This is a genomic window from Stenotrophomonas sp. Steno-Z1 (assembly GCF_056393175.1).
On the sequence record NZ_JBWJPB010000009.1, the window covers coordinates 1 to 57671 of the forward strand.

Here is a 57671-nt window from a genome sequence, read left to right on the forward strand (position 1 = left end):
AAATGGCGCCCGTCGTGCGTTATGCAGCACCGAACCCTAGGCCAGCGGAGCCAGGCAGGACTGCCTGCAACGCGGTCCACCAATTTTCCCAGCATTTGCATATCGCGACGGCAGCCGCACCCCTAGAGTTCGCGGCCTCACGCACCTGTGCCGCCCAATGACCTCGCCCACGCCGCTCCCGCTGCACCTGCTCTCCCTCGCCATCGCCGCCGCACTGGCCTGCAGCACGCCCAGTGCGCTTGCCCAACGCGCGGGGCCCGTTGTCGCCGACGGCACCCACGAGGAACCTGCCCCCGGTGACTACAGCACGTCCCACGATGGCCCTGCAGGCTACGTCTTTCATGCCCTGAACGGCGGCACCCTCCGGGCCACCGGCGCGGTCGCGGTGAGCGCGAACGGCCATGACACATCCGCCGTGCTCGCTGAAACCAACGGGACGGTGGCCTTCCAGGGCGGCAGCATCACCACGCGGGGCGACAACGCCATCGGCGTATCGGTCGCATCCGGCGGGCACGTCGAGCTGCTGGCCGATGGCGCCGGGCAAGGGCTGACCCTGTCCACCAGCGGCGTCCGCAGTCATGCCACCCGGGTAGCGGGCGGTACGCTGCTCCTGCGCGGTGCCACCATCGACGTCAGCGGCCCTCAGTCCTACGCCCTGTTCGCCCTGTCCGGGGGCCATATCGACGGCGATGGTTTGACGATCAACGCGCAGGCGTTCGGCGTGACCGGCGCGCTGATCGCGTCCGGGGGAGGACTGACGTTGTCCAACAGTTCCATCGAAGCACTCGACGAGGAGAGCACGGGCGTTTTCGGCGCCGGGGCCATCACCCTCCGCAATACGGATGTGCGGGTCTCCGGTGTTTCTTCGACTGCCGTGTCGATGACGGGAGGCACGCTCCGGGTCGAGGACGGCGTGATACAGGCCGACCATCCACAAAGCAGCACCGTCCATCTGTTGAACGGCAACCAGGTGGACATGATCGGCACGCGGATCAACGCCGGCCGGATCGGGCTCAACATCGACGGCCTCGGAAATGATGTCCGCTTGACCGACGTGGATATTCATACGGTCGGGGCGGGGGGCGTGGGTGTCTGGCTGCTCAAGGACTCCAGCCTGGCCATGCGTGGCGGCAGCATCATCACCGACGCCACCGACGGCGTGGCCGTCGACAACCGCGCCGGCAGGGTCAGCCTGGACGGCGTGCACGTGACTACTGCCGGCGCGGCCGCACACGCGATGAGTTCGACGTTCAGCGCCAACGCCGCGCTGCTGGAGGCCGACCGTACCCAGGTGCTCACCGACGGCGATGGCGCCATCGGTGCCCTCGCCCGCGCCGGCGGCAGCACCCACCTGCGCGACAGCACCATCGCGACCACCGGTGCCAACAGCTACGGCGTGCTGAGCGGCGGCACCGGCGTGATGACCCTGCGCGCGACCGATGTCACCACCCGCGGCCAGGGGGCCGCCGCTGCCGTGGTCAATGCCGATGGCAGCCTGGACATCGACGGCGGCACGCTGATGAGCGAGCGCGCCGAAGCGCTGTGGGTGCGCGCGGCGCGCCACGTGGCCGCCCGCAATGGCGCCCGCTTGATCGGTGGCAACGGGGCCCTGATGCACGTCGATGCCGCGTTCGCCACGCCGCTCGATGTCACCTTGGACCAGGACGTGATCGCCCTCGGCAACATCGCGATCACCCCGGCCGATGTCGCCGCCGGTATTCCCGTCCAGGCCGACATCCGGGTCCACCTCAACGGCCGTTCGCACTGGCGCGGCGCCAGCAGCGTGGTCAATCAGGTCACGCTCGGCGATGCCAGCCGCTGGACGCTGACCGGGGATTCCCGCGTCGGCCAGCTCACGCTGCGCGACAGCACGCTGGCCTTGTCCGCGGTCGGCGCCAGCGGCTTCAATCGCCTCACCGTGGACGGCGATGTCGACACCGACAATGCGCTGCTGATCTTCAACGGCGCGCTGGCCGGCGATGCGTCGCCCGTCGATACCCTGCACGTGCGCGGCGACACCCGCGGCACGGCCGCCATCCAGGTCAACAACGTGCACGGCCTGGGCGCGCAGACCGTGGACGGCATCGCGTTGATCCAGGTCGATGGCGCGTCCACCGCGGTGTACCAGCTGCGCGGTCGCGCCGTCGCGGGCCAGTACGACTACTTCCTGCACAAGGGCGGGGTGACCACGCCCGGCGACGGCGGCTGGTACCTGCGCTCGGCGCTGGCGACCACGCCGGACCCATGCGAGGTCGATCCCGAGGGTCCGGGCTGCGTTACACCGCCCGATCCCTGCGCCAGCGACCCGACCGGCCCCGGCTGCATCGTCATCCCGCCAGACCCCTGCGAGGCCGATCCGAACGGGCCCGGTTGCGCCGTCCCCCCGCCCACGCCCTGTTCGACCGATCCCGGCGGTCCCGGCTGCGTGCCGCCGCCCATCCCGTGCGAGGCCGACACGACCGACACCTGCCACCGCCCGCGACCGCCACAGGTGCTGCGCCCCGAGGCCGGTGCATACCTGGCCAACCAGGCAGCCGCCGTGGCGATGTTCCAGCACCGCCTGCACGACCGCGATGGCGGCCACGCCAACGGCGAAGCACGCGACGCCGGCTGGCTACGCGTGAACCGCACCCAGACGCGCCAGGATATCGGCGGCCAGCTGGCCCTGACGGGCCGGGCATCCAGTGTGATGAGCGGCGTGGACGTGCTGCAATGGGGCGGCGCCAGCGCAGGCCGCCTCGGCCTTCTGCTGGCTACCGGCAGGACCGTCACCGAGGTTCGCTCGCGGCGCAGCGGTTACACCGCCACCGGCACGGTGACGGGCACGGCGCTGGGCGCATACGCCAGCTGGATGCAGCACCCCGGTGGCGAAGACGGCGTCTACGTGGACGGCGGGCTGCACCACGGCCGCTACCGCACCAGCGTGCAGGGCATCGGCCTGGCCAGGGAGCGCCAGGACGCGCGCAGCACTGCCGCGTCGCTGGAAACCGGCTACGCCTGGTCGCTTCGCCTGGGTGACACCGCCACCCTGCAGGTCCAGCCCCAGCTGCAGCTGAGCTACACCGACTACCGCGCCGATCGCGTGGTCGAGCACAACGGCACGCAGGTCGGCGCGGATGCGGCGGGCGGGCTGGCGTCGCGGCTGGGCATGCGGGTAACGGGCGCGGTACGCACGGAGGAGCGTCACGTGCAGCCGTTCGTGTCCGCCCACTGGCTGCGCGCATCCGGCCGCAACCGTGTCTGGCTGGACGACAGCCGGATCGAGGGCGCCGTGCCGGCCACCCGCTACGAACTGCGCGGCGGCGCCGTTCTGCAGCTGGGCACGCGCTGGTCGGCGTGGGGCGACCTCGGCCTGCAGCGCGGCGACAATGCCTACCGCAGCGTCTCGGCGCAGATGGGGCTCAACGCCCGCTGGTAGTCTCGCCGAGGTTTGCACGGCACGCGGCCACTACAGGTCCGCATGGCCGATCAACCAGCCGAGCACCTCCGAATGGAGCTGTGCGGCCTGCGTCCCGGTCGCCACGCTCCAGAGACCGTGGTGCATGTCCGCCACCTCCCGATACTGGAACGCGCCCCTGGATGGCTTCACGTCCTCGGCCAGCCGCCTGCCCGAGGACACCGGCACCGAGCCGTCGCGCTCGCCATGGACCACCCGCAGGGGCGCCTCCAGGTCGCGGAGGACGTGGGCGTCCACCGCATCCAGGCGACTGGCCCATGCCGCCGCCACGGCGTCGGTCACCCTGCGCTACGAATAACCCGCCTCGGCTTGCGCCACCTCGCCGTGCATCGGGATCACGCCCGGCGTGCTGCTGCATGACAAGACCCTGCGCCCGCCCCACCCACTACGCTGGCGGACTGACCGCGTCATCGTTCGGGCGGTCCGCCCGGCTCAGTCGAATGCGCCCGCATCGGCCAACCGCGTCAGTTCATCCACCACGTAACGCACCTTCGGCCGCAGATGGCGCGTCTGCGGCCACAACGCATGGATCTCCACGTGATGCTGCATGCACTGCCCCAGCACCTGCTGCAGCGCGCCCGTCTGCAGGTGCTGTTTGACCAGGAAGTGCGGCATCTGGCAGATGCCCAGCCCGGCCAGGGCGGCTTCGATCACGGCATCGCCATCGTTGAGCTGGTGGGTGCCACTGGGGATGAAGCGCGCCTGCGCATCGTCCTCGCCGATCCGCCACGCCACCGGCTGGCCGTAGCGGTAGCCGACGATGCTGCGGTGGGCATGCAGCTCGTCGACAGTGACGGGGGTGCCGTGCGTGTCCAGGTAGGCCGGCGATGCGCAGGTGATCAGTCGCTGGCAGCCCAGCCGTCGCGCGACGAGGTGCTGGGCCTGGTCCAGCCCACCGAAGCGGATCAACAGGTCGATGCCTTCCTCGAGCGGGTCCACGAAGTGGTCGGTGAAGGTCATGGTGAGCTGCAGTTCGGGGTGGTCGGCGCAGATGCGCAACAGCACCGGCAGGATCATCAACCGCCCGAACGAGGACGGCATGTCGATGCGCAGGCGGCCTGCAGGCAGATGCGACGCCGAGCCCAGACACGCCTCGGCCGAGGCGATCTCTTCCAGCGCGGTGGCGCAGGAGGCGAAGTAGGCCTGGCCATCGGCAGTCAGGGAAATGCGCCGGGTGGTGCGATGGAACAGCCGCACGCCCAGCCGCTCTTCCAGCCGCGCGATCGCCTTGCCAACCGCCGAGCGCGATATCCCCAGGGTCTGGGCCGCTTCGGTGAACGTCCCCGAGCGCGCGGTGGTGACGAAGGTGGCCAGCCCGTTCAACGATTCCACTGGCAGCATTGTCGCGCTCCATTGGGGACAGAATGTCCCGCTTGCCGGGAAATTGAAGGCCTTTATGCGCCTCCAGGTCAACCTTATCTTGAACGGGTCGCGCCGCTGGCGCTCCCTTCCCCACGAGTTCCGCCTTATGACCGCCCTGCTCTTCCAGCCCTATGACCTCGCCGGCACGCCGCTGCGCAACCGCATCGCCATGGCCCCGATGACCCGCGCCCGCAACCCCGGCAGCGTGGCCAACGACCTCACCGCGGCGTACTACCGGCAACGCGCCAGTGCCGGGCTGATCATCAGCGAAGGCACCCCCGTGTCGGCGCAGGGCCAGGGCTACATCGACGTGCCGGGCATCTGGTCGGCCGAACAGGTGGCCGGCTGGAAGCAGGTCACCACGGCCGTGCATGCCGAACGCGGCGTCATCTTCGCCCAGCTCTGGCACGTGGGCCGCATGTCGCATGCCTCGCTGCAGCCCGACGGCGGCCAGCCGGTCAGCGCCGGAACGCGTCCGGTGGCGAGCAACCCGAAGAGCCGTGCGTTCGTGTACCTCGAAGACGGCAGCCGTGGGCAGGCCGATCCGACCCCGCCGCGCGCCCTGCGCAGCGACGAACTGCCGGGCATCGTCGACGACTTCGCGCGCGCGGCCGACAACGCGATCGCTGCCGGTTTCGACGGCATCGAACTGCATGCGGCCAACGGCTACCTCTTCGAACAGTTCCTCAACCCGGTCACCAATGACCGCACCGACGGCTACGGCGGCACGTTGCAGAACCGCGCGCGCCTGATCCTGGAGACCGTCGATGCGATGGCTGCGCGGATCGGGTCGCACCGCGTGGGCGTGCGGCTGGCACCGAACAACCTGCAGTTCGACATGCCCGAGTACGTCGGCAACGAAGCGGCCTACCTGTATCTGGCACAGGAACTGGGCAAGCGCGGGCTGGCCTATGTGCACCTCAACGACAACCATGCGCGCGGTGTGTCGGTGCTGAGCGAGGCGTTCCTGCGCACCTTCAAGCAGAGCTACGGTGGCACCCTGATCCTGGCCGGCAGCCTCACCCGCGCGCGGGCGCTGCAGTTGGTGGACGACGGCATCATCGACCTGGCCGCGTTCGGCCAGCCGTTCATCGCCAACCCGGACCTGGTGGCGCGACTGGAGCACGACGTGGCACTGGCCGTGCCGGACCGGGCGACGTATTACGGTGGCGGGGCGGAGGGGTATACCGACTACCCGGCGGCCAGCTGATCCCGGGCGGCGGCGGCCGGGGATCGTGCCGGTCGCCGCTGCCGGTTCGGTGGCATGCATGCAGCCCCCATGGGGCGGCGCTACCCCGCCGGTCTACCGCAACATCAGGCCCCGCCACGGGTTGGGCACGTCGCCCATCAGGGCCACCACCGCGCGATCCAACTGCCCGATGGCGGCCAGGCCGGCCACCGGGTGCGCGTGCAGGTGCGGCGGCAATGGCGGCGGCAACCGCCCGGCGTCCAGCGCCAGCAGGTGGTCGGCCAGCTGGCGGAAATCCGCGTCGCTCAGTGCGTCAGGCGCCGGCATGCATCACCGTCATGCCGGCACGTAGTTGAAGCGGGTATCGATCCCGTCAAAGCCGATGCTGCGCTGGATCAGCGCGGCCGCGGCGTCCTCACCCACGCCGCCGGCGTGGATCGCAGGATCGGCGTACAACGCGTCCAGCGCCTGCACCTGCGCCGCGCGCAGATAGGGGCGATGCGACTCCAGCCAACACTGCAGGTTGTCGGCCACCTCACCCACTTCCAGCAGGCTGTCGCCGAGGTCGGCCACCGCGTCGACCATCATCCGGAAGATGAAATCCTGCAGGTTGGCCGCCAGCACGTCCACGCGGTCGTCGTCGTGCCAGAGCAGCACCACGCTCGGCTCGTCCGCTGCATTCGGATCGGGCCAGAAGCAGTAGTAGTCGCCCGCACCGGTACTGCCGAAGGGCAACAGCTGCAGGCCCTCGCGCAGGCGCACGTGGCTGTCTTCATCGGTGAACTGTTCGGCGTGGCCCACGATATCGGCCGGCGCGATCAGTTCGAACTCGCGCGCATACAACAGCAGGGGCGGACGTGCGCGCAGCGTGGGATACACGCTAGTGACCCAGCCATGGCAGAGCGCGCCCCAGTCCAGCATGTGATCGCGATGCAACTGGTGGTAAAGCGCGGGAAACCGCTGACCAAGCTGCTGTTCAATGTCGCCGGGTGTGGCTGCGGTCATGGGCCGATGCATCCGATGCGGCGGGCAAGCGTGCCATCACTGGTGCGACCACGGCAACCGCCGCGCGCCTCACACCGTCGCCCGCACCATGTCCACGAAGGCGCGCAACGCCGAGGACATCTGGCGCTGGCGCGGGTAATACAGCACGAAGCCGGGGAACGGCTCGGCCCAGTCCTCCAGCACCGCCACCAGGCGGCCATCGTCCAGGTACGGGCGCGCCGAATCCTCCAGCACGTAGGCCAGGCCGAGGCCGTCGATCACGGCCTGCAGGATGGTGTGCTGGTCGCCCAGGGTGAGCCGGCCGGGTACGTCCACTTCCAGCTCCTGGCCGTCGCGCTCGAACTGCCACTTGTAGAGGTGGCCGCTGGCGAAGCGGAAGCGCACGCATTCGTGCTGGGCCAGTTCGCGCGGGTGGCGCGGTGCCGGCCGGCGCGCGAGGTAGGCCGGCGCGCCGACGATCAGCCCGCGCAGGGGCGGGCCCAGCGGCACCGCCACCATGTCCTCGGGCACCGACTCGTGCAGGCGCACGCCAGCATCGAAGCCGCTGGCGACGATATCCACCAGGCCATCGTCCTGCGCCAGTTCGATACGCACGTCCGGGTGGGCCTGCAGGAAGCGCGCCAGGCGTGGGCCCAGCTGGGTCTGCACGGCGGCGCGGGTGGCATTGATGCGCAGCAGTCCGGCCGGCGCGGCGCGGAAGTGGTTCATCTCCTCCAATGCGTCGTGCACCTGTTCCAGCGCCGGTTGCAGGCGCTCGAGCAGGCGCTGGCCGGCCTCGGTGAGCGCCACGCTGCGCGTGGTGCGGTGGAACAGGCCCACGCCCAGCCGTTCTTCCAGCGCGCGGATGGCATAGCTCACCGCGGACGTCGACAGGGCCAGCTCGGCACCGGCGCGGCGGAAGTTGCGGTGCCGGGCCACGGCGGCGAACGCGGCCAGGTGGGTCAGGTTGTCAGTGGCCACGATTGTGCAGTCTGCCTTGATGAATCATGCCGATATATTGACTGTATACGCACAGGATGCGGGCGTATTGTAAAGCGCCTTTCTACAAAACCCGCCAAGGATTCCTCATGTCCCTCGCCCATGGTTACGCCGTCCACGACCAGACCGCGCCGTTGGTGCCGTTCTCCTTCGAGCGCCGCCCGGTCGCCGCCGGCGACGTCCGCATCCAGATCCTGTACAGCGGCATCTGCCATTCCGACCTGCACCAGGCTCGCGACGACTGGGGCAATTCCAAGTTCCCGATGGTGCCCGGCCACGAGATCATCGGCCGGGTGACCGAAGTCGGTGCCGGTGTCACCGGCTTCAAGGTCGGCGATTTCGCCGGCGTCGGCTGCATGGTCGATTCCTGCCGCCATTGCGCGGCCTGCGATGAAGACCTGGAGCAGTACTGCGAGAAGGGTGCCAGTTACACCTACAACAGCACCGAGCGCGACGGCCAGCCGACCTTCGGCGGTTACTCGGACCACATCGTGGTCGAGCAGCGTTTCGTGGTGAAGGTGTCCGAGAAGCTGGACCTGAAGGCCGCCGCGCCGCTGCTGTGCGCGGGCATCACCACCTACTCGCCGCTGCGCCACTGGAAGGTGGGCCCCGGCCAGAAGGTCGGCATCATCGGCCTGGGTGGCCTGGGCCACATGGGCGTGAAGTTCGCCAAGGCGATGGGCGCCACCGTGGTGATGATCACCACCACGCCGGAAAAGGGTGCCGATGCCAAGCGTCTGGGCGCCGATGAGGTGCTGGTCTCGCGCGATCCGGAGCAGATGCAGGCCCACGCCGGCAGCTTTGATTTCCTGCTCAACACCATCCCGGTGAGCCACGACACCAACCCGTACATGGGCCTGCTCAAGCGCGACGCCACCATGTGCCTGGTCGGCGTGCTGACCGAGCTGGACCCGCCGCTGATGGGCGCTGCGATGATGTTCGGCCGCAAGCACATCACCGGTTCGGCGATCGGCGGCATGGCCGAAACCCAGGAGATGATGGACTTCTGTGCCGAGCACAACATCGTCAGCGACGTGGAAGTGATCGACATCAAGACCGTCAACGAAGCCTGGGAGCGCATGGCGAAGAATGACGTCCGCTACCGCTTCGTGATCGACATGGCCACGCTGGAAAAGGCGGCCTGATCCTCCTGCGTTGGCATGAAGAAAACCCCGGCATTGCCGGGGTTTTTTTATTCTTCGGCCAATGCCAAGGAGCGTCATGTCCCAAGGCTGCAGCAAGATGGGGCACGGCTATATCCACCGTGGCTGGATGGCGCGCCGCTGTATGGATCCAGCGGCGTGTCCGATCGGATCTGTCGTGCGCGTCAGGGCCCCGTAGCAGCCGGTAGGCCCCTGGCGTAGCGTCCCCCGGCCGCCGAGCGGCCTCCTCCTTTATTCTGCCCAGGAGCCTACCGGCCGCTAGGGGGCTCGGCTCGCGGGACAGGCGAGGAGCGAGGCTTCTCTCACTTCCGTCGGTGGGTGGGTCGCTGGGCCCCCATGCCCTTTCCGGCGACGCCCCCGGCCGCTGCGCGGCCTCCTCCTTTATTTCGCCTCCAAGGGCATGGGGGCCCAGCGACCGATCCACCGACAGCCGCTTTCACCCACTTCAGTAAGCGTCAGTAAGCGAACGCCTTGAACACCGGATCGATGTTGCCGCCCCACTCGCCATGGAACAGCGCCAACTTGCGATCGGCCGGGGTCAAGCCGGAATCGACGATCTCCTGCAGCACCTCCAGGAACTTGCTTTCGTCCTGGCCATCGGCATTGCGTGCAGCGCGCCGCTTCAGGCCGGCCACGGCGATCTTCAGCGCCTCGCGTGCCAGATCCAGCACGGTGCCGTTGCGGAACGGCAGCTTCAGCCCGTGCTTCGGCACGCCATCGCGCAACACATTGCGCTCGACCAGGCTGAAATCACGCACCAGGTCCCAGGCGGCATCCAGCGCCGCATCGTCGTACAGCAGACCCACCCAGAACGCCGGCAAGGCACACAGGCGGCTCCACGGGCCGGCATCGGCGCCGCGCATTTCCAGGTACTTCTTCAAGCGTACTTCCGGGAACGCGGTGGTCATGTGGTCCGACCAGTCGCGCAGCGTCGGCAACTGGCCCGGCAGCACCGGCAGCTTGCCCACCATGAAATCGCGGAAGCTCTGGCCGCTGGCATCGTTGTACTTGCCATCGCGGTAGGAGAAGTACATCGGCACGTCGAGCAGGTAATCCACGTAACGCTCGTAGCCAAAGCCGTCCTCGAACACGAAGTCGAGCATGCCGGTACGGTCGTTGTCGGTGTCGGTCCAGATGTGCGAGCGGTAGCTCTGGTAGCCGTTCGGCTTGCCTTCGGTGAACGGCGAATCGGCGAACAGCGCCGTGGCGATCGGCTGCAGCGCCAGCGACACGCGGAACTTCTTCACCATGTCCGCTTCGGTGGCGTAATCCAGGTTGACCTGCACCGTGCAGGTGCGGGTCATCATGTCCAGGCCCAGCGTGCCGACCTTGGGCATGTACTCGCGCATGATCTTGTAGCGCCCCTTGGGCATCCACGGCATCTCGTCGCGGGTCCACTTGGGCTGGAAGCCCATGCCGAGGAAGCCCAGCTGCAGTTCGCCGGCCACCTGCGCCACTTCGTTGAGATGGGTGCCGGTTTCCACGCAGGTGTCGTGGATGGTCTCCAGCGCCGCGCCGGACAGTTCCAGCTGGCCGGCCGGTTCCAGCGTCACCGAGGCGTTGTCGCGCAGCAGCGCGATGGTGCGACCGCCCTCGTCCACCGGCGTCCAGCCGAAACGGGTCAGGCCCTTGAGCAGGGCTTCGATGCCACGGTCGCCGTCGAAGGTGGGCGGACGCAGGTCGTCCAGGCGGAAGCCGAACTTCTCGTGCTCGGTGCCGATGCGCCACTGCGCCTTGGGCTTTTCGCCGGAGGCCAGCGTGGCGACCAGTTCATTTCGGTCGGTGATCGGCGTCTCGGCGACGTGGCTGGGGCTCGACAAGGGGAGGCTCGCAGGATTCTGGTCAGGGCGGGGATGTGGGGTCCACGCCCCCGCATCGCAAGGGCGCACTATATCGTGGCGTCCCCCACCGTCGTGTCACCGTGACGGTTTTCAGCATCCTACTGGCTACCACTTGACGCTGCCGATGCGCAGGCGCGGCTGCGAGTCATTCCGCCGGCCACGGCGGCCGACACCCTAGACTGTCGGCATGAGCCGATCCAGACATCCGGAAGTACATCGCTCCGACCGCGTGGGCTGGCTGCGTGCGGCCGTGCTGGGCGCCAATGACGGCATCGTCTCCGTGGCCGGGCTGGTGGTCGGCATCGCGGCGGGTGGCGCCAGCGCCTCCACGGTGCTGGCCACCGGCATCGCCGGCACCGTGGCCGGTGCGATGTCGATGGCCGCCGGCGAATATGTGTCGGTGCAGTCGCAGGCCGACACCGAGCGGGCCGACCTGGCGGTGGAGAAGCGCGAACTGCACGACGACCCGCACAGCGAACTGGAAGAGCTCGCCGCCATCTACCGCCATCGCGGCCTCAGCCCCGAGCTGGCGCAGCAGGTGGCGGTGCAGTTGACCGCCCACGACGCGCTGGCCGCGCATGCGCGCGACGAGCTGGGCATCACCGAAGAGCTGCGCGCGCGGCCGATGCAGGCGGCGATGGCCTCGGCCGGCGCCTTCGTCAGCGGCGCGGCGCTGCCGGTGCTCACCGCCCTGCTCGCCCCGCACGCGCACGTCGCCCAGGTCACCACCGCGGTCACCGTGGCCGGGCTGGGCCTGACCGGTGCGATGGCCGCGCGCGCCGGCGGTGCCCCGCCACTGCGCGGCGCGACGCGGGTGATGTTCTGGGGCGCAGTGGCCATGGGCGCGGCGGCGCTGATCGGCCAGTTGTTCGATACTGCGCTGTAATGGACATGCGCCTGCCCCCCGACTCCCTGCTGGCCAAAATGGCGAGCCTGGCCGACTGCCAGCGTGCCGACGGCTATGCCTGCATCACTGCCCGCCGCGAGCATGGCGCCTCCTCGGTGGACATCGCCCAGCCACAGGTCGCGATCCTGCTGCAGGGGCGCAAGCAGGTGCGCTGCGCGCAGCAGTCGCTCGCGTTCGTGCCCGGCGACCTGTTCCTGATCACCCGGCGCTGCCGCATCGACGTGGTCAACATTCCCGACCCGCACAGTGGCGTGTACCTCAGCGCGATCGTGCCGCTGTGCGCCGAGGCGCTGGCCGCCGCGCGCGTGCTGTGGAACGAGCCCCTGCCCGGCCCCGGCGACGCGCTGGGCAAGCTGTCCCTGGAAGACCATGACCAGACCCTGCGCCAATGGCGCCACGCGCTGGAGCAGGCCCGCTACACCGAGGCGCGCCTGGCCCTGGCATCGCTGGTAGTGGCGTTCTGCCGGCGCGGCCATGGCAGCCTGCTGCTCGCCCCCGAACCCAGCCTGGGCGAGCGCATCCGCGACCTGATCGCGGCGCAGCCCGAGCGCGACTGGCAGTCCCGCGACTTCGAACAGCAGCTCGGTGTGAGCGGTGCCACGTTGCGCCGGCGCCTGGCCAGCGAGCAGACCAGCATGCGTGAACTGATCGCCGACGCACGGCTGGCGCATGCGATGAACCTGCTCTACACCACCCGCCTGCCGTTGAAGACCGTCGCCGCGCGCGTGGGCTACCGCTCGCTGGGCAGCTTCAGCAAGCGCTTCGCCGCCCGCTATGGGCTGGACCCGGGGGCGATCGGCAACAGCTGAGCCCGGCCGATGCGAGCGGATCGCGCGGCATTCTGAGCGCATCGCGCGGCAGGCCGCGCGCAGCATGGGGCACCGCGGCGCTGCCGCCCTGTACGGAACCTGCCATGTCCTTCCCACGCGCCTGCACGCTCGCCACCGCGCTGCTGTTCGCCGTCGCCACCGGCCCGGCCCTGGCCACCACCGCCCACACCCCGGATGCACAGGTGCCGGGCGTCTACCACCAGCAGATCGGCACGCTGCAGGTCACCGCGTTGTTCGATGGCACCGTCGCGCTGGGACGCCAGGAACTGGTCGGCATCGACGCCGGCGCGGTCACCCGCCTGCTGGACCACCGCTACGTGCCCGAGGACGGCAAGGGCCTGCAGACCGCGGTCAACGCCTACCTGGTGCAGCGTGGCGAGCACCTGACCCTGGTCGATACCGGCACCGCGCAGTGCTTCGGCCCGGGCCTGGGCCAGGTGCTGGGCAACCTGCGCAAGGCCGGCTACGACCCGGCCGAGGTGGATGAGGTGCTGCTTACCCATGCCCATCCGGACCACCTGTGCGGGCTGCTGGACGCGCAGGACAAGGTCGCCTACCCCAACGCCACGGTCTGGTTGTCCGCGGCCGACGCGGCCTACTGGCTGGACCCGGCCAGCACCGCCGGCGCGCCACAGGGTGTGCGCTTTGCCTTCGCGTTGGCGCGCAAAGCGGTGGCGCCCTACGAGGCGACTGGAAAGCTGAAGCGCTTTGGGCCCCGCGATGCGTTGCCGGCCGGCATCACTGCGCTGGACAGCCATGGCCATACGGTAGGCCACGTGTCCTACCGGATCGATGGCGGCGCCGGCCAGCAGTTGCTGGTGTGGGGCGACATCGTGCATTTCCATGCCGTGCAGTTCGCCCAGCCGCAGGCCTCCTACGAAGCCGACAGCGACCGCACCGCCGCGATCGCCAGCCGCCGCCGGATGATGGCGCAGGCCGCCGACGGAGGCTGGTGGGTGGCCGGCGCGCACCTGCCGTTCCCCGGGCTGGGCCATGTGCGCCGCGAAGGCGAAGCATTCGCCTGGGTGCCGGGTGAGTTCGCGCCATTGCCGGCCCCCGCCCAGCCCACGGGCAGGTAGATCCACGCCATGCGTGGATGCCGCGCACGCGCGGCGCCCCGACCGGGGCAAAGCCCGGTCAGCGGCGCACATCCGTTGCGGGCCTGCCCCAGATAAACGCCCCAGGTGCCCCACAACGCGTAGACCCACGCCATGCGTGGATGCCGCGCACGCGCGGCGCCCCGACCGGGACAGAGCCCGGTCAGCGGCGCACATCCATTGCGGGCTTGCCCCAGGTAAACGCCCCAGGTGCCCCAACGCGTAGATCCACGCCATGCGTGGATGCCGCGCACGCGCGGCGCACCGACCGGGGCAAAGCCCGGTCGGCGGCGCACATCCCTTGCGGGCTTGCCCCAGGTAAACGCCTCAGATGTCCCACCGCGTAGATCTACGCCATGCGTGGATGCCGCGCCACGCGCGGCCGCCCCGACCGGGGCAAAGCCCGGTCAGCGGCGCACATCCATTGCGGGCTTGCCCCAGGTAAACGCCCCAGGTGCCCCAACGCGTAGATCCACGCCATGCGTGGATGCCGCGTACACGCGTTGTTCGCCCGTGCCGGGGGCAACGTCACCCACGCATGGCGTGGGTGCAGGGGCCTTGGGTCAGGCCGCTTCCGGGGCCGGCTTGTTCAATCCCAGCCAGCCGCCGATGATCCCGCGCGCTTCGTCCACGCCCTGGCGGGCCGGACCGGAGAAGGTCTGCACGCTGACCGTGTCGCCGAAGGAGGACTGCAGTTCCTTGCGCACCTTCTGCAGGGCGATGCCCTGCTGGCCACGCCCGAGCTTGTCGGCCTTGGTCAGCAGCGCGTGCGCGGGCAAGCCGCGCTGCACCGCATAGGCCAGCATCTGGCGGTCGTAATCCTTCAGCGGATGACGGATGTCCATCACCACCACCAGGCCACGCAGCGCCTCGCGGGTGCGGAAGTACTGGTCGATGAAGGCCTGCCAGTGCGCCTGCAGGTCCAGCGGGACCTTGGCGTAGCCGTAGCCGGGCAGATCGACCAGCTTGGCCTCCGGGGTGACCTCGAAGAACACCAGCTGCTGGGTGCGGCCGGGGGTCTTGGAGACCCGGGCCAGGCTGTTCTGGCGGGTCAGGGCGTTGAGGGCGCTGGATTTGCCGGCGTTGGAGCGCCCGGCAAAGGCGACTTCGGCCCCGACATCCTCCGGCAATTGCCGGGTGTTGTGGGCCGAAAGCAGGTAGGTGGCACGTTCGAGGAGCAATGACATGCCCATAGGATCGCATGTCCGGGCCGGCCGCGGGCTGCCGGGGGCGGTTTTGACGCACTGCCGCGTTGACCGTGGCGTGAAACCGCATGGATAATCGGGCGATCCTAAGCCAGTGCAGCCTGCACTCGCCAGGCCGGTCCACACGGAGCTTCCGCATGCGCCATGCTCGCGTTCTTGCCGTTTCCGCTGTCGCTGTATCGCTGCTGGCCGCCGTTGCGGTCGCCCAGACCTCGATCACCCCGTTGCCCGACAACGGCCCGATCAAGACCGCTTCGCTGGAGGTCGATTTCAGCAAGACCACCTGGGGCGATGCCAAGGCCGGCCAGACCAAGGCCGCCGCCTGCGCGGCCTGCCACTCGGCCGACGGCAATTCCAGTGTCGAGATGTACCCGAGCATCGCCGGCCAGAGCGAGCGCTACGTGGCCCAGCAGATGGCCCTGATCGCCAACGGCCAGCGCACCTCCGGGGCCTCGGCGGCGATGGTGCCCTTCGTGCAGGACCTCACCCCGCAGGACATGCGCGACATCGGTGCCTATTTCGCAACGCAGAAGGCCAACGCCGGGCTTGCCGACGATGGCCTGGTCGGCGAAGGTCCGTATGCCGGCAAGAAGTTCTACGAGATCGGGCAGCAGCTGTATCGCGGTGGCGATGCCGCCCGGGGCATTCCGGCGTGCATGGCCTGCCACGGTCCCACCGGCGCCGGCAACCCGGGGCCAGCCTATCCGCACATCGGCGGCCAGCATGCGGCGTATGTCGCCCGCCGACTGCAGGAGTACCAGGCCGGCGTGACCCACGAAACCGACAAGGCCCACTTCCAGATCATGGCGACCATTGCCAAGCAGTTGTCCGAACAGGAGATCCAGGCACTGGGCAGCTACCTGCAGGGCCTGCACAACCGCGCCGACGACATCGCCGCGGCCGCGCCGCCCAAGGCCCCCTAGCCACCGTTCGGCGGCGGGTTGGCCGCACCGCCCTCGCGGCGGGTTATGTTCAACGCCACGCCGGCACTGGGCCGGCGTTGTTTTTTCCGATGGAGATGGATGTAGATGAAGTTGATCCCCCGCCTGATGGTGTTGTTGCTGGCACTGAGCCCCTTGGCCACCCTCGCCGCCACGCCGGCCACGCTGGTCGAAGGTACCGATTACGAGCTGATCGACGCGCCCGGCCCGTACGCGCCGCTGGCGGGCAAGATCGAAGTGGTGGAGATGTTCGGCTACACCTGCCCGCATTGCGCCCGCTTCGAGCCGCAGCTGGAAGCGTGGGCCGCCAAGCTGCCCAAGGATGTCCGCTTCACCCCGGTGCCGGCCGCGTTCGGCGGGATCTGGGATTCGTTCGCGCGCGCCTACCTGGCCGCCGACCAGCTGGGCGTCGCCAAGCGCAGCCACCGCGCCATGTTCGAGGCCCTGCACGAGACCCATTCGCTGCCGATGCAGAACGTGGCGCCGGAAGAACTGGCCGCGTTCTACACGGGCTACGGCGTGGCCCCGGAGCGCTTCCTGGCCACCATCAAGGGCGATGCGGTGGAGCAGAAGCTCAAGGCCGCGCGCGCCTTCGCCCAGCGCACCAAGGTGCCGGGCACCCCGGCGCTGGTGATCAACGGCCGCTACCTGGTCAAGGGCGACTCGTTCGAGGCGATGCTGCGCAACGCCGATGCCCTGATCGCACAGGCGCGCACCCAGCCCAAGCGCTGAGTGCAGGCTCGCTGAACCGTCACACACCGTGCACGCGGTACGCCCAGTGCCGCGTGCCATCATTCCCCTCTGGCTGGCGCGCAACGCGCCGGCCCCTATACGTTCCTCCGCTGGAGATGCCTAGATGAAGACCCGTTTCGCGATTTCGCTGTTGGCCCTGCTGCCGATCCTGGTGGCCTGCAAGGCCCAGGATGGCACCGCCAACACCGCCGCGCCGACCGAGCCGGCGGCCCCGAGCAGTGCCCCGGCCACCGACACCGCGCCGGCCAGCAGCGAGACCCCGGCCGCCACCGGCGAAACGGCCGCCGCTGAAACCGCCGCCGCCGAGGCCACCACGCCCGCGCCGGCACCGGCGTCGTCGCGCCCGACCGGCCCGGAGCCGGTGGCAGGCACCGACTATGTGCTGATCGAAAACGGCCAGCCGTTCCAGCCGGCCACCGGCAAGATCGAAGTGGCCGAGATCTTCGGCTACGTCTGCCCGGCCTGCGCCGCGTTCCAGCCCCTGATCGGGCCGTGGAAGGCCGGCCTGCCCAGCGACGTCAGCTTCGTCTACGTGCCGGCCATGTTCGGCGGCACCTGGGACAACTACGCGCGCGCCTTCTACGCCGCGCAGAGCATGGGCCTGCAGGAAAAGACCCATGAGGCCCTGTATTCGGCCATCCACGCCGAGAAGACCCTGAAGGGCGAGCGCGGCAAGGATTCGGTTGAAGACATCGCCGCCTTCTACGCCAAGCACGGCGCCGACGCCAAGCAGTTCGCCAGCACCATGAGCAGCTTCGCGGTGGGTGCCAAGACCAACGCCGCCAAGAACTTCGCCCAGCGCAGCCAGATCACCGGCACCCCCTCGGTGATCGTCAACGGCAAGTACCTGGTCAAGGGCAAGAGCTTCCCGGACATGCTGCGCATCGCCGATCACCTGATCGCCCGCGAACGCGCCGCCAAGGGCAACTGATCAAGCGTGAATCGGCAACCGTCGTGAATTCCCCCACCACGCGGACCCTGCGCCTGCTGACGGCCAACATCCAGGCCGGCAGCAGTACCCGCCGCTACAGCGACTATGTGACCCGCAGCTGGTCCCATGCGCTGCCGGCGGGGCGCAAGCGCACCAGCCTGGACGCGATCGCCCAGCTTGCCCGCGGCCACGACATCGTCGGGCTGCAGGAAGCCGATCCGGGCAGCCTGCGCTCGGGCTTCACCAACCAGACCCACTACCTGGCCGAGCGCGCCGGCTTCAACTACTGGAGCCACCAGCCCAACCGCCGCATGGGCGGCGTGGCCTCCAGTGCCAATGGCCTGCTGAGCCGGCTGGAGCCGGTGGAAGTACAGGACCATGCCCTGCCCGGCCGCATCGGCGGGCGCGGCGTGCTGCTGGCCAAGTTCGGCGAAGGCAGCGAAGGCCTGGCAGTGGCGGTGGCGCACCTGTCGCTGGGCACCAACTCGCGGATGTCGCAGCTGGCCTTCATCGCCGACCTGCTCAGCGACCATCCCAACGCGGTGCTGATGGGCGATTTCAACTGCCTGGCCGACCGCCCGGAAATGCAGGCGCTGTACCAGAAGACCACCCTGCAGCCCCCCGGCTGTGCGGTGCCGACCTTCCCGAGCTGGCGCCCGGACCGCGCGATCGACCACATCCTGCTCAGCACCGGCCTGCAGCAGCGCAGCGCCGAGGCGGTCCCGGCCGCGTTCTCCGATCACCTCGCCCTGGCGATGTCGATCGACGTACCCAGCACCGCGCTGCGGTAACCCCGATACCCCGCCGCCCCGTGCGGCGGGCATCCGCGGCTGCGCACACGCAGCATCCACGACCCGTATGCGATAACGCTCCGCCTGAGCCCACCGTGGCACCGGGAGCATCCCCCACCCCATGAGTACCGTGGAGCCGCATCCGCCCGAGGTGCGCACGCTTCGTCCCGTGTTCCTGCTTGCGGCGACCCTGGTCACCGCATTCGCAGCGCTGGTCACCCTCTTCCCGATCCAGTCCGGCGCCCTGCTGCTGGATGCCCAGACCTGGGCCTCGCGCAATGTGGGCTGGTATTACCTGCTGGCGATGACGGTGTACCTGGTGTTCGTGGTCGGCGTGGCGTTGTCCGGCTACGGCAACGTCAAACTCGGTGCGGACCACGACGAGCCGGAGTTCAGCTACCTCTCCTGGGCCGGCATGCTGTTCGCCGCCGGCATCAGCATCACCCTGTTCTTCTTCTGCGTGTCCGAACCGCTCACCCATTACCTGCTGCCGCCCCAGGGCGGCGTGGGCGGCGGTGAGGCCAGCGCGCGCCAGGCCATGCAGCTGCTGTTCCTGCACTGGGGCCTGCACGGCTGGGGCGTGTTCGCGCTGGCGGCGATGGCACTGGCCTACTTCGCCTACCGCCACAACCTGCCACTGGCGCTGCGCTCGGCGCTGTACCCGCTGATCGGCAAACGCATCAACGGGCCGATCGGCTACACCGTGGATGCCCTGGGCATCGTGGCCACCGTGTTCGGGCTGGGCGCGGACATGGGCTTTGGCGTGCTGCACCTCAATGCCGGCCTCAACACTCTGTTGCCGGTGCCGCACGCGGCCTGGGTGCAGGTGGGCCTGATCGTGCTGATGATGGGCGCGGCGATCACCGTGGCCGTCTCCGGCGTGGAGAAGGGCGTGCGCTGGATGTCCAACATCAACATGCTGCTGGCGATCGGGCTGCTGCTGTTCATGCTGTTCGCCGGCCCCACCCAGTACCTGCTCAATGCCTTCATGCAGAACATGGGCGACTACCTGGGCAACGTGGTCGGCAAGAGTTTCGACGTGTATGCCTACGGCGGCCGCCCGGACTGGCTGGGCAACTGGACGGTGTTCTACTGGGCCTGGTGGATAGGCTGGGCGCCGTTCGTGGGCCTGTTCATCGCGCGCATCTCGCGTGGCCGCACCATCCGCGAGTTCGTGCTGGGCGTGCTGCTGATCCCGCTGGGCTTCACCCTGGCGTGGCTGTCGATCTTCGGCAACAGCGCGCTGGACCAGATCCTGCACCACGACCAGGTGCAGCTGGCGCAGATGGCCGTGGATAACCCGCCCACGGTGCTGTACGCGCTGCTGGAGCACTACCCGTGGAGCCGGGCGGTGATCGCGGTGACGGTGATCGTCAGCTTCGTCTTCTTCGTCACCTCGGCCGACTCGGGCACGGTAGTGCTGTCCACCCTGTCCTCGCATGGCGGCGCGCCGGAGGACGACGGCCCGCGCTGGCTGCGCGTGTTCTGGGGGGTGATGACCGGCCTGGTCACCGCCGGGCTGCTGCTGGCGGGCAGCATGGATGCGCTCAAGTCGGCGGTGGTGCTGGCCTCGCTGCCGTTCTCGGTGGTGCTGCTGCTGATGCTGTGGGGCCTGACCCGTGCGCTGGGCGAGGAGTCGCAACGCAAGAAGGCCTCGCAGTATTCGCCGATCCCGCTGATCGGGCAGTCGCGGCACCAGCGCGGCTGGCGCCAGCGCATCACCCAGGCCGTGCATTTCCCGGTACGCGACGAGGTCTACCGCTTCATGGACACCGACGTGAAGCCCGCCATCGAGGCGGTGGCCGCGCAACTGGGCGAACAGGGCCTGGATGTACGCACGAAGTTCGAGCCGGGCCAGATGGAACTGACCGTGGACCACGGCGAGCAGCAGGTGTTCACCTACCAGGTGATCATGCGCGGCTACCTCACCCCGTCGTTCGCCGCGCAGCGCTTCCGCAACCTGCGCTACTACCGCGCCGAAGTGCACCTCTATGAAGGTGGACAGGACTACGAGCTGTTCGGCTACAGCCGCCAGCAGATCATCAACGACATCATCGACCAGTACGAGCGCCACCTGCAGTTCCTGCATCTGACCCGTTGAACGCTGGTCTCCCGCTGCAAAGGAGTCATCACCATGCCCCGCTTCCCCGACCAACTGCTTTACATCGGCGGCCGTTACGTCCCCTCGCAGGGGGGCCGCACCTTCGAGGTGGTCAACCCGGCCACCGGCGAGGTCCTGGCCAACGTGCACAGCGCCAACAGCGACGACCTGGATGCCGCGGTGGAAAGCGCCCAGGCCGGGCAGACGGCCTGGGCCGCGCTCACCACGGTGGAGCGCTCGCGCATCCTGCTGCGCGCGGTGGCCCTGCTGCGCGAGCGCAACGATGCGCTGGCCGAGCTGGAAACGCTCAATACCGGCAAACCGCTGAGCGAAACCCGCAGCGTGGACATCGTCACCGGTGCGGACGTGCTGGAGTACTACGCCGGGGTGATGCACGGGCTGGAAGGCAGCCAGGTGCCGCTGCGCGAAGGCAGTTTCTTCTATACCCGGCAGGAACCGCTGGGCGTGGTCGGGGCGATCGGTGCCTGGAACTACCCGATCCAGATCGCCCTCTGGAAGGCCGCCCCGGCGCTGGCCGCCGGCAACGCGATGATCTTCAAGCCCAGCGAAGTGACCCCGCTGACCGCGCTGAAGCTGGCCGAGATCTTCACCGAAGCGGGCCTGCCCGATGGCGTGTTCAACGTACTGCCCGGCGACGGCGCCGGCGTGGGGTCGGCGCTGACCGAACACCCCGGCATCGAGAAGATCTCCTTCACCGGCGGCACCAGCACCGGTCGCAAGGTGATGGCCAGTGCGTCCAGCTCCACCCTCAAGGAGGTGACCATGGAGCTGGGCGGCAAGTCGCCGCTGATCATCTGCGCCGACGCCGACCTCGACCTGGCCGCCGACGTGGCGATGATGGCCAACTTCTACAGCTCCGGCCAGGTCTGCACCAACGGCACGCGCGTATTCGTGCCCAAGGACCTGCTGGCCGATGTCGAGTTGGCCCTGCGTGAGCGCATCGCGCGCATCCGCATCGGCGATCCGTTGCAGGAGGACACCAACTTCGGCCCGCTGGTCAGTGCCGCGCACATGCGCCGCGTGCTGGACCACATCGCCAGCGGCAAGACGGAGGGCGCGCGGCTGGTCTGTGGCGGCGAGCGGTTGACCGATGGCGCGCTGGGCAAGGGCTGCTACGTGGCGCCGACGGTGTTCAGCGATTGCCGCGATGACATGCGCATCGTGCGCGAAGAGATCTTCGGGCCGGTGTTGAGCCTGCTGTCCTATGACAGTGAAGAAGAAGCCGTCGCCCGCGCCAACGCCACCGAATACGGGCTGGCGGCCGGCGTGGTCAGCCGCGACCTGAGCCGCGCGCACCGCCTGATCCACCAGTTGGACGCCGGTATCTGCTGGGTCAACTGCTGGGGCGAATCGCCGGCGCAGATGCCGGTGGGTGGCTACAAACAGTCCGGCGTGGGCCGCGAGAACGGCCTGGCCACGCTGCGCGCCTATACCCGCACCAAGTCCATCCAGATCGAACTGGACCGCTACGCGTCGGTGTTCTGAACCGGCCTGACAGGAGAACACCGCGATGAAGCGCGAGTACGACTACATCATCATCGGCGCCGGCTCCGCCGGCAACACGCTGGCCGCGCGCCTCACCGAAGACGCCGGCGTCAGCGTGCTGCTGCTGGAAGCCGGCGGCCCGGACTACCGGCTGGATTTCCGCACGCAGATGCCGGCCGCGCTGGCCTACCCGCTGCAGGGCCGCCGCTACAACTGGGCCTACGAAACCGAGCCGGAGCCGCACATGGACAACCGGCGCATGGAGTGCGGGCGCGGCAAGGGCCTGGGCGGCTCCTCGCTGATCAACGGCATGTGCTACATCCGCGGCAATGCGCTGGACTTCGACAACTGGGCAACGTTCGACGGGCTGGAGGACTGGAGCTACCACGACGTGCTGCCCTACTTCCGCAAGGCCGAAACCCGCGACATCGGCGCCAACGACTACCACGGCGGCGACGGTCCGGTCAGCGTGGCCACGCCGAAGAACGGCAACAACGTGCTGTTCCACGCCATGGTCGAGGCCGGCGTGCAGGCCGGCTACCCGCGCACCGACGACCTCAACGGCTACCAGCAGGAAGGCTTCGGCCCGATGGACCGCACCGTCACCCCGCGCGGGCGCCGCTCCAGCACCGCGCGCGGATACCTGGACATGGCCAGGGACCGCGAGGGACTGGAGATCGTGGTCCACGCCACCACCGACCGCATCCTGTTCGCCGGCAAGCGCGCGGTGGGCGTGCGCTACCTCACCGGCGGCAGCGCCGAGCCGATCGACGCCAGCGCGCGCCGCGAGGTGCTGCTGTGCGCCGGTGCGATCGCCTCGCCGCAGATCCTGCAGCGCTCCGGCGTGGGCGCCCCGGCATTGCTGGCCGCACTCGGCGTGCCGCTGGTGCACGACCTGCCCGGCGTCGGCGAAAACCTGCAGGACCACCTGGAGGTGTACATGCAGTACGCCTGCAAGAAGCCGGTGTCGCTGTACCCGGCACTGCAGTGGTGGAACCAGCCGGCGATCGGCGCGGAGTGGCTGTTTGCGGGCACCGGCGTGGGCGCCAGCAACCAGTTCGAGGCCGGTGGCTTCATCCGCACCCGCGACGAGTTCGAGTGGCCCAACATCCAGTACCACTTCCTGCCGGTGGCGATCAATTACAACGGCACCAACGCGGTCAAGGAACACGGTTTCCAGGCCCACGTGGGCTCGATGCGCACGCCCAGCCGTGGGCGCGTGCATGCAAAATCGCTGGACCCGCGCGAGCATCCCTCGATCCTGTTCAACTACCAGTCCACCGACCAGGACTGGCAGGAATTCCGCGATGCCATCCGCATCACCCGCGAGATCATCGCCCAGCCCGCGCTGGACGAGTATCGCGGCCGCGAGATCAGCCCCAGTGCGGACTGCAAGAGCGATGCCGAGCTGGACGCCTTCGTGCGCGCCCGCGCCGAGACCGCCTACCACCCGTCGTGTTCCTGCGCGATGGGCACCGACGCGATGAGCGTGGTGGATGGCCAGGGCCGCGTGCACGGCATGGAAGGCCTGCGCGTGGTGGATGCCTCGATCATGCCGCGCATCATCACCGGCAACCTGAACGCCACCACGATCATGATCGCCGAGAAGATCGCCGACCGCATCCGCGGGCGTGCGCCGTTGGCGCGCAGCACGGCTGCGTACTACGTGGCCGGGGATGCGCCGGTCAGGCGCTGAGCAGAACGGGTAGCGCCCAGCGTTGCCCGACTGCCCGGTGATCTGCTGCAGCGGGAGCCGGCCAACGGCCGGCACTCCCGATCACGCCAGCGTGCTCATGCGGGCGCGCCCGGCATCTTCGGCGCCACCCGCCGTGCCGTCACCGTACTCCCCACCGACGCCACCACCGTGCAGCCAATGGCCGCCCACTGCAGCGCGGTGAGGTGTTCGGCCAGCAGCCCCATCGCCAGCAGCGCGGCCACCGCCGGCTCCATGCTGATCAGGATGCCGAAGGTCTCCTTCGGCAGGCGCTTGAGCGCCATCATCTCCAGCGACATCGGAATCGCACTGGAGACGATCGCCACGCCCAGCCCGAACAGCAGGATCGTCGGGTCCAGCAACGCCATGCCCGCATGCGCCACGCCCACCGGCACCACCACGAGCGCCGCCGCGCACAGGCCCAGCGACACCGTATGCCCGGCATGCAGGTGGCCGGCGCGCTTGCCGAAGATGATGTACAGCGCCCAGCACACCGCCGCACCCAGCGCGAACATCACCCCGACCGGGTCCAGCGGCGCGCCGTGTCCGAGCGGCAACAGCAGCAACAGCCCGGCCAGCGCGCAGCCCACCCAGACGAAATCGATCGGCCGCCGCGAGGACCACATCGCCACCGCCAGCGGCCCGCAGAATTCAATCGCCACCGCGATGCCGAAGGGAATCGTGCGCAGCGCCATGTAGAACAACAGGTTCATCACCCCCAGGGTGATGCCGTAGCGGAAGATCGCCGCGGCATCGGCGCGCGTGGTGGTCCAGCGCCACGGCCGGAACACCGCCAGCAGCACCAGCGCCGAGAACCCCACGCGCAGCGCGCTGGTGCCCTGCGCGCCGATCACCGGGAACAGCTGCTTGGCAAATGAGGTGCCCACGGACAGGGCGGTGACCGAGCCGAGCACGGCCAGCACGGGGATCAGTGAAGAAAAGCGGGAGGTCGGCATGGCGCCAGCATATTGCGCTCGGGCCGAAGCAAAGGCTCAATTGCAGGCATCTTCCTGCACGTTTCACTCGCCCATGGCTGCCGTGCCCTACGCCCCCGACGACTTCGACCGCGCCATCCTGGCCATCCTGCAGCGCGACAACACCACCGCGCAGCGCGCGATCGCCGAGGCCGTGCACCTGTCCGCGCCGGCCGTGCAGCGGCGGATCAGGCGACTGCAGGACGCGGGGATCATCCGCGCCAACGTTGCGGTGCTGGACCAGGCACGACTGGGGCGCCCGCTGACGATCATGGTCGAGGTACGCGTGGCCAGCGAACAACCGCATCGCGTCGCCGCGTTCCGCCGCCGCGTGCAGGACGATCCCGCCGTGCAGCAGTGCTATGCGATCACCGGCGAGGCCGACTTCCTGCTGCTGCTCACCGCCGCCTCGATGGAAGAATATGAGGCGATCAGCGAGCGTCTGTTCGGCAGTGACGACAACATCGAGCGCTTCCGCACCGCCGTGGCCTTGAGCACGTTGAAGCGTGGCTTGGACGTGCCGCTGTAACGCGACGAACCAGGCTCAACCGCGCACGGCCGCCTCGATCGCCGCCACGTCGATCTTGCGCATCGTCATCATCGCCTCGAAGGCGCGCTTGGCCACCGCCGGGTCCTTGCTGGTCACCGCCTCGGTGAGCACGCGCGGAGTGATCTGCCAGGACAGGCCCCACTTGTCGCGGCACCAGCCGCACGCGCTCTCCTCGCCGCCGTTGCCGACGATGGCGTTCCACAGCCGGTCGGTCTCGGCCTGGTCCTCGGTGGCGATCTGGAAGGAGAACGCTTCGCTGTGCTTGAACGCCGGGCCGCCGTTGAGGCCGATGCAGGGGATGCCGACCACGGTGAAGTCGACGGTCAGCACGTCGCCCTGCCTGCCCGACGGGAAGTCGCCGGGGGCATGGTGGACCGCGTTGACCGCGCTGTCGGGAAAGGTCTGGGCGTAGAAGGTAGCGGCGTCCAGCGCGGTGCCGTCGTACCAGAGGCAGAGCGTGTTCTTGTTGGGCATGGTGGTCTCCTGCGGCGGGCATGGACGCGGCAAGCCTACGGCCGCAGGCGTTAAGCGCGCGCCGCGGTGTCGCAGACCGGTGTGATACGCGGACGACCGAGCGCGAAACCCCGGCGTTTCAGGAAAGTGAATTGATGGTGTCAATGATTCGCATTAACATATCTTCATCCCGTCCGCGCCAGGAGGCGCTGCGGCGATCAGTACCCGGAGCCCGCGCCCTGCCAACAGGGCCCCGCCAGCCGCGCACTGACCCCCACTTACTGCGCGGCGCCTGGCCACCGATGGACATCGGCCATGCCCGCGCCGCCGCCCTGGAATCCCCGATGACCCGTTCGACCGTTGTGCTGCCCCACTCCCCGAGCCGGCGCGCCCTGCCGCAGGCGCTGTTCGCCGCGCTGTGCACGCTGGCCGTCGCACCTGCATTCGCGCAGGACGCCAGCCCGGATGCCACCACCCTGGACAAGGTCGTGGTCAAGGGCGAGCGCGCCGAGGGTTACTCGGTGCGCCGGACCTCCGCCGGTACCCGCTTCGACCTGGCCCCGCGCGAGATCCCGCAGTCGGTCAGCATCATCAGCCACCAGCGCATCGAGGACCAGAACCTCGATGACATCCTCGACGTACTGGCCAACACCACCGGCGTGAGCAGCACCCAGTCCGACACCGAACGCACCGAGTTCTACGCGCGCGGTTTCTACATCGACAGCTACCAGTTCGACGGCCTGCCCACGCAGATGGTGCAGAACTGGAGCTACGGCGATTCCGGCCTGGACCTGGCCCTGTATGACCGCGTGGAAGTGGTCCGCGGCGCCACCGGCCTGCTGACCGGCGCGGGCAATCCGTCGGCCTCGGTCAACCTGATCCGCAAGCACGCCGACAGCGCCGAGCTGACCGGCAACGTGTCGGTCAACGTCGGCAGCTGGGGCCGCACCCGCAGCACCGTGGATGTCACCACGCCACTGAATGCCAGCGGTTCGGTGCGCGCACGCGTGATCGGCAGCTACCTGGACACCGAATCGCAGATGGACCGTTACGACCAGCACAAGACGCTGGGCTATGCGGTGATCGACGCCGACCTGACCCCGGACACGCAGCTGAGCGTGGGCTACGACTACCAGCAGAAGCGCGCCAACGGCGCGACCTGGGGTGGCTTCCCGATGCTGTTCTCCGATGGCAGCCCCACCCCGTTCGACGAATCCTTCAGCGCCAACCCGGGCTGGACCTACTGGGATACCACCAGCAAGCGCCTGTTCGCCACGTTGGAGCATGCCTTCGCCAACGACTGGAAGGTCAAGCTCGGTGCGACGCATGACACCACCAAGGCCGATGACAAGCTGTTCTACCCGGCCTACAACGACTGGACCACCGGCGCCTCGCTGCTGGACAAGACCACCGGCGCCGGCGTCGCGCCCTCGGCAGGGTTCTACAACACCGAGCGCAAGGTCAACGCGGTGGACGGCTTCGTGGACGGCCCGCTCCAGCTGTTCGGCCGCGAGCACCAGTTCATGGCCGGCCTGAGCTACAACAAGCGCGAGTTCGCCAACTACGGCGACTACCAGGTGGGCTGGGCGCCGCTGGACAACTACCTGGCCGGTGTCGGCAACTTCCCGGAGCCGAACTGGGCCACCACCCTGCCGTTGCAGAGCGAAGGCACCATCACCCAGAAGGCCGGCTATGCCGCCACCCGCCTGTCGCTGGCCGATCCGCTCAAGCTGATCCTCGGCGCGCGTTACACCGACTGGAAGAGCGAAGGCGAAGGCGACGACCGCTCGCACAAGGTCACCACCCCGTACGCCGGCCTGGTGTTCGACCTCAACGATACCTACTCCACCTACGCCAGCTATACCGAGATCTTCCAGCCGCAGACCGCACGCGACCGCAGCGGCAGCTACCTGGATCCGGTGGACGGCAAGAGCTACGAGATCGGCGTCAAGGGGGCGTGGTTCGACAACCGCCTGAACGCATCGGTCGCAGCCTTCCGCATCGAGCAGGACAACGTGGCGCAGATCACCAGCGAGCCGATCCCGAGCCGTCCGGGCGAGTTCGCCTACATCGCCGCACGCGGCACGGTCAGCCGTGGCTTCGAGCTGGAACTCAATGGCGAGCTGGCCCCGGGCTGGGATGCGACCTTCGGTGCGTCGCGCTACGTGGCCAAGGACGTCAACGACGCGGACATCAATACCAACCTGCCGCAGACCACCATCAAGCTGTTCACCAGCTACACCCCGCAGTCGCTGACCGCGCTGACCGTGGGCGGCGGGGCCAACTGGCAGAACCGCATCTACTACCCGGTGCCGGCGTATGGCCGCATCGAACAGAATGGCTACGCGCTGGTCAGTGCCTTCGTGCGCTACCGCATCTCGCCGGAGTTCAGCGTGCAGGCCAATCTCAACAACCTGCTGGACAAGAAGTACTTCTCGCAGATCAACGGGTATGGCGCGTACGGCGATGGCCGCAACGGGTCGATCACGTTCAACTGGTCGTTCTGACGGGTCAGCGGTCGTATCGCGTGGACAAGAGAGCCGGGCATAGCCCGGCTCTCTGCGTTATGGGGCGGTGGGGGTGGGTCGCAGCCACGCATGGCGTTCTGCGCCTACCTGCAGGCCCTGACGCCTGCCGGCACTACGGCCGCGCGCGCAGCAGCGCCAGCCCGAAGCCGATGAAGATGGTGCCGACCACGCGGTCGAACACCTTGCGCAGCCCCGGACGCGCCAGGTAGCCGGCCAGCCCGCGCCCACCGGCGGCGTACACCGCGTACCAGAACATTTCCATCAGCGCGAAGGTGCCGACCAGGATCACGAACTGCGGCAGCTGCGGCTGGGCCAGATCGACGAACTGCGGCAGGAATGCCGAGGCGAACAGCAGCAGCTTGGGGTTGCTGATACCGATGATGAAGCCGTCGCGGAACAGGATGCGGCGCTTGCTGGGCGCGATCGCCGCGGTGTTGCCGACATCGATCGGCGCATCGCCGCCGCGCCAGGCCTTGATCCCGAGGTACACCAGGTAGGCCACGCCGGCGTAGCGCAGCACGTCGAACACCAGCGGCGAGGCCTTGAGCACCGCGCCCAGGCCGGCGGCGGAAATCGACAGCGCCAGCACCAGCGCGCTCAGGCAACCGGCCATGGCGGCGATGCTGCGGCGGAAGCCCACGCGCACGCTGCGGGTCATCACGTGCAGCATGTTCGGCCCCGGCGTGCCGCACAGGACGAACACGGTGACGGCGAAGATCCACCAGGTATGCAGGTTCATGGCAACAACACTTGGAAAGGGGAGCCGGCCGCTGGCCGGGCGCCCCATGATGCCTGACGGACAAGGCACCCGGCGGCCAGAAACGCGCCATGGCCGCCACGCGCAACACATTTGACCGTCGTTGCAGCCACCGGGCATGGCCCGCCGCTGCCGTCCACGCCCACCGGGGCACCGCTCGGGTGCTCCGGTGGCGCTGCACGCTCAACCGAGGCTCAGAACCGCAGGTCCGCGCGCAGGTACCAGTAGCGCCCGCGCGGGATGTCATAGGTGGAGGCGTCGTAGCCGTTGAGCGAGCACGACAGGCAGATCGGCGGATCCTTGTCGAACACGTTGTTCAAGCCGGCGCTGAGCTGCAGCCCCTTCATCCAGTCGATCTTGTAGCCCACCTGCATGTCGTGGAAGGTGGTGGCCTTCAGCTCGTTGGTGCCCTCGATCTGGTTGCTGCACACCGGGAAGGCCACCGCATCGCCGCAGTCTTCGGTGAGCTTGGAGATGTGCCGCACTGTCCAGGATGCGTTCCAGTGGGCCAGGTTCCAGCTCAGCGTGGCGTTGCTGGTCCACTCCGGGATGGAGCTGTCGGACACTTCCACGCCCGGCTCCTGCGGCTGGCGCTGGCCCGCTGCACCGATCGCCTCGTACCGGCCCACGAAGGTGTTCTGCCAGCCCAGCTTGAACTGGCCGGCCGAGGTTTCCGGCAGCGTCCAGAACAGGTCCACGTCCCAGCCATCGGTCTTGATCGAGCCCAGGTTGGTCAGGCGGTTGTTGAAGCCGCTGACCGCACCGGTGGAGGCACGGGTGATGCCGCCGCAGTACAGCGGGTCCAGCGTGTCCACGCACAGGTCGAGCTGGGTCTGGGCGTTGATCGCCTGGATGGCGCCCTCGATGGTGTGCCGGTAGAAGGTCACGTCCACGTCGAAGCGCTCGGACCAGGAGGCGTTGCTGCCGAACCACGGGCTCCACACGAAGCCGGCGCTGAAGCTGCGCGAACGCTCCGGGTCCAGCGCGCTGTTGCCGCCAGTGGTGACCGAGATCTGCGAGTTGGCCTGCTGGAAGCCGGTGGGCACGCCGAGCGCGGCGCAGTTGGCCGCGCTGCCACGCGGCGGGGTGCCGCCCAGGCCGACCGAGCACGGATCGAACAGCTGCAGGTCGGCGCGCGCGGCCGAGCCGTACAGTTCGCCGATCGACGGGGCGCGGAAACCTTCGGCATAGGTGGTGCGCAGCACGAAGTCGTTGGTCACCTGCCAGCGCAGGCCGTACTTGGGCACGAACTCGCCGCCGAAGGTGGAGTAGTCCGAGTAGCGCCCGGCCAGGCTGAGGTCGAGTTTCTCGCCGATCGCGCTCTTGGCGAAGATCGGGATGCTCAACTCCAGGTAGGCCTCGCTGACATCGTAGGAACCGGACGTGGGCAGCGACGGTACGCCGTTGTAATGGCCGATCACGGTGAGCGGATCGGGCTGGTATGAGCCCTCGTACTTGCGGTACTCCAGGCCGGTGGCGAACGACACCGGGCCGGCCGGCAGGGTGAACAGGTCGCTGCTGAGGTTGGCGGTGACCAGGCTCAGCTCGTTCTGGCTGCGGTCGCGGACCACCGGCTGGATCCAGGCCAGCATCGCCGGGGTGATCGTGCCCGGGCCGCCGAAGATGTTCAGCGGCACGCAGCCGGGCGTGGCCGCGCACACGGCCGGATCGCCCAGGGCCATGTTGACGTTGAAGATGTTGTAACTGCCGTAGTTGGTCTGCTCGGCCTTGTTCTTGCTGTACATCCCATTGACGTCCCAGAACCAGCTGCGGTCGGCGGCCTCGAACTGGCCGACCAGGCCGGTGGCGACGTACCGGGTGTTGACCTCCTGCTCGAACACGCGTGCGCCGCCTTCCACCGGGCGGCGGCCGATCATGATCAGGTTGTCCGAGGAATCCAGGTCGAAGCCGAACGGGTTGTACGGGTTGAGCGCGGAAATGACGATGTTGTCGGCCAACGGGTTGCCGGTGGCGCCGTCGGGGCCGAAGAACAGCGGCTCGGGGCCGGCCTGGTTGGTGGACTCGCGACGGTTGGCCAGCGCCTTGACGTACCACTGCAGGTTGTCGGTGATGTCGAAGCGGAACTGGCCGAAGATGCCCTTCCGCTCCGACGGCGTCAGCACCATGTTGTATTCGGCGAAGTTGAAGCGGTCGGCGGTGCCGAAGCAGTGGTAGCTGTCGGTGCGCGCGCAACCGTCGGCGCCGTTGAACGTGGGCGACGTGGCGCCGGTGTTCGGGGTGAGGTCGTGGGTGATGCCGGTGGTGGGATCGGTGAAGATGAAGCGCCCGGTCGGGGTGGCCGAACTGCCGAAGGACAGGCCGGTGCCCGGGATCGGGAAGCGCGACTGCTCGCGGTCGCTGGCGTACACCGGATCCTGCTTGGTCCAGCTGGCGCCGAGGAACAGGCTGTAGCGGTCACCGCTGGTGCCCCAGGCCAGGTCCACGCCCTTCTGGGTGCCGTCGCCCTTGCTGTACTCGCCGTAGTTGAGGGTGACCTGGCCGCCATCGAATTCACGGCGGGTGATGATGTTGACCACGCCGGCGATCGCATCGGAACCGTACAGCGAGGAGGCGCCATCCTCGAGCACTTCGATGCGCTCCACGATGGCCAGCGGAATGGTATTCAGGTCGGTGGCCGCGCCCACGCCGGAGGCCGAGGATTCATTGACCCAGCGGATGCCATCCACCAGCACCAGCACGCGTTTGGCGCCGAGGTGGCGCAGGTCGACCTGGGCCGAGCCGGCCCCCACGCCGCTGCCGTCCGGCGGGAAGCCGAAGTTGCCGGAGGAATTGAACTTGGCATTGAGCGCCGAACCGGAGCCGGTCAGCTGCTGCAGCACCTCGCCGATCGAGGTGAGGCCGGTACGTTCGATCTCGCTGCGGGTCAGGGTCTGGATCGGCACCTGGCCTTCCACTTCAGCCCGCTTGATGCGGGTGCCGGTCACCTCGACGCGGTCCAGCTCGGTGGTGGTGCGCGGCGCATCCTGGGCACCGGCGAGCACCGGGGCAGCCAACAACAGGCACAGCGATACAGCGACCGCCAAGGGGCGGTGGTGCAGGTCGTTCATTCGCTCTCTCTCCAAAGGAATGTTGGGCTGGGCCGCCGCGCCCCCCATTGCGCGGCAACGTCTCCTTTGTAAACAAACGGTAAAAGTGAAGAAGTGACGACCAACACTTTTTCACGCCACTCAGACAAATCCGAACAGGCAAGATGCAGGCGCCGCAACGCATGACGCCCCTGCGGACAGGGGCGTCAGTGGTGCGATGCAATGCAGAAAACGGGCTATTGCACGAACGCGATGCGCTGCAGGTGCGCGTTGTTGGCCGCCGCCAGGATCTTGGCCATCACCTCGTACTCGGTGCCCGGATCGGTGGCGATGCGCAGTTCGGGCAGGTTGCCGGCGTGGGTCTGCGCCTGCTCCTGCATGCGCGCCTGCAAGGCCGCTACCGGCATGGACTGCCCGTTCCAGGTGACCTGGTTGGCGGCGTCGACGCGCAGTTCGATCGGCGGCGGCGGGTCCAGCGGCGGCGTCACCGCCGTGGTCCGCTGCGGAAGGTCGACCGGGATCGGCATCGAGATCATCGGCGCGGTCACGATGAAGATGATCAACAGCACCAGCATCACATCGACCAACGGTGTCACGTTGATCTCGGCCAGTGGTCCAGAGTTCCCTGCTGCACGGAATGCCATGGTCTGCTCCTTGCGTGGGGGCCGGTTGCCCCAGCCCGAGACTACGCCCGGCCCAGGCCACTGCCGCGCGGCCGGCAGGCGGCTGTTCATGATCGAGTCGGCTTGCCCTCACCGCCGTTCACCCGGCGCCGTTATGCTTTCGGCCATGACTCGACTTCCCCTCTGTTTCCTCAGCGTATCTGCCCTGCTGGCCTGTTCCGGCGTCAGCCCGGTAGCCGATGCGCAGAACCTCGACGCGCAGCGCGCGCAACTCAAGGCCGCCATCGACAGCGCCGAGCGCGGCCAGTTCGACGCCGCCCAGGCCGCCGCCCTCGGCAGGCATCCGCTGTATGGCTGGCTGGAGTACGCCAACCTGCGCCGTAACATCGATACCGTCGGCACCGCCCAGGCCCAGGATTTCCTGAAGCGCTACAACGGCCAGGCGGTGGCCAGCAGCTTCCGCAGCGTGTGGCTGCCCGCCGTCGCCCGCCGCCAGGACTGGCCGACCCTGCTGGCCAACTGGGTCCCCACCGACAACGTCGGCCTGCGCTGTGCCCAACTCAATGCGCGCCAGGCCACCGGCAAGGCCGACGCGCAGTGGACCAGCGAAGCCCAGGCGATCTGGCGCAGCACCGGCAAGTCGCTGCCCGATGCCTGCGATGCGGTCTTCGCGGTCCTCGATGCCAAGGGCGGCCTGAGTGCCGACCTGCGCTGGGCGCGGATCGACGCCGCCGCGGATGAACAACAGCCAGCGGTGATGCGCAGCGCCGCACGCGGCCTGCCCGCGGCCGACCTGGCGCTGGCCAACACCTATGCCGCCTTCGTCGACAAGCCCAATGCCAGCGCACTGAACTGGCCGCGCAACGAGCGCAGCCGGCGCATCGCCACCGATGGCCTGGCCAAGCTGGCCAAGGCCGATCCGGCCGCCACCGAGCAGCAGTTGCCGCAGTACGCCAACGCGCTGCAGCTGAGCGCCGCCCAGCAGGCCCAGGTGCTGTACCAGGTAGCGTTGTGGACGGTGGCCTCCTACGGTCCCGAGTCCGCGCGCCGCCTCAATGCCGTGCCCGATGCGGCCTACGACGAGCGCCTGCACGAATGGCGGGCGCGCGAGGCGATGTCGCGCGGCGACTGGCCGCAGGCGCTGGCGGCGATCCGCAAGATGGGCCCGACCCAGCGCAGCGACTCGCGCTGGCGCTATTTCGAGGCACGCATGCTGGAGAAGACCGGCAAGCGCAGCGAGGCCCAGCCGCTGTACCGCGAGGCGGCGCGCGCAGCCACGTTCCACGGCTTCCTCGCCGCCGACCAGCTCGGCCAGTCCACCTACACGCTGTGCCCGTGGGAACCCAACGACAGCGCGCAGGCGCAGGCGGCGGTCGCGCGCGATCCGGCGATCATCCGCGCGATGGAACTGTTCAAGATCGAGCGCGCCGGCTGGGCCGTGGCCGAATGGAACGACGCGTTGAGCCGCTACGACACCACCCAGCGCCGCATCGCGGTGGAAGTGGCGCGCGACAACGGCTGGTTCGACCGCGCGGTGTTCTCGCTCGGCAAGACCCCGGACGAGCAGCGCCTGTACTCGCTGCGCTTCCCGCTGCACCACGATGATGCGATCCGCCGCGAATCGGCACGCAATGCCATCGATCCGGCCTGGGTCGCCGCCGAGATCCGCGCCGAGAGCATCTTCAATCCGAAGGCACGCTCGCCGGCCAACGCGATGGGCCTGATGCAGGTGCTGCCGGCCACCGGCGCCAGCGTGGCCAAGTCGATCGGGCTGGCCAACTACGGCGGCGCGGCCAGCCTGTACGACCCGGACACCAACATCGCCATCGGCACCGCCTACCTGCGCCAGCTGATGAACAAGTACGAAGGCCTTCCCTACATCACCATCGCCGCCTACAACGCCGGCCCGACCCCGACCGCACGCTGGCAGACCCAGCGCCCGGGCTTCGACCCGGACATCTGGATCGAGACGATCAGCTACAAGGAAACCCGCGAGTACGTCGCGCGTATCCTGGCCTTCAGCGTCATCTACGACTGGCGCTTGAACGGCACCGCGCTGCCGGTGACCGACCGCATGAACGGCCGCCTGCAGGCCAAGCGCAAGAACTTCGCCTGCGCGGCCAACGCGGACAAGGGCGGCGACTGAGAAACGCGCGCCAGGGGGGGTGCCGGCCATTGGCCGCTCCCCCGATGGCCTGGAATTTCCAGCAGCCGGCCAACCGCCGGCACTACCGCCATTGGCATCCCGTCGGCTCACTGCGGCATCATGGCCGCATGAAGATCTATCTTGTTGGCGGCGCGGTACGCGACCGCATCCTGCAACGCGACCCCGGTGACCGCGACTGGGTCGTGGTCGGCGCCTCACAGGCGCAGATGGAAGCATTGGGCTATAAGGCGGTCGGCCGCGATTTCCCGGTATTCCTGCACCCCGATACCGGCGAGGAGTACGCGCTGGCGCGTACCGAGCGCAAGTCCGGGCGTGGCTACCGCGGCTTCGTGGTCGATGCCGATCCGTCGGTGACGCTCGAAGACGACCTGCTGCGCCGCGATTTCACCATCAACGCCATCGCCTGCGATGAAGCCACCGGCGCGCTGGTGGACCCGTATGGTGGCGTGCGCGATATCGAACAGCGCGTGCTGCGCCATGTCGGCCCGGCCTTCGTCGAAGACCCGCTGCGGGTGCTGCGTGCGGCACGCTTCATGGCCCGCTTCGCCCCGCTCGGCTTCACCGTCGCCCCGGAAACCCTGGACCTGATGCGTCAGGTCGCCGACAGCGGTGAGCTGGACGCGCTGGTACCCGAACGCGTCTGGCAGGAACTGCGCCGCGCGCTCACCTGCGCCCAGCCTTCGGCCTTCCTGCGCACGCTGCACGACGCTGGCGCGCTACGCGCGATCCTGCCCGAGCTGGATGCGCTGTACGGCGTGCCGCAACGGGCCGAGTTCCATCCCGAAGTGGACACCGGCGTGCACCAGGAAATGGTCAGCGACATGGCCGCGCGCCTCGCGCCCGGCGATGACCTGATCGGCTTCGCCGCGCTCACCCACGACCTCGGCAAGGGCCTCACCCCGCCGGACGAATGGCCGCGCCACCCGCAGCATGAACAACGCGGCCTTGCGCCGCTGGCCGCGCTGTGCGATCGCTTGAAGGTGCCACTGGAGCACCGTCAACTGGCCGAGGCGGTGTGCCGCGATCACCTCAACGTGCACCGCCTCGACGAACTGCGCGATGCGACCGTGCTGACACTGCTCAGCCGCTGCGATGGCTTCCGCCGTCCCGAGCGCATCGCGCAGATCGCACTGTGCTGCGAGGCGGACAAGCGCGGCCGGCGCGGCTTCGAGGACAGCGACTACCCGCAGGGTGAAACGCTCAAGCGCGTGCACCAGGCCGCGCTGGCCATCCAGGCACGCGACCTCGACCTGACCCACCTGAAGGGCCCGGCGGTGGGTGACGCATTGGCGAGGGCGCGTACGCAGGCGATTGGCGCGGTGCGCTGAGCACCGCTCATCCAGCCCCGATGGCCACGGTTTCCGGCCATCCCCTTTCCATACGTCAACATCGTGTTTCATCGCAGAGACCATCCTGGATCTCCGGGCAATGAAACTGCTACCAGGGAGTGGTAATGGCAAGCAATCCATCGGAGCACCTGCTCTCCGTCGTGCAGGAAATTGGAAGTCTGGCAATGCTCGGCCTTTTCGCCTGCGTCGCTGGGGCGCTTTGGCAAGCACGCGCGAAGCTCATGAAGCGACCAGCACTGCTGCACGCTGTCGGGCTGGCCATCGTCTGCTTTGGCTACTGGCTGTCCAGATTCAACTTTGGCGAAACAGGAAGCATGGTCGCGTCGGCAGGGATCTTCGGGCTCGGGGTAGCACTACTGGCCGCCAGCTTTACATTGCAGCCGCCTCCCAAGAAGGCGCCGTCGCCGCCAGGCGATCTTGAGCGCCTCGCAGAATCCTTGATCATTCAATTGCGCCAGGAGATTGAGGAGATTGAATCTCGTCCAATGGCGCCTTTGCATAAGAAGCTCAAACTGGAGGAATCACGCGAAAGGCTCTCCACCGCCATTCATCTATGGATTGAAGAATCGAAGGCGCGCAGAAGGGAAGACAACGCGTAGTTGTAGTTTTCTACGCAGGTGAGGCGTCCTTGGGTTGCCCGCAATGCGCTACCAGTCAAACCGCACCCCGATATTCCCCTCGACGCTTTTGCGCTCTTTCTGCGCACTGCTCTCCAGATCGCGCGTGTAATCGGCCACCGCAAACGCGCTGACGTTGGCGTTGAAGCGCGCGACCACGCCCACACCCACTTCCAGCGCACGTGAATCCTGCCGATTGAGGACGCGGTTGCTGTCGAAATCGATGCGGTCCTCGCCGTCCAGGGTCTGCCAGTAATTGAGCTTGATGTACGGCTGCCATCCGTTTCCGGCGATATCGTAGTCGGCGGCCAGGCGCAGGCCGATACGGCCGGTCCAGGCGTTGTCGCTGTTGAAGCGCAGCGCCGACACCGCGTCGCCGGCATCATCAACCGAGGTGCGCTGCCAGATCACCTGCAACTGCGGCTCCAGCCACCATGCACTCTGCCCGACGCGCAACAGCGGGCGGCCCACTTCCAGCGAGGCGGTGGTGCCATCACCGCGCACGTCGATGCCCAGGCCGCGCGAGGAGGAGGCGTCGCCGTCGTAGCGGCTCTGCATGACCACCGCGTCCAGGTAACCGCCGGCACTGCCGGCACGGGTCCAGTACACACCCACGTGCTTGTCATCCAACCGGGTGCGACCCACCGCCACGTTCTCCCAGCCGATCGCAAATCCGCTCACATTGCCCTGCGCACGGGTGCGGCCGACAAACACGCCAACCTGGTCGCGGTGATGCTCTGCCGCGTTGGCGTACAGGTCCAGGCCTGCCTGGACGCCCTGGATGTCGCCATCGAAGCCCGGCTGCGCATCGCCGTCCCAGTGCTGCTCGTGGCTTTGCCCGATCAGCCGCGCCCAGGCCGAACGGAGCCCGCCCTGCCCGGCCAGCAGGCGCTGTTCGCCCTGGCGTTCGTGGAAGGTGCCGAGGCTGGCCAGACCGGTTTCGCGCAGTACCGGTGGCACCGCCGAATACAGGCCGGTCTCGAAACGGTACAGCGGGATGATGTCACCCTGCGCGGCGCGTGCACCGGGAGTGGGCGGCAACGCCAACGGCCCGGGCACGGCGGCCACGCTGGTGGGCATCGGCGGCGGGGTGGCGATGCTGGGCGGCGCCACGTCTGCGGGGTCGGCCGGCTCCGGTGGCGGCGCGGGCTCGGGCGCGGCCGGGTTGGGATCATCCGGCGGATTCACGTCCGGCGGTGGCGGCGGTGCGGGCGGCAGGTCGACCGGCGGCGTGCCGGTGCCCTCCGGTGGCGGGGGCGGCGGCGTGGTGCCGCTACCCGGCGGCGGCGCGGGTGCTGGGCTGACACTGGCCACCAGGGTCGAGCGGAGGTACCAGTTTTCGCTGGTTCCGCCACTGACCCCGCCCTTGAACAGGAAGTACTCGTAGGCACCGGCAGCGACCGGGCTGTACAGCGCGAACGCGGTGGGCGCGGTGGTGGCACCGTTGATGGCCTGTACCACCAGGATGCCGTCGGCGACGGTGGACGCACCGGCGCCGCCCGCGTTGAGGATGCCCACGCCGGTTGTGCCGCTGGCGTTGCCGGTGGAGATCACCAGTTTGTCCGACAGCGAACTGTCATCACCCAGCACCGTGTTGAGGTAGAGCGCGCCGCCATTGCCGAGGTAGTTGCCGACCACGGTGAAGGTGTCGCCGACGCCACCGCCATTGCTGAGGTCGATGCGGCCGGCGTTGGTGAGCGTGGCCAGCTGCCCGGCCACGAACGGGGCAACGCCGCCGTTGCTGCCACCGCCGAATACCGCGCTGGTGGCGTCGATGTCCAGGCGGCCGGCGCCGCTGGCGCTGTCGCCCAACACCAGCGTGCCGTCGAAGGCCAGCTGGGTATCATCGCGCAGCGCCACCTGTTCCCAGTTGGTGAAGCGGGCCACGCCACTGGTCTTGACGTTGTCGAAGCCGAGCACGTCGTTGCCGAGCCCGCCGTCGAATGTCGGCAGCGCGCCCAAGTGCGCGGTATTGAGGTTGCTCAGCTGCGCGACGTCATCGCCTTCGCCGAAATCGATGGCGCCGTGCACCACGCCGCCGCCGTTCCACGTGAGGGTGTCGTTGCCGAAACTCAGGCGGATCTCGCCGCGCACGGTGCCACCAGTGAGGGTGACCGCGTCGTCGCCACCGCTGACGCTGATGTTGCCGCCGATGTACCCGTCCGACAGTACGATGGTGTCGCGGCCGAAACCGGTGACCAGGTTGCCGTCGATGGTACCGCCGGACATCAGGAAGGTGTTGTCGTCCAGCTTCATGTTGACCCGGCCGATGCGGCCGCCGGTCATCTCGGCATAATCGCCATCGTCGAACGCGCCGACGATGCGTCCGCCGGTCATGCGGAACCGGTCGAGCGCGTCGCCCTGCAGCAGCGCGCCGATGCTGCCGCCGGTCATCAGGAAGGTATCCACGCCCGAGCCTTGCTGCACCGTGCCGGTGACGCTGCCACCGCTGATCTCCAGGCTGTCTTCGCCATCACCCTGGTCGACGCTGTCGATCACGCCGTCGCGAATCACCAATGCATCGTTGCCCGCGCCCTGCAGTACGCCGCCCTGGATGCTGCCGCCGAGCATGTCGATGCGGTCATTGCCGGCACCGGACACGACGCCGCCGGTACTGCCTGCAATCGTGCCGCGGTTGACCAGGTAGGTGGCGCCGTTGAGCTGCAGTGCCCGGCCGACATTGGCGATGATGCTGCCACTGTTGTTGATGACATGCCCGGCCCCGCCCTGCACGGTGATCGCGTTGCCGGCAGCGACAGCGAGCTGCGCGTTGGCGAGCACATTGACGGTGGTGTCGGACGCAGCGGCAGCGGTGACGATCGCGATCGGGTCCGGATTGGGCACGGCGGTCGAACAGGTCACTGTCTGGCCCGGCCCCGGGGCAGCATTGTCGCACCCTGCCCAGGCCGGCGCAGCGCCGGCGAGCAGGACGGTACCCAGTGCACCCCGACAGCCCCGGCGCAACCACTGCGAAATGCGGACAGCCAGCACCTTGCGTGCCGGAGAACGGGGCATCGAGCGCATACACCTTTCCTGTTCAACAAGAGGGGGTACGGCAACGGCCCCAGTGCTTCTACGCAGACCGGCGTCCGTACTTTTACTGCTGCACCGTGATGGTCGGGTAAAAGATGCGCGGGGGGCGCTAGATTTTCAGGTACATGCGGCGAGCGTCCAGCATCCACACCACGCCCCACCACACGGCCACGAACAGCAGCGCACACAGCAGGGAGGCGAGCGCGGGCGCACTCGACAGCGGCGTCGATACGGCCTGGTTCAGCCACGCCCAGGCACCGCTCGCACCCAGCACCAAGGCCATCGCCGAGGATCCGAGATAGGCGGCAATCGCGTTCACCCCGAAGCGTCGGCCCAGCGCCGGGGCACCCCAGCGATCGATCAGCAGGTGCGCCAGCAGCAGCGCAGTCACCGACAGCCCGCCGCTCCAGAGCACGAAGCTGGGCGTCCACAGGTGTTTGTTGAGCGGCAGCCACAGGCTGGCCACGCCGCCCAGCATCAGGCAGGCCGCCGCCAGCACGGCCAGGCCGCCCACCTGCCCCGCACGCAGCGCGGCGCCCGCGCGCAGGCCCAGCAACGTGGTCGCGAGCGCCCCCAGGCTGCTCAGCAGGCCTTCGGGGTCATGCCCGAGCCCGCTGACGGGGTCGTACTTGTACAGAAACGGTGCGAACAACGCGGTATCCAGCCGGCTCGCCGGGTTCACCCACGGCGCCAGCGAATCGGCCCCGAGCAGGATCGCCGCGTAGGCCGCCAGCAGCGCGCCGATGACCCACCACTGCGTACGCGCGCGCGTGTAGATCGCCAGCAGCCCGATCACCGCCACGCACAGCGCGATCCGTTGCAGCACGCCCCATAGCCGGTACGCCGGCAGCTCGACCAGCCACCAGGCCAGCAGGTGCAGCAGCGCACCGGCCAGCAGGATGCGCAGGGCGCGCTGCAGCAGCCCGCTGCGCAGCGCCGGGCGCAGGCTGGCATCACCGGCACGCGGGGCCAGGCTGAAGGCCATCGACACGCCGGCGATGAACAGGAACAGCGGGAAGATCAGGTCGGTCGGGGTGAACCCATGCCAGTCCGCGTGCAGCAGCGGCGCATACACGTGGTTCCAGTCGCCAGGGTTGTTGACCAGCAGCATCGCGGCCACGGTCAGCCCGCGCAGGGCGTCGATCGAGCCCATGCGCGGCGATGCGGCCGCGCTCACGCGTCCTCGCGCTGGCCGGCGATCCAGGTGCTGCGCACCTGCAGCGCGTCGTCGAGCAGCACCAGGTCGGCCTGGTAACCCTCGGCGATCTCGCCCAGGCGATCGTCCAGGTTGAGGAACTGCGCCGGGTAGCGCGACGCCATGCGCGCGGCTTCCTTGAGTGGCAGGCCGAGCAGCTGCACCGCGTTGCGCACCGCCGTGGCCATGTCCAGTGCCGAGCCGGCCAGCGAGCCGGCCGCGTTGCGCACCACCCCGTCCACCGCGGTGATCACTTCTCCATACAGTTCGTAGCTCGGACTGTCGGCGCCCACCGGCGGCATCGCGTCGGTCACCAGCATCACCTTGCCGCGCGGCTTGGCCGCCAGCGCCACGCGCAGGCTGGCCGGGTGCACGTGGACGCCATCGGCGATGATCCCGACCCAGCTGTCGCGGTCTTCCAGCGCCGCGCCCACCGCCCCCGGCTCGCGCCCGGTCAGCGGCGACATCGCGTTGTACAGGTGGGTGAAGCCGCGGATGCCGGCATCCAGCCCGGCGCGTGCTTCTTCGTAACTGGCCGCGGTGTGGCCGGCGGCGACGATCACGCCACGCTCGACCAGCGCGCGGATGCTCTCCAGCGGCACCCGCTCCGGGGCCAGCGTGAGCAGGGTGACGCCATTGTCGAGCGAGGCCGCCATCGCGATCTCGTCGGCATCGGGCACGCGGAACTTGTTGGCGTCGTGGGTGCCCTTGCGCGCTGGCGCGATGTACGGGCCTTCGAGGTGGATGCCGAGCACGCCGGGCACGCCCTGCGCGATCGCAGCGCGGGTGGCATCGATCGCGCGGCGCATCACCTGCGCATCGTCGCTGATCAGGGTGGGCAGCAGGCCGGTGGTGCCGAAGCGGCGGTGCGCGGCGGCCAGCGTGCGCAGGCTGTCCACGTCCGGCGTGTTGTTGAACAGCACGCCGCCGCCGCCGTTGACCTGGGCATCGATGAAGCCCGGCAGCAGCCAGCCGCCGCCCAGGTCGATCTGTTCATCGGCGCTGCCCAGCTGCGGGGCCGCGTCGGAGAGCAGCGCGGTGATCCGGCCGTCCTCGATCACCACCGCGAGGTCGTCGCGGAACTCGTCGCCCGCCAGGATGCGGGCGTTGCGCAGCACGGTTTTCATCAGACGGTTTCCGTTACCTTGTTCAGATGCGGCGGCAGGTCGGGGTTGTGCCCCCGGCGCAGGGCCAATGCGTTGATGGCGCGATAGAACGCCTGCACGGTGAGCAGCGGCGCGCACGCCGGGTGCGGCGCCACCGGCAGCGGCAGGTCGCCGCCGACGTCGGCCAGCCACACCTGCGCATCGCGTGCGCCGAACTCCTGCAGCACCGCGCGGGTGCCCGCCCCGGTTTCATCGGGCTGGGCGAAGGCCAGCACCGGGAAGCCGGGACCGACCAGCGCCATCGGGCCGTGCTTCACTTCGGCCGAGCTGTAGGCCTCGGCATGCAGGCCGCAGGTTTCCTTGAACTTGAGCGCCGCCTCCTGCGCCGCGCCCAGGCCCAGGCCGCGGCCGAGCACGAACAGGTTGTGCGCCGGCACCAGGCCGTCGGTGAGCGCGGACCAGTCGCTGTCCCAGGCCTGCCGCAGCGCGTCGGGCAGTGCGCGCAGCGAGGCGATCAGCGCCGCGTCCTGGGTCCAGTAGGCCACCAGTTGCAGGATCGCCGACAGCGAAGCCAGGTAGCTCTTGGTCGCCGCGACGCTGCGCTCGGCGCCTGCCCCCAGCGGAATCACCGTTTCGGCCAGCTGCGCCAGCGGCGAATCCTCCACGTTGACCAGGGCCACCACGCGCGCGCCGGCCGCGCGTGCGGCCTCGGCGTTGCGCAGCAGGTCCGGGCTCTTGCCCGACTGCGAAATCACGATGTACAGCGCGCCGCGCAGCTTCAGCGGGGCTTCGTAGACCGAACCCACCGACGGCGAGGCCGATGCGGTGACCAGGCCGAGCCGGGTCTCCAGCAAATACTTGGCGTAGGTGGCGGCATGGTCCGAGCTGCCCCGCGCGCAGGTCACCACGAACGGCGGCGGCGCCGCGCGCAGGCTGGCGGCCAGGGTCTCCACCGCGACCTGGTTGCGCGCGAACTGCGCGGCGATCACGTCGGCGGCTTCCGCGGCTTCGCGGTACATCAGGGTGTCGTGGGGGGCAGGCAGGGACATGCGGGACTCAGGTGGTTTCAGGAGAAGGAGGGCGCGTGCCCTGCGGGCGCATCGGTGCGGTGGATCCGCGCACCACCAGCTGCGGGACGAAGCCCTGGTTCTGCAGCTGCAATGGCGCGTCGTCGTAGGCATCGCTGCGCAGCTGCGCGATCAGCAGGCGCGCGGCATGCCGGGCGATGTCTTCGGTGGCCTGCTTGGCGGTGGTCAGCGGTGGCCACGACTGGCGCGAGAACGGGCTGTCCTCGAAGCCGGCGATGGACAGGTCGTAGGGCACGTTCATGCCCGCCGACTTGGCCGCCGCCAGCACGCCGGCGGCGATCTCATCGTTGGAGCCGAAGATCGCCGTCGGTGGCTCGCGCAGCGCCAGCAGCCGGCGCGCGCCACGGAAGCCATCGTCGAAGGTGTAATCGCCCTGCACCACCAGATGCTTGTCGATGCTCATGCCGTAGTCGCGCAATGCCGCTTCATAACCGGCGTAGCGCTCGCCGCTGGAGCGGTGCGAACTGCCGCCCCAGAGGAAGCCGATGCGCAGGTGGCCAAGCTGGATCAGGTGCTCGGTGATTTCATAGGCGGCCTCGCGGTCGTCGACGAACACGCACGCGCCGTCTTCGGGGTCGGCGGTGGCGGCGATGATCCGCACCAGCTTGATGCCGCGTGCGGTGAGCGCCGCCACCAAATCGGCGCGTTCGGACATCGGCGCGGTCAGCACCAGCCCGGCCAGGCGCGAACGCTGCACCCAGTCGGCCAGCTCTTCGGCCAGCATCGGCGAGCTCGAATCGCAGGGATGGATCTGCAGGCCGAACCCGGTCTCGCGGCAGGCGGCCAGCACGCCGTTCTGCACGCCGATGATGTGGTACGGGTTGGGGTTGTCGTAGACCAGCCCCACCACCAGCGTGGTGCCGGTGCGCAGGTTGCGCGCGGCCGGATCGGGCTCGTAGTCCAGCTCGGCGATCGCCCGCAGCACCCGCGCACGGGTGGCCTGCATGACCGAGGGCTCATTGTTGATGACGCGCGAGACGGTCTTCAGTGACACCTTGGCCCGTTCGGCGACATCCTTGATGGTCGCTCTGCGCATGCTCTTTTCCTGCGGATCCCGTTGGACGTCCATGATCGCCGATCACTGCCCGTCGCGGGACAGCCCCACCCGGTGGCCGCGCACCGAGTAGAACAGGATGTACAGGTAGCAGGGCACCATCAGCCCGGCGAACACCCACTGGAAGTCGACGTGCTGCTTGAGCACGGCAAACAGCTGGGGAATGATCGCGCCACCGGCGATGGCCATCACCAGCAGGGCCGAGCCGGTCTCGGTGAAGCGGCCCAGCCCGCGGATGGCCAGCGGGAAGATCGCCGGCCACATCATGGCGTTGGCAAAGCCCAGCGCGGCCACGAAACCGACCGACACATAGCCGTGGGTGAGCAGCGCGCCGATGCAGAACAGCACGCCGAGCACGGCGGAAATGCTCAGGTAACGCGACTGCGAGACCCGGTGCGGGATCAGCGCCAGGCCGACCAGGTAGCCCAGCAGCATCGCGCCCAGGGTGATCGAGGTGAACATCTTGGTCTGGTCCAGCGGCAGGCCGAAGCCGTGGCCGTAGGTGCCGATCGCATCGCCGGCCATCACTTCCACGCCGACGTATACGAACAGGCACAGCACGCCCAGCCACAGGTGCGGGAACTGGAAGATGCTGGTGCGCTCGGCCACCCCCGGCGCGCGGGCCGGGGTGGCATTGGCTTCAGACGTTTTCAGCTCGGGCAGCGGCGAGAACAGCACGCCGACGGCCAGCACCACCAGCAGCCCGGCCATGGCCATGTACGGCAGTTGGATCTTGGCGGCGAAGTCGTTGAGCAGCACCGTCCTGGCCGCCGCATCGGCCGCCTTCACCTGCGCGTCCAGGTCGCCGATGCCGTGCAGCACCAGCGTCCCGATCAACACCGGGGCGAGCATGCCGGCGATCTTGTTGCAGATCCCCATCAGCGCGATGCGCCGGGCCGCGGTTTCGATCGGGCCGAGGATGCTGATGTACGGGTTGACCGCGGTCTGCAGCAGGGCCAGGCCGCTGCCGATGATGAACAGGCCGCTGAGCGCACCGGGGTACCAGCGCTGCTGCGCGAAGTGGGCGAAGACCACCGCGCCGACCGCCATCACCAGCAGGCTCAGGCTCAGGCCCTTCTTCATGCCGGTGCGCTTGAGGATCCAGGAGGCCGGCAGCGCCAGGAAGAAATAGGAGAGGTAGAACACCATCAGCACAAGGAAGGCACCGACCTCGTCCAGCTCGAAGGCGAGCTTGACGAAGGTGATCAGCGGCCCGTTGAGCCAGGTGAAGAAGCCGATCAGGAAGAACAGCACGCCGATGATCAGGATCGAGGTGAGCACGCTCGAACGCGCGGAGGCAGCAGGCACGGCAGACATCAAGAGAGCTCCTGCATCGACGGCGCCAGGCGGCGTCGGAAGAGTGACTGGGAACAACGTTGTCACATTTATTCGTCGCCGCCTGCGGGTTTGTCAACAACCGGTTTTCGTCGCCGCCGCTGGTTCGGGGATGTTGCACCTGCGCAGATTGCACGCCCCGCCACGCCTTGCGGCCGCTACGTCACCCCTTTCGGGCGGTGTGCAGAAACATGGCGGGCCGTGGCTGGAAACGTTTTCCTGCGGCACTGGCCGCTGCGGCGCAACATCGAAAGTGTGAGGTTATCGTTGACATCGTTGTCAGAACGATTACAGACTCCGCCTCAATCGCCGGGTCAGACCGGTCGTGCATACCCAAGGGAGCCCGTGTGATCGCAGCCGCCCACTCTGTACCGGCCCATGCCCTGCCCCATGCGGTGCCGCCGTTCCTGGCCGCCGACGTGGGGGGTACGCATGTCCGCGTCGCCAGGGTGCAGGCCGGCCTGGACCCGGACCATCCGGTGCAGTTGCTGGAGTACCGCAAGTTCCGCAATGCCGATTACCCCGGCCTGAGCGCCATCCTGGCCGAGTTCCTCGGCAGTGGCCCGCGCCCGGCGCACTGCGTGGTGGCCACCGCTGGCGTGGCGCGCGAAGACGGCACGGTGATCACCGCCAACGTGCCCTGGCCGCTGTCGGCGCGCCGGATCGAGCAGGATGTCGGCCTGGAGCAGGTCTACATCGTCAATGATTTCGAAGCGGTGGCCTACGCCGCCGCCCAGGTCGATGCCAGCGGCGTGCTGCAGTTGACCGGCCCGGCCACGGCCCCGCGCGGTCCCACCCTGGTGGTCGGCCCCGGCACCGGGCTGGGTGCGGCGGTCTGGATCCCCACCTCTCATGGCGCGGTGGTCCTGGCCACCGAGGCCGGCCAGCCCACCCTGGCCAGCACCACCGAACTGGAAATGGCGATCGTGCGCCAGATGCAGCGCGAGCATGCGCACGTCTCGGTGGAGCACGCGTTGTCCGGCCCCGGGCTGATGAACCTGTATCGCGCGCTGTGCGCGCTGGACGGGCAGACGCCCACGCTGACCACGCCCGATGCGGTCACCGCCGCGGCGATGGCCGACCAGGACCCGAGCGCGCGCCTGAGCCTGGAGGTCTTCTGCGGCCTGCTCGGCAGCACCATCGGCGACATGGCCCTGCAGTACGGCGTCACCGGTGGGGTGTACCTGGCCGGCGGCATCCTGCCGCAGATCCGCGAATTCCTGTTGAACAGCACGTTCGTGTCCCGGTACCTCAACAAGGGCCCGATGCGCGAAGCGCTGGAACGCATTCCCGTGAAGGTGGTCGAGCACGGGCAGCTGGGCGTCATCGGCGCCGCCAGCTGGTACCTGGGACATAGGGACCACCCGAACGCCTGACGGCGCGCCGGGCAAGCAACACGCAGTACGTGGCACCCATGGCGCGCCCCCGGTCAGGGACGCGCGGCAAAGTCGTACCAGACGCACGAAGACACACGCCGTCGCCGGCGAACCATCGGATTGATGAGGAGAGACATCATGAACCACCGCAAGAGTCTGCTTTCGGCAGCCATTTTCAGCTGTCTGGTGTTCGGCGCGCAGGCGCAGGAAACCTCCACCACCCCGACCGACCTGGACACGGTCAGCGTCGTCGGCATCCGCGCCAGCCTGGAAAAGTCGCTGGACACCAAGCGCAACAACGTGACCGTCTCCGAGGCGATCACCGCCGAGGACATCGGCAAGTTCCCCAGCACCAACGTGGCCGAGGCGCTGTCGCAGCTGCCCGGCATCTCGCTGGACCGTCGCTTCGGCCAGGGTGAGCGGGTCAGCATCGACGGCACCGATCCCAGCCTCAACCTGTCCTTCCTGGACGGCCACCCGGTCGCGCAGGCGATCTGGCTGTACGGCGAGCAGCCCAACCGCGGCTTCGACTACACCCTGCTGTCGCCGCTGATCCTGGGCCGCATGGAAGTCATCAAGTCCTCCGAAGCGCGCCTGACCGAAGGCAGCCTGGGCGGCACCATCCTGATGCACACCCGCCAGCCGCTGGACATGCGCGCCAATGAAGTGGCCGCCTCGGTGGGTTACAGCTACAGCGACCAGGCCAGCAAGGGCAAGCCGAACGCCTCGGCCATCTACAGCTGGAAGAACACCGACGAAACCTTCGGCATCAACGTCGCCGCGCAGCACTATGAAGAGCGCGTGGACCGCCAGGGCATGGAAGTGTTCGGCTACGCCAAGGCCTCCACCTTCACCAACGCGCCGGGCGTGGACCCCAACGCGGACGTGCCCAACTCGGTCAACGCCGCGTGGTTCCAGCAGGACCGCAAGCGCGACAGCGCCGTGGTCAACCTGCAGTTCAAGCCGACCGACGAACTCGAGTTCAACCTGAGCGGCCTGTACATCAAGGAAAACTTCGACAACTACAACCAGTCGATGTACTCCTTCCTGACCTGGAACCCGGGCACCGTCGGTGCGGTCAACCAGCTCGGCGACGTGCGCAACGGCGTGGTCAACAGCGGCCACTCCAACGCCAGCGCGACGGCCAACAGCGGCACGGTGATCTACGACAACAACGTGCGCGAATCCGAAGTGACCACCAAGGGCCTTGACCTGCGTGGCGCGTGGAAGGGCGACGGCTGGGGCATCAGCGGCCAGGTGGGCCAGAGCAAGTCCGAGAACAAGGACCTGGCCCAGTACTTCATCGAACCGTTCTACAACGGTGGCTTCAGCTGGAACCTGGACAAGGGCATCACCTTCGACAACCCCGACGCGGCCCGCAACCCGGCCAACTGGGGCTCGGCCGGTGGCTGGTTCGGCAACAACGGCATCTTCTCCACCGACAGCAAGGACACCTACGCACAGCTGGACTTCAACGTGCAGTTCGACAGCATCTTCAACCAGCTGCAGTTCGGCGTGCGCCACGGCAAGCATGAAGAAAGCTTCGACCTCAACGTGTACGGCGGCGTGCGCCCGGGCACCCTGGCCGACGTCGGCACCATCGGCCTGACCGACATCCAGGGCTTCAGCGACGGCCAGGGCCGCCACGTGCAGGTGGGCCGCGACAACGTGCTGAACTGGGTCAAGGGCAGCCCGCTGGACTACGCCAACCCGGATCCGGCCAGCTACCTCAACAACAGCTGGGCGCTGGAGCAGACCAACAACGCCGCCTACGCGCAGTTGAATTTCTCCAACGGCCCGGTGCGCGGCAACGTCGGCGTGCGCTACGTGGATTCCAAGACCGCCGGCAGCGGCTTCGTCTACGGCGGCACCCCGACCCTGACCGACCTGGACAGCAAGTGGCAGACGCAGACCAAGAAGGAAGACTTCCTGCTGCCGTCGGTCAACCTGGTGTACGACACCGACAGTGACTGGGTGTTCCGCTTCGGCGCCAGCAAGGTCATCGCCTGGGCCCCGTACAACCAGATGGTGAACAACACCTTCCTCAACGACACCACCCTGACCGGCAGCGGCGGCAACGCGGCCCTGTCGCCGTACGAATCCTGGAACTACAACCTGTCGGCCGAGTACTACTTCGCCCCGCAGTCGGTGGTGGCCTGGTCGCTGTTCTACAAGAAGATCGACAACTACATCGATACCAGCGCGGTCACCGAACGCCAGTACAACTCGATCCGCGACACCTCGCCGGCCACCTGGGCCAACATCGTGGGCACCAACGGCTGCGCCGCCGACGGCTACTGCGACTACAGCATCCAGCGTCCGCGCAACGCCGGCAGCGGCCACGTCAAGGGCTTCAACCTCAGCTACCAGCAGCCCTTCGGCGAGAGCGGCTTCGGCCTGACCGCCAACTACACCTACGCCAACGGTGAGAACAACTCCGGCGATGCGCTGCCCTACCAGTCGCGCAACTCGGTCGCGTTCAGTCCGTACTACGAGAAGGGCCCGATCAACGCACGCCTGACCTACAACTGGCGTGACAGCTACCTGGCCGGCGGCTACGTCGCAGGCTCGGCACCGGCCAGCGTGGACGACTACGCCGAGCTGGGCGCCAGCTTCGGCTACACCTTCAACGAGAACTGGTCGCTGACGCTGGACGCGCAGAACCTGCTCAACGAAGAATATTTCCAGTACCTGGGCGACAAGGACCACCTGGCCTCGCGTTACAAGAGCGGCCGCCGCTACATGGCCACGGTGCACTTCAAGTTCTGATCGCCATAGCACTATGCTGAACGCCTGAACGACGGGCCCGGACCTCCGGGCCCGTTTTTACAGGTGGAATCCGATTCGCACCACAGGAATGACCCGATGCATACCCGCACCCGTCGTACCTCGCTGTCACTGCTCTCCTTCGCACTGGCCCTGTCCCTGGCACCGCGCGCGCATGCCACCGATGCGCAGGCCGCCGACGGCCCACGCGCGCTGCCCGCTTCGCTCCCGCTGATCCCGGCGCCGGCCAAGGTGGAACGCCTCGACGGCGCCGCCTTCAACGTGCGCGCAAGCACCCCGGTGTGGGCCAGCGGCGAGGCCGCGCAGCGCGTGGCGGGCCAGTTCACCACCCTGCTGCGCAACAGCGGCGGCCCGGCCCTGCAGATCACACCCGGGCGCGGCACGCACGGCATCGCCTTCGTGCTGGACCCGTCGCTGAAGACCGGTGCCGAGGGCTACCAGCTGCGTTCCCAGAGCAACGGCGCCACCGTGCGGGCGGCCACCGAGGCCGGCCTGTTCTATGGCGCCGCCACGCTGTCCCAGCTGCTCAGCGGCGGCGGCAACGGCGTGCTGCCGGCGCTGCGCATCGACGACGCACCCCGTTTCAGCTGGCGCGGGCTGATGCTCGATTCGGCCCGCCATTTCCAGAGCCTGGACGAGATCAAACGCGTGCTCGACGCGATGGCCGAACAGAAGCTCAACACCTTCCATTGGCATCTCACCGATGACCAGGGCTGGCGCATGGAGATCAAGCGCTACCCGAAGCTGACCGCGGTCGGCAGTTGCCGCATCCCCGCCGGCGATGGCGGCCGCGACCCGGTCACCGGCGCGGAGCGGCCGTACTGCGGCTTCTACACCCAGGACCAGATCCGCGAGGTGATCGCCTATGCCGCCGCGCGCCACATCCAGGTGATCCCGGAGATCGACGTGCCGGGCCATGCCACCGCCGCGATCGCCGCGTATCCCGAACTGGGCACGCTGGACACCCCGCTGAAGCCGCTCAGCGAATGGGGCGTGTTCCCCAACCTGTTCAACACCGAGGAAAGCACCTTCCAGTTCCTGGAGAACGTGCTGGAAGAAGTGATCACCCTGTTCCCGGCCAAGTACGTGCACGTCGGCGGCGACGAAGCGGTCAAGGACCAGTGGGAAGCATCGGCGCGGGTGCAGGCGCGCATGCGCGAGGTGGGCGCCGGCAATGAAATGGAGATGCAGAGCCACCTCATCAAGCGCCTGGAAACCTTCCTGGAGCAGCACGACCGCCGCCTGATCGGCTGGGACGAGATCCTCGAAGGCGGCCTGCCGCCGGAGGCCACGGTGATGTCCTGGCGCGGCACCGACGGCGGCCTGAAGGCGGCCAGCGAAGGCCATGACGTGGTGATGTCGCCGGTCACCGACATGTACATGGACTACCTGCAGACCCCCTCGGACAACGAACCGCCGGGCCGTCCGCTGACGACCCCGCTCGGCCGCGTGTACGGCTTCGAGCCGGTACCCGATGCGCTGGCCCGCGACAAGCAACAGCACATCCTCGGCCTGCAGGCGAATATGTTCACCGAGCACACGCGCAGCTACGCGCGCCTGCAGCACAACCTGTTCCCGCGGCTGGCGGCCGTGGCCGAGACCGGCTGGTCGCCGCGCGAGCGCCGCGATTACGCCGATTTCCTGGCCCGGCTGCCCAGCCAGCTGCAGCGCTGGCAGGCGATGGGCGTGGCCTACGCGCAGACCCCGTTCCAGGTGGAACTGGACAGCCACGACGACCGCAAGGCCGGCACCGCCACGTTGACGCTGCGCACCCCGCTCAACTACGAGGTCCGCTACAGCACCGATGGCAGCCCGGTCACCGCGCAGTCGCCGCGCTACAGCACGCCGCTGACCCAGCCGCTGCCGGTCAAGCTGCAGGCGGCGACGTTCTTCAACGGGCAGCCGCTGGCCAGCGCGGCCAGCCGCTTCGAGCTCAGCGCGACGTCGCTGCTGAGCCGCAACGACCAGCAGCTGGCGATGTGCCCGGGCGAAGGCAAGCTGCTGCTGCGCCTGGAAGACGACGGCCCGGCCGATGGCGAGCGTGCGATCTTCAACGTGAACATCTTCAACCCGTGCTGGCTGTGGAAGGACGCCGATGTGGACGGCATCGCCAGACTGCGCGTGCGTGCCGGCCAGATTCCGTACTACTTCCAGTTGGCCCACGACGAACCGCAACGCACGTTCAGCCCCGCACGCAGTGCGCATGGCGAGATGGACGTACTCAACGGAAACTGCGATGGCACGCCGCTGGCCACGGTGAAGCTGCCGGCCAAGCCGGGGGCGGACGGGTTCATCACGCTGGACGCAGCCCTGCCGCGATCGGTGAAGGGGACGCAGGATCTGTGCGTGCGCTTCACCGGGGATACGCGGCCGACGATGTGGGTGCTGGATACGCTGACGCTGGTGCCGCGCTGAAGACCGGTGGAGGCGCCGGCCGCGGGCCGGCGCCCCGTGAATCCGACATGCTGTGGTTGCCGGCCCTGGGCCGGCCCTACCGGCCGTTTATCCGCGCAGGCGCAGCAGCAGGTCGCGCAGCGGGGTGAACGCGAGCGCCATGCCGGCGAGCACGCCGATGCTGTTGGCCAACGCGTCCATCGCGTCGGCCATGCGGTTGTCGGTCAATGCCGCCTGCAGGAACTCGATGCCGATCCCCAACCCGACCAGGCCCGCGGCGGCCCACAGCAGGGCCGCGCGGGTGCGGTAGATCTGTACCGCCGCACCGGCCAGCACGAAGTAGGCCAGGAAATGCTCGACCTTGTCGCTGTTCGGCGGCAGGTCCAGCGGCGGCGGCGGAATCAGGCAGACGGTGATCGTCACCGCGATCGCCAGCCACCACAGGCCCAGCCAGAAGCGCGGCCAGCGCAGCGGCTTCAACATCCCTGTCGGGGTCATCTCAGAGGCGCCAGGTCAGGTCGCCGAGGGTGAACGCAGGCTCGAAATCCACGTCGCGCTGGAAGCCCATCACCTGGAAGCGCTCGCCCATGCCGGTGGGCAGGGTGAGCTTCTTGACCTGGTCGCGCAGGCGCACCTGGCCGAATTCGTCCACCCGCGCCTCGGCCTTCTGCAACAGCGCGTCCAGCCCGTTGCCCAGCAGGAAGCTGGCCTGGGTGCAGTAGCCGGCGATCTCGAAGCCGGCTCCGGTGCCGGCCTCGGCCAGCGCGGTGAAGTCCACCGACGCGGTCAGGTCCTGCAGGCCGGGCCAGCGGTAGAGGTCGTTGTGCACCTGGTGGCGGTAGAACGCGCGCACCGTGCCATCGTCGCGCTCGTCCTGGTAGTACTCCGTGCGCGGGTAGCCGTAGTCGATGAACAGCATCGCGCCACGCTGCATGCCGCCGGCCACGGCCTGGATCCAGTACGGCAGCTGCGGCAGCAGCTCGGAGCGGTAGCCGTCGGCGAATGGCCGTTCGCGATACTGCTCGACGTGGCGCACCGCCGCGCTGAGCATCGCATCGGCCGGCTGCGCGCCGCGGATGAAGGCACCGTCGGCATCCAGCTCCACGGTTTCCTCGTAGACCATCCCATCGCGCGCCAGGAAGCGCGGCGTGGGCAGTGCATCGATCACCTCGTTGGCGAACACGATGCCGTCCCAGTCGTCATCGAACGGCCCGTCCAGCCACTCCACCAGCTCGAACACCGGCCCGATCAGCGCCTTCTCCAGGCGTTCGCGCTGGCGCTCGCGCAGGTCCGCGCTGGGCTCCAGGATCGCGTAGCGTTCGGGCAGCGCGTCCAGCTCGAGCATGCGCTTGAGCATCACCTCGGCGAACGCACCGCTACCGCCGCCCAGTTCCATGAAGCGGGCCTGCGGGCCCAGCTGCTGCATCACCGGCGCGATCGCGTTGGCCAGCGTCGCCGCAAACAGCGGCCCCAGCTCCGGCGCGGTGGTGAAATCGCCGGATTCACCGAACTTGCTGGCACCGGCGCTGTAGTAGCCCAGCCCCGGCGTGTACAGGCTCAGCTCCATGAAGCGGGCGAACGGCATGGCACCGCCATTGGCGAGGATCTCGGCGCGCAGCGCCGCGGCCAACTGGTCGCTGTGGGCCAGGGCGTCGGAATCGGGGGTGGGCAGTGGGGAATGCATGGTGCAGGCGATTGCGGTGACAATGCACAGCATAGCCGAGCAGGGAGTACCCCCGATGACCGATACCGCACCCGTCGTGCTGATCACCGGCAGCGCGCGCCGGATCGGCGCGGCGATCGCCCGCCAGTTCCATGCCTGCGGGTGGTCGGTGGTGCTGCACGCCCACACCTCCACCGCCGAACTGCAGCAGATGGCCTTCGACCTGGACATGCTGCGCCCCGGCAGCGTGCTGGCCCTGCAGGCAGACCTGCGCGACGCAGCGGCCATTCCCGACCTGGTCGAACAGACCGTGGCCCAGTTCGGGCGGCTGGATGCGCTGGTCAACAACGCCTCCAACTTCTACCCCACTCTGCTCGGCCAGATCACCGCCGAGCACTGGGACGACCTGTTCGCGGTCAATGCGCGTGCCCCGCTGCTGCTGGCCCAGGCCGCCGCGCCCCAGCTGCGCCGGCACCTGGGCTGCATCGTCAACCTGACCGACCTGCACGGCACCCAGCCGATGCGCGACCACCCGGTCTACAGCGCGGCCAAGGCCGCGCTGGAAATGATCACCCGCTCGCTGGCGCTGGAACTGGCGCCCAAGGTGCGGGTCAATGCGGTGGCACCGGGCGCGATCCTGTGGCCGGAACAGGGCAAGGACGATTTCGCCCAGCAGGCGCTGCTGCTGCGCACCCCGCTGGCGCGCACCGGCACGGTCGAAGAGATCGCCGAGGCGGTGTACTGGCTGGTCACCGACGCCCCCTTCATCACCGGGCACACCCTGCGCGTGGACGGCGGACGCACGCTGTCGTAATGCCAGCCGTGGACCGGCCTGCATGCCCCGGCAGTGTCGCCATTGCGGCCAACGGCCGGCGCGCCCGGGTTACCCGGGCAGCAGCTCCATCGTCTCGAACGGCTCGCCGTACTGGCGATGCGCGCGCCACAGCGTGGCCAGGTCCAGCCCGCTGACCGGGTCGATGAATGCCGGCGCGATGTCGGCCAGCGGCTTGAGCACGAAAGCGTGCTTGAGCTCCGGGCGCGGGATGCGCAGGTGGCCCGGGCCTTCCACGATCAGGTCGCCGTAGAACACCACGTCCAGGTCCAGGGTGCGGTCGGAGAAGCGCGGGCCGCTGCGATCGCGGCCGTGCGCGTCTTCCAGCGCATGCAGCCAGGCATCCAGCGCATCGAGCGGCAGGTCGGTGGTGATCGCCACCGCGTTGTTGAGGAAGTCCGGGCCGTCAAAGCCCACCGCGGCGGTGCGGTAGGCGGGCGAGACGGCGATGGCGCCGAAGCGCGCGCGCAGGGCTTCCACCGCGGCGTGAAGATGCTGTTGCGGCTGCAGGTTGCTGCCCAGGCTCAGGAGCACAGTGGTCATGGTATTCAGCGTGCGTGGGGCGAATCCACACGGGGCCAACAGGGCCTCCGCATAGAATCGGGGTGCACATCATAGGACACCGACATGACCTATTGCGTCGGCATCGAGGTGGACGAGGGCCTGGTCTTCGCCGCCGATACCCGTACCAACGCGTCGCTGGACGACGTCCGCGTGCATCGCAAGCTGCACGAATTCGAGTTTCCCGGGCAGGCCGCCTTCGTGATCATGGCCGCCGGCAACCTGGCCACCACCCAGCTGCTGGTCTCGCGGCTGCGCCGCGACGTGGAAGAAGGCCGCGAGCAGAACCTGCGCGCCTACCGGCACCTGTTCGAGGTGGCCGAGTACGTGGGGCGCATCCTGGTGGACAGCCAGGTCAAGAGCAGCACGCCCGAGCACGGCCACGACGGGGTCAACACCCAGGCCACGCTGATCCTCGGCGGCCAGGTCGGCGGCGAGCAGCCCGGCATGTACATGATCTACCCGCTGGGCAACGCGATCGCCGCCTCGCCGGAGACGCCGTTCCTGCAGATCGGCGAGTCCAAGTACGGCAAACCGATCCTGGACCGCATCATCCGCCCGCCGACGCGACTGGAAGACGCCGCGCGCACCGCGATCGTGTCGCTGGACTCGACCATCCGCTCCAACCTGTCGGTAGGGCTGCCGGTGGACCTGGTGCTGATCCGCAAGGGCGACCTGCGCATCAGCCAGCGCATGCGCCTGGCCGGCGACAGCCCGCTGTATGCGGAAATCCACGGCAGCTGGTCGCACAAGCTGGAGCAGGCCGTCGCCAGCCTGCCGGCGTTTCCCTGGGAACGCTGACCCGGTAACGCCGGCCGTTGGCCGGCATCACCTTGTGGGGATCAGGCGGTTTCCAGCGCCTCGGCGACCGAGCGGAACACCTGCTGCATCTCCAGCGGCTTGCGCAGCACGTGCACGTTGATCATCGGCGGAAATACCGCCAGCGGCACGGTGACGTCCGCCTCCTCCAGCACCAGCGCCGGACCGCGGAAGCCCAGGGCGGCCATCTCGCCCAGCAGGTGGCTGGCCGAGAGCAGCTTGGACCCGGCATCGGCGATCACCAGCGCCGGCATTGCCTCCTGCTGCATCCAGCGCAGCGCGGCGGCACCATCGGAGGCCAGCTGCAGGTGGTAGCCCTGGCTGGACAGCGCGTTGCCCAGCAGCGACAGCCGCGTGGCTTCGCCATCCACCACCAGGATCGACTGGCCGGTACCGGCGGCAATCGGCTGGTCCACCGCTTCGCTGTCCGCCCCCACCTCCTGCATCGGCAGCAGCAGGTCGAACCGCGTCCCCACCCCCACCGTGCTGTCCACGTGGATGCTGCCACGCGCGCCTTCGATGATGCGCTTGCACGAGATCAGCCCAAGCCCGGTGCCATTGGCCTTGGTGGTGAAGAACGGATTGAACAGGTGCGACAGGGTATCGGCGCTCATCCCGGTGCCTTCGTCGGTCACCGAGATGCGCAGCCAGTCCTCGCCCTGGCCATCGCGATCGGCGGCGGCGCGCAGGGTCAGGCGACCGCCATTGGGCATGGCCTGGATCGCGTTCAACGACAGGTTCAGCAGCACCTGCTGCAGTTCGGTGTAGTTGGCATCCACGCCCAGGCCGTCGTCGGCCACGTCCAGGTGCAGGCTCACCTTGTCCGGCAGGTTGCTGCGCAACAGCAGCTCCACCGCCTCGAACAGGTGGGCGATGCAGATCTGCTCGCTGGGTTTGCGCGAGCCGCGCACGAAGGACAGCATCGACTCGGCCATCTCGTGCCCGCGCCGGCCGCACTCGGCGATGATGTCGGCCAGGTGGTGCAGCTGCGGGTCATCGGTGCGCGCCTTGAGCAGGTCCGGCATGATCAGCAGCGGCTGCAGGATGTTGCGCAGGTCGTGGCTGAGCCCGGCGGCCAGCAGCGACAGGCTCTCCAGGCGCTGCGCGCGCATCAGTTCGGCTTCCACCCGCTGGCGGTCGATCGTGCTGCGCGACTCACGCACCGCGCGGGCCACCGCGGACGGCAGGCGCGCCGGCTGGTGCTTGATGATGTAGTCGTTGGCGCCCTGGTGCAGCGCGGCCACCGCGTTTTCCTCACCCATCGTGCCGGACACGAAGATGAAGGGCACGTCCGGGTGCCAGCCGCGCACGATCTGCAGCGCCTCGTTGCCGGAAAAACCGGGCATGGCCAGGTCCGACAGCACGATGTCCGGGGCGAACCGGGCCAGCGCTTCGCGCAGCTCGCCGGCACTCTCCACCCGCTCGAAGCTGGCCTCAAGCCCGGCATCGAGCATCTGCTCGCACATCAGTTCGGCGTCCTCGGGGGAGTCTTCCACCAGCAGGACGCGCAGCATTCCCAGCGAGGGGCCAGTGAGCGGCATGGGCTTACTCGACTTCCGGCGCCTGGTTGATCACCGCCCAGAACTTGCCCA

At 68.6% G+C, this 57671-nt stretch carries 46 protein-coding genes (1 of these 46 running past the window's edge); 23 read left to right on the forward strand and 23 right to left on the reverse strand.

Annotated features, from left to right (window positions below; genetic code table 11):
• The first annotated feature begins 157 nt into the window (after window positions 1-157).
• The gene (locus AC06FD_RS17840; RefSeq protein ID WP_478078522.1) at window positions 158-3418 is read left to right on the forward strand and encodes an autotransporter outer membrane beta-barrel domain-containing protein; all 3261 of its coding nucleotides are present in this window, start codon (window positions 158-160) and stop codon (window positions 3416-3418) included.
• 30 nt (window positions 3419-3448) lie between these two features.
• Here the strand turns inward: AC06FD_RS17840 and AC06FD_RS17845 are convergent, their stop codons facing one another.
• Window positions 3449-3739 carry a hypothetical protein gene (locus AC06FD_RS17845; RefSeq protein WP_478078523.1) on the reverse strand — a complete coding sequence of 97 codons (291 nt, stop codon included), beginning with the start codon at window positions 3737-3739 and terminating at the stop codon, window positions 3449-3451.
• Between the two features lie 150 nt (window positions 3740-3889).
• Entirely contained in the window at window positions 3890-4798 is a 909-nt protein-coding gene (locus tag AC06FD_RS17850) for a LysR family transcriptional regulator (protein WP_259207699.1), read from the reverse strand.
• 127 nt (window positions 4799-4925) lie between these two features.
• On the opposite strand from AC06FD_RS17850, the gene AC06FD_RS17855 reads away from it, so the two are divergent.
• Window positions 4926-6029, forward strand: coding sequence for an alkene reductase (locus AC06FD_RS17855; RefSeq protein WP_478078524.1), 1104 nt, complete (start codon window positions 4926-4928; stop codon window positions 6027-6029).
• Window positions 6030-6122: 93 nt separating this feature from the next.
• On the opposite strand, the gene AC06FD_RS17860 is transcribed toward AC06FD_RS17855, so the two are convergent.
• The 3 genes from AC06FD_RS17860 to AC06FD_RS17870 all read right to left on the reverse strand — a co-directional run bounded on the left by AC06FD_RS17860 (window position 6123) and on the right by AC06FD_RS17870 (window position 7973).
• Window positions 6123-6335: a hypothetical protein gene (locus AC06FD_RS17860; protein WP_478078525.1), complete on the reverse strand. Its 213-nt coding sequence runs from the start codon at window positions 6333-6335 to the stop codon at window positions 6123-6125.
• Window positions 6336-6344: 9 nt separating this feature from the next.
• Entirely contained in the window at window positions 6345-7013 is a 669-nt protein-coding gene (locus AC06FD_RS17865; RefSeq protein WP_478078526.1) for an SMI1/KNR4 family protein, read from the reverse strand.
• Window positions 7014-7082: 69 nt separating this feature from the next.
• Window positions 7083-7973, reverse strand: coding sequence for a LysR family transcriptional regulator (locus tag AC06FD_RS17870; protein ID WP_449336414.1), 891 nt, complete (start codon window positions 7971-7973; stop codon window positions 7083-7085).
• Between the two features lie 107 nt (window positions 7974-8080).
• On the opposite strand from AC06FD_RS17870, the gene AC06FD_RS17875 reads away from it, so the two are divergent.
• A complete protein-coding gene (locus AC06FD_RS17875) occupies window positions 8081-9136 on the forward strand; it encodes an NAD(P)-dependent alcohol dehydrogenase (RefSeq protein WP_478078527.1) in 1056 nt (351 codons plus the stop codon).
• A 473-nt stretch (window positions 9137-9609) separates the two neighbouring features.
• On the opposite strand, the gene AC06FD_RS17880 is transcribed toward AC06FD_RS17875, so the two are convergent.
• Entirely contained in the window at window positions 9610-10974 is a 1365-nt protein-coding gene (locus tag AC06FD_RS17880; protein WP_478078528.1) for a glutamate--cysteine ligase, read from the reverse strand.
• Window positions 10975-11182: 208 nt separating this feature from the next.
• Here AC06FD_RS17880 and AC06FD_RS17885 point away from each other — a divergent pair, with 208 nt between their 5' ends.
• The 3 genes from AC06FD_RS17885 (at window position 11183) to AC06FD_RS17895 (ending at window position 13811) form a co-directional block, all read left to right on the forward strand.
• Entirely contained in the window at window positions 11183-11881 is a 699-nt protein-coding gene (locus tag AC06FD_RS17885; RefSeq protein WP_478078529.1) for a VIT1/CCC1 transporter family protein, read from the forward strand.
• Window positions 11881-12711, forward strand: coding sequence for a helix-turn-helix transcriptional regulator (locus AC06FD_RS17890; RefSeq protein WP_478078530.1), 831 nt, complete (start codon window positions 11881-11883; stop codon window positions 12709-12711). The genes AC06FD_RS17885 and AC06FD_RS17890 overlap by 1 nt, the downstream gene beginning before the upstream one ends.
• Window positions 12712-12815: 104 nt before the next feature.
• Window positions 12816-13811 (forward strand): MBL fold metallo-hydrolase, encoded by a 996-nt coding sequence (locus tag AC06FD_RS17895; protein ID WP_478078531.1) that lies wholly within the window; start codon window positions 12816-12818, stop codon window positions 13809-13811.
• Window positions 13812-14392: 581 nt separating this feature from the next.
• Here the strand turns inward: AC06FD_RS17895 and yihA are convergent.
• Window positions 14393-15016 (reverse strand): ribosome biogenesis GTP-binding protein YihA/YsxC, encoded by a 624-nt coding sequence (gene yihA / locus AC06FD_RS17900; protein WP_259207719.1) that lies wholly within the window; start codon window positions 15014-15016, stop codon window positions 14393-14395.
• 155 nt (window positions 15017-15171) lie between these two features.
• Between yihA and AC06FD_RS17905 the strand changes: the two genes are divergently transcribed.
• The 7 genes from AC06FD_RS17905 (at window position 15172) to betA (ending at window position 23753) form a co-directional block, all read left to right on the forward strand.
• Window positions 15172-15957 carry a c-type cytochrome gene (locus AC06FD_RS17905; protein ID WP_478078532.1) on the forward strand — a complete coding sequence of 262 codons (786 nt, stop codon included), beginning with the start codon at window positions 15172-15174 and terminating at the stop codon, window positions 15955-15957.
• Window positions 15958-16062: 105 nt separating this feature from the next.
• A complete protein-coding gene (locus AC06FD_RS17910) occupies window positions 16063-16707 on the forward strand; it encodes a thiol:disulfide interchange protein DsbA/DsbL (RefSeq protein WP_449335559.1) in 645 nt (214 codons plus the stop codon).
• A 124-nt stretch (window positions 16708-16831) separates the two neighbouring features.
• Window positions 16832-17659 carry a thiol:disulfide interchange protein DsbA/DsbL gene (locus tag AC06FD_RS17915; RefSeq protein WP_259207726.1) on the forward strand — a complete coding sequence of 276 codons (828 nt, stop codon included), beginning with the start codon at window positions 16832-16834 and terminating at the stop codon, window positions 17657-17659.
• Window positions 17660-17712: 53 nt separating this feature from the next.
• Window positions 17713-18450: an endonuclease/exonuclease/phosphatase family protein gene (locus AC06FD_RS17920; RefSeq protein WP_259207818.1), complete on the forward strand. Its 738-nt coding sequence runs from the start codon at window positions 17713-17715 to the stop codon at window positions 18448-18450.
• Between the two features lie 121 nt (window positions 18451-18571).
• Window positions 18572-20551 carry a choline BCCT transporter BetT gene (gene betT / locus AC06FD_RS17925; RefSeq protein ID WP_394164153.1) on the forward strand — a complete coding sequence of 660 codons (1980 nt, stop codon included), beginning with the start codon at window positions 18572-18574 and terminating at the stop codon, window positions 20549-20551.
• A 33-nt stretch (window positions 20552-20584) separates the two neighbouring features.
• Window positions 20585-22057, forward strand: coding sequence for a betaine-aldehyde dehydrogenase (gene betB, locus AC06FD_RS17930; RefSeq protein WP_478078533.1), 1473 nt, complete (start codon window positions 20585-20587; stop codon window positions 22055-22057).
• 25 nt (window positions 22058-22082) lie between these two features.
• Complete coding sequence (gene betA / locus AC06FD_RS17935) at window positions 22083-23753, forward strand: choline dehydrogenase (protein ID WP_259207729.1); 1671 nt, start codon at window positions 22083-22085, stop codon at window positions 23751-23753.
• A 95-nt stretch (window positions 23754-23848) separates the two neighbouring features.
• Here betA and AC06FD_RS17940 read toward each other — a convergent pair whose 3' ends face one another.
• Complete coding sequence (locus tag AC06FD_RS17940) at window positions 23849-24727, reverse strand: EamA family transporter (RefSeq protein WP_478078534.1); 879 nt, start codon at window positions 24725-24727, stop codon at window positions 23849-23851.
• Between the two features lie 73 nt (window positions 24728-24800).
• On the opposite strand from AC06FD_RS17940, the gene AC06FD_RS17945 reads away from it, so the two are divergent.
• Window positions 24801-25274, forward strand: a complete 474-nt coding sequence (locus AC06FD_RS17945; RefSeq protein ID WP_259207732.1) for an Lrp/AsnC family transcriptional regulator — start codon at window positions 24801-24803, stop codon at window positions 25272-25274.
• A gap of 15 nt (window positions 25275-25289) precedes the next feature.
• Here AC06FD_RS17945 and AC06FD_RS17950 read toward each other — a convergent pair whose 3' ends face one another.
• Window positions 25290-25769: a VOC family protein gene (locus AC06FD_RS17950; protein WP_259207733.1), complete on the reverse strand. Its 480-nt coding sequence runs from the start codon at window positions 25767-25769 to the stop codon at window positions 25290-25292.
• A gap of 323 nt (window positions 25770-26092) precedes the next feature.
• Between AC06FD_RS17950 and fhuE the strand changes: the two genes are divergently transcribed.
• A complete protein-coding gene (gene fhuE, locus AC06FD_RS17955; protein WP_478078535.1) occupies window positions 26093-28255 on the forward strand; it encodes a ferric-rhodotorulic acid/ferric-coprogen receptor FhuE in 2163 nt (720 codons plus the stop codon).
• Between the two features lie 133 nt (window positions 28256-28388).
• On the opposite strand, the gene AC06FD_RS17960 is transcribed toward fhuE, so the two are convergent.
• From AC06FD_RS17960 to AC06FD_RS17970, 3 genes are all read right to left on the reverse strand, one after another.
• The gene (locus AC06FD_RS17960; protein WP_259207742.1) at window positions 28389-29015 is read right to left on the reverse strand and encodes a LysE family translocator; all 627 of its coding nucleotides are present in this window, start codon (window positions 29013-29015) and stop codon (window positions 28389-28391) included.
• Between the two features lie 212 nt (window positions 29016-29227).
• On the reverse strand, window positions 29228-32101 hold the full coding sequence (locus tag AC06FD_RS17965) for a TonB-dependent receptor (RefSeq protein WP_259207744.1): 2874 nt from the start codon (window positions 32099-32101) through the stop codon (window positions 29228-29230).
• Between the two features lie 215 nt (window positions 32102-32316).
• Window positions 32317-32724 (reverse strand): ExbD/TolR family protein, encoded by a 408-nt coding sequence (locus AC06FD_RS17970; RefSeq protein ID WP_394164162.1) that lies wholly within the window; start codon window positions 32722-32724, stop codon window positions 32317-32319.
• 133 nt (window positions 32725-32857) lie between these two features.
• Between AC06FD_RS17970 and AC06FD_RS17975 the strand changes: the two genes are divergently transcribed.
• From AC06FD_RS17975 to AC06FD_RS17985, 3 genes are all read left to right on the forward strand, one after another.
• Window positions 32858-34849 carry a transglycosylase SLT domain-containing protein gene (locus AC06FD_RS17975; RefSeq protein ID WP_478078536.1) on the forward strand — a complete coding sequence of 664 codons (1992 nt, stop codon included), beginning with the start codon at window positions 32858-32860 and terminating at the stop codon, window positions 34847-34849.
• Window positions 34850-34977: 128 nt separating this feature from the next.
• A complete protein-coding gene (locus tag AC06FD_RS17980; RefSeq protein ID WP_449335566.1) occupies window positions 34978-36198 on the forward strand; it encodes a multifunctional CCA addition/repair protein in 1221 nt (406 codons plus the stop codon).
• Window positions 36199-36323: 125 nt separating this feature from the next.
• Window positions 36324-36818 carry a hypothetical protein gene (locus AC06FD_RS17985; RefSeq protein WP_394164165.1) on the forward strand — a complete coding sequence of 165 codons (495 nt, stop codon included), beginning with the start codon at window positions 36324-36326 and terminating at the stop codon, window positions 36816-36818.
• A 48-nt stretch (window positions 36819-36866) separates the two neighbouring features.
• Here AC06FD_RS17985 and AC06FD_RS17990 read toward each other — a convergent pair whose 3' ends face one another.
• The 6 genes from AC06FD_RS17990 to AC06FD_RS18015 all read right to left on the reverse strand — a co-directional run bounded on the left by AC06FD_RS17990 (window position 36867) and on the right by AC06FD_RS18015 (window position 45629).
• Window positions 36867-39851 (reverse strand): autotransporter family protein, encoded by a 2985-nt coding sequence (locus AC06FD_RS17990; RefSeq protein WP_478078537.1) that lies wholly within the window; start codon window positions 39849-39851, stop codon window positions 36867-36869.
• Window positions 39852-39978: 127 nt separating this feature from the next.
• A complete protein-coding gene (locus tag AC06FD_RS17995; RefSeq protein WP_478078538.1) occupies window positions 39979-41046 on the reverse strand; it encodes an acyltransferase family protein in 1068 nt (355 codons plus the stop codon).
• A complete protein-coding gene (nagA, locus tag AC06FD_RS18000; protein ID WP_478078539.1) occupies window positions 41043-42191 on the reverse strand; it encodes an N-acetylglucosamine-6-phosphate deacetylase in 1149 nt (382 codons plus the stop codon). Before nagA ends, AC06FD_RS17995 begins: the two co-directional genes overlap by 4 nt.
• Window positions 42191-43219, reverse strand: coding sequence for an SIS domain-containing protein (locus AC06FD_RS18005; protein WP_394164169.1), 1029 nt, complete (start codon window positions 43217-43219; stop codon window positions 42191-42193). The genes nagA and AC06FD_RS18005 overlap by 1 nt, the downstream gene beginning before the upstream one ends.
• A 7-nt stretch (window positions 43220-43226) precedes the next feature.
• On the reverse strand, window positions 43227-44294 hold the full coding sequence (locus AC06FD_RS18010) for a LacI family DNA-binding transcriptional regulator (protein WP_259207758.1): 1068 nt from the start codon (window positions 44292-44294) through the stop codon (window positions 43227-43229).
• Window positions 44295-44336: 42 nt separating this feature from the next.
• Window positions 44337-45629, reverse strand: coding sequence for a sugar MFS transporter (locus tag AC06FD_RS18015; RefSeq protein ID WP_259207759.1), 1293 nt, complete (start codon window positions 45627-45629; stop codon window positions 44337-44339).
• 368 nt (window positions 45630-45997) lie between these two features.
• Between AC06FD_RS18015 and AC06FD_RS18020 the strand changes: the two genes are divergently transcribed.
• From AC06FD_RS18020 to AC06FD_RS18030, 3 genes are all read left to right on the forward strand, one after another.
• Window positions 45998-47023, forward strand: coding sequence for a glucokinase family protein (locus AC06FD_RS18020; RefSeq protein ID WP_478078571.1), 1026 nt, complete (start codon window positions 45998-46000; stop codon window positions 47021-47023).
• A gap of 138 nt (window positions 47024-47161) precedes the next feature.
• The gene (locus AC06FD_RS18025) at window positions 47162-49792 is read left to right on the forward strand and encodes a TonB-dependent receptor (RefSeq protein WP_478078540.1); all 2631 of its coding nucleotides are present in this window, start codon (window positions 47162-47164) and stop codon (window positions 49790-49792) included.
• 96 nt (window positions 49793-49888) lie between these two features.
• Entirely contained in the window at window positions 49889-52225 is a 2337-nt protein-coding gene (locus AC06FD_RS18030; RefSeq protein WP_478078541.1) for a beta-N-acetylhexosaminidase, read from the forward strand.
• Between the two features lie 87 nt (window positions 52226-52312).
• On the opposite strand, the gene AC06FD_RS18035 is transcribed toward AC06FD_RS18030, so the two are convergent.
• Complete coding sequence (locus tag AC06FD_RS18035) at window positions 52313-52702, reverse strand: VanZ family protein (RefSeq protein WP_478078542.1); 390 nt, start codon at window positions 52700-52702, stop codon at window positions 52313-52315.
• A 1-nt stretch (window position 52703) separates the two neighbouring features.
• The gene (locus AC06FD_RS18040; RefSeq protein ID WP_259207766.1) at window positions 52704-53888 is read right to left on the reverse strand and encodes a class I SAM-dependent methyltransferase; all 1185 of its coding nucleotides are present in this window, start codon (window positions 53886-53888) and stop codon (window positions 52704-52706) included.
• 55 nt (window positions 53889-53943) lie between these two features.
• Between AC06FD_RS18040 and AC06FD_RS18045 the strand changes: the two genes are divergently transcribed.
• Entirely contained in the window at window positions 53944-54681 is a 738-nt protein-coding gene (locus AC06FD_RS18045; protein WP_449335572.1) for a pteridine reductase, read from the forward strand.
• 69 nt (window positions 54682-54750) lie between these two features.
• Here AC06FD_RS18045 and folK read toward each other — a convergent pair whose 3' ends face one another.
• Window positions 54751-55242: a 2-amino-4-hydroxy-6-hydroxymethyldihydropteridine diphosphokinase gene (gene folK, locus AC06FD_RS18050; RefSeq protein ID WP_259207770.1), complete on the reverse strand. Its 492-nt coding sequence runs from the start codon at window positions 55240-55242 to the stop codon at window positions 54751-54753.
• Between the two features lie 84 nt (window positions 55243-55326).
• Here folK and AC06FD_RS18055 point away from each other — a divergent pair, with 84 nt between their 5' ends.
• Entirely contained in the window at window positions 55327-56061 is a 735-nt protein-coding gene (locus AC06FD_RS18055; protein WP_394164174.1) for a proteasome-type protease, read from the forward strand.
• A gap of 41 nt (window positions 56062-56102) precedes the next feature.
• Here AC06FD_RS18055 and AC06FD_RS18060 read toward each other — a convergent pair whose 3' ends face one another.
• Both AC06FD_RS18060 and AC06FD_RS18065 read right to left on the reverse strand, forming a co-directional pair.
• On the reverse strand, window positions 56103-57620 hold the full coding sequence (locus AC06FD_RS18060; protein WP_259207775.1) for an ATP-binding protein: 1518 nt from the start codon (window positions 57618-57620) through the stop codon (window positions 56103-56105).
• 4 nt (window positions 57621-57624) lie between these two features.
• Window positions 57625-57671, reverse strand: partial view of a response regulator gene (locus AC06FD_RS18065; RefSeq protein WP_259207777.1) — the 3' end only. 394 nt of this gene lie beyond the right edge of the window; 47 of the gene's 441 nt are visible here — the last part of the coding sequence; the start codon falls outside the window, past its right edge; the stop codon is at window positions 57625-57627.

Coding starts and splice junctions, on each gene's coding strand:
- AC06FD_RS17840 (WP_478078522.1), top strand. CDS start 158: ATGACCTCGCCCACGCCGCTCCCGCTGCACCTGCTCTCCCTCGCCATC.
- AC06FD_RS17850 (WP_259207699.1), bottom strand. CDS start 4,798: ATGCTGCCAGTGGAATCGTTGAACGGGCTGGCCACCTTCGTCACCACC.
- AC06FD_RS17855 (WP_478078524.1), top strand. CDS start 4,926: ATGACCGCCCTGCTCTTCCAGCCCTATGACCTCGCCGGCACGCCGCTG.
- AC06FD_RS17860 (WP_478078525.1), bottom strand. CDS start 6,335: ATGCCGGCGCCTGACGCACTGAGCGACGCGGATTTCCGCCAGCTGGCC.
- AC06FD_RS17865 (WP_478078526.1), bottom strand. CDS start 7,013: ATGACCGCAGCCACACCCGGCGACATTGAACAGCAGCTTGGTCAGCGG.
- AC06FD_RS17875 (WP_478078527.1), top strand. CDS start 8,081: ATGTCCCTCGCCCATGGTTACGCCGTCCACGACCAGACCGCGCCGTTG.
- AC06FD_RS17885 (WP_478078529.1), top strand. CDS start 11,183: ATGAGCCGATCCAGACATCCGGAAGTACATCGCTCCGACCGCGTGGGC.
- AC06FD_RS17890 (WP_478078530.1), top strand. CDS start 11,881: ATGGACATGCGCCTGCCCCCCGACTCCCTGCTGGCCAAAATGGCGAGC.
- AC06FD_RS17895 (WP_478078531.1), top strand. CDS start 12,816: ATGTCCTTCCCACGCGCCTGCACGCTCGCCACCGCGCTGCTGTTCGCC.
- yihA (WP_259207719.1), bottom strand. CDS start 15,016: ATGTCATTGCTCCTCGAACGTGCCACCTACCTGCTTTCGGCCCACAAC.
- AC06FD_RS17905 (WP_478078532.1), top strand. CDS start 15,172: ATGCGCCATGCTCGCGTTCTTGCCGTTTCCGCTGTCGCTGTATCGCTG.
- AC06FD_RS17910 (WP_449335559.1), top strand. CDS start 16,063: ATGAAGTTGATCCCCCGCCTGATGGTGTTGTTGCTGGCACTGAGCCCC.
- AC06FD_RS17915 (WP_259207726.1), top strand. CDS start 16,832: ATGAAGACCCGTTTCGCGATTTCGCTGTTGGCCCTGCTGCCGATCCTG.
- betT (WP_394164153.1), top strand. CDS start 18,572: ATGAGTACCGTGGAGCCGCATCCGCCCGAGGTGCGCACGCTTCGTCCC.
- betB (WP_478078533.1), top strand. CDS start 20,585: ATGCCCCGCTTCCCCGACCAACTGCTTTACATCGGCGGCCGTTACGTC.
- betA (WP_259207729.1), top strand. CDS start 22,083: ATGAAGCGCGAGTACGACTACATCATCATCGGCGCCGGCTCCGCCGGC.
- AC06FD_RS17940 (WP_478078534.1), bottom strand. CDS start 24,727: ATGCCGACCTCCCGCTTTTCTTCACTGATCCCCGTGCTGGCCGTGCTC.
- AC06FD_RS17945 (WP_259207732.1), top strand. CDS start 24,801: ATGGCTGCCGTGCCCTACGCCCCCGACGACTTCGACCGCGCCATCCTG.
- AC06FD_RS17950 (WP_259207733.1), bottom strand. CDS start 25,769: ATGCCCAACAAGAACACGCTCTGCCTCTGGTACGACGGCACCGCGCTG.
- fhuE (WP_478078535.1), top strand. CDS start 26,093: ATGACCCGTTCGACCGTTGTGCTGCCCCACTCCCCGAGCCGGCGCGCC.
- AC06FD_RS17960 (WP_259207742.1), bottom strand. CDS start 29,015: ATGAACCTGCATACCTGGTGGATCTTCGCCGTCACCGTGTTCGTCCTG.
- AC06FD_RS17965 (WP_259207744.1), bottom strand. CDS start 32,101: ATGAACGACCTGCACCACCGCCCCTTGGCGGTCGCTGTATCGCTGTGC.
- AC06FD_RS17970 (WP_394164162.1), bottom strand. CDS start 32,724: ATGGCATTCCGTGCAGCAGGGAACTCTGGACCACTGGCCGAGATCAAC.
- AC06FD_RS17975 (WP_478078536.1), top strand. CDS start 32,858: ATGCTTTCGGCCATGACTCGACTTCCCCTCTGTTTCCTCAGCGTATCT.
- AC06FD_RS17980 (WP_449335566.1), top strand. CDS start 34,978: ATGAAGATCTATCTTGTTGGCGGCGCGGTACGCGACCGCATCCTGCAA.
- AC06FD_RS17985 (WP_394164165.1), top strand. CDS start 36,324: ATGGCAAGCAATCCATCGGAGCACCTGCTCTCCGTCGTGCAGGAAATT.
- AC06FD_RS17990 (WP_478078537.1), bottom strand. CDS start 39,851: ATGCCCCGTTCTCCGGCACGCAAGGTGCTGGCTGTCCGCATTTCGCAG.
- nagA (WP_478078539.1), bottom strand. CDS start 42,191: ATGAAAACCGTGCTGCGCAACGCCCGCATCCTGGCGGGCGACGAGTTC.
- AC06FD_RS18005 (WP_394164169.1), bottom strand. CDS start 43,219: ATGTCCCTGCCTGCCCCCCACGACACCCTGATGTACCGCGAAGCCGCG.
- AC06FD_RS18010 (WP_259207758.1), bottom strand. CDS start 44,294: ATGCGCAGAGCGACCATCAAGGATGTCGCCGAACGGGCCAAGGTGTCA.
- AC06FD_RS18015 (WP_259207759.1), bottom strand. CDS start 45,629: ATGTCTGCCGTGCCTGCTGCCTCCGCGCGTTCGAGCGTGCTCACCTCG.
- AC06FD_RS18025 (WP_478078540.1), top strand. CDS start 47,162: ATGAACCACCGCAAGAGTCTGCTTTCGGCAGCCATTTTCAGCTGTCTG.
- AC06FD_RS18030 (WP_478078541.1), top strand. CDS start 49,889: ATGCATACCCGCACCCGTCGTACCTCGCTGTCACTGCTCTCCTTCGCA.
- AC06FD_RS18035 (WP_478078542.1), bottom strand. CDS start 52,702: ATGACCCCGACAGGGATGTTGAAGCCGCTGCGCTGGCCGCGCTTCTGG.
- AC06FD_RS18040 (WP_259207766.1), bottom strand. CDS start 53,888: ATGCATTCCCCACTGCCCACCCCCGATTCCGACGCCCTGGCCCACAGC.
- AC06FD_RS18045 (WP_449335572.1), top strand. CDS start 53,944: ATGACCGATACCGCACCCGTCGTGCTGATCACCGGCAGCGCGCGCCGG.
- folK (WP_259207770.1), bottom strand. CDS start 55,242: ATGACCACTGTGCTCCTGAGCCTGGGCAGCAACCTGCAGCCGCAACAG.
- AC06FD_RS18055 (WP_394164174.1), top strand. CDS start 55,327: ATGACCTATTGCGTCGGCATCGAGGTGGACGAGGGCCTGGTCTTCGCC.
- AC06FD_RS18060 (WP_259207775.1), bottom strand. CDS start 57,620: ATGCCGCTCACTGGCCCCTCGCTGGGAATGCTGCGCGTCCTGCTGGTG.